51 protein-coding genes and 2 pseudogenes (1 of these 53 cut by a window edge) are annotated in these 57671 nt (G+C 56.9%); 23 read left to right on the plus strand and 30 right to left on the minus strand.

Annotated features, from left to right (window positions below):
• Positions 1–74: 74 nt before the first annotated feature.
• Positions 75–896: a serine O-acetyltransferase gene (gene cysE, locus B498_RS04350; RefSeq protein WP_008502718.1), complete on the plus strand. Its 822-nt coding sequence runs from the start codon at positions 75–77 to the stop codon at positions 894–896.
• Here cysE and trmL read toward each other — a convergent pair.
• The 9 genes from trmL to B498_RS04305 all read right to left on the minus strand — a co-directional run bounded on the left by trmL (position 893) and on the right by B498_RS04305 (position 10980).
• Positions 893–1366, minus strand: coding sequence for a tRNA (uridine(34)/cytosine(34)/5-carboxymethylaminomethyluridine(34)-2'-O)-methyltransferase TrmL (gene trmL, locus B498_RS04345; protein WP_008502719.1), 474 nt, complete (start codon positions 1364–1366; stop codon positions 893–895). The genes cysE and trmL overlap by 4 nt on opposite strands.
• Positions 1367–1411: 45 nt before the next feature.
• Positions 1412–2752 (minus strand): MFS transporter, encoded by a 1341-nt coding sequence (locus B498_RS04340; RefSeq protein WP_008502720.1) that lies wholly within the window; start codon positions 2750–2752, stop codon positions 1412–1414.
• A gap of 182 nt (positions 2753–2934) precedes the next feature.
• Positions 2935–4122: a quinone-dependent L-lactate dehydrogenase gene (lldD, locus tag B498_RS04335; RefSeq protein ID WP_008502721.1), complete on the minus strand. Its 1188-nt coding sequence runs from the start codon at positions 4120–4122 to the stop codon at positions 2935–2937.
• Positions 4119–4892 (minus strand): transcriptional regulator LldR, encoded by a 774-nt coding sequence (lldR, locus tag B498_RS04330; protein ID WP_008502722.1) that lies wholly within the window; start codon positions 4890–4892, stop codon positions 4119–4121. The genes lldD and lldR overlap by 4 nt, the downstream gene beginning before the upstream one ends.
• Positions 4889–6544 carry an L-lactate permease gene (lldP, locus tag B498_RS04325; RefSeq protein WP_008502723.1) on the minus strand — a complete coding sequence of 552 codons (1656 nt, stop codon included), beginning with the start codon at positions 6542–6544 and terminating at the stop codon, positions 4889–4891. The genes lldR and lldP overlap by 4 nt, the downstream gene beginning before the upstream one ends.
• A 271-nt stretch (positions 6545–6815) precedes the next feature.
• Positions 6816–7178 (minus strand): YibL family ribosome-associated protein, encoded by a 363-nt coding sequence (locus B498_RS04320; protein ID WP_008502724.1) that lies wholly within the window; start codon positions 7176–7178, stop codon positions 6816–6818.
• Positions 7179–7236: 58 nt separating this feature from the next.
• Positions 7237–7827 (minus strand): mannitol operon repressor MtlR, encoded by a 591-nt coding sequence (gene mtlR, locus B498_RS04315; protein ID WP_008502725.1) that lies wholly within the window; start codon positions 7825–7827, stop codon positions 7237–7239.
• On the minus strand, positions 7824–8987 hold the full coding sequence (gene mtlD / locus B498_RS04310; RefSeq protein WP_084831953.1) for a mannitol-1-phosphate 5-dehydrogenase: 1164 nt from the start codon (positions 8985–8987) through the stop codon (positions 7824–7826). Before mtlD ends, mtlR begins: the two co-directional genes overlap by 4 nt.
• Positions 8988–9072: 85 nt before the next feature.
• Positions 9073–10980 (minus strand): PTS mannitol transporter subunit IICBA, encoded by a 1908-nt coding sequence (locus tag B498_RS04305; protein WP_008502728.1) that lies wholly within the window; start codon positions 10978–10980, stop codon positions 9073–9075.
• 658 nt (positions 10981–11638) lie between these two features.
• Here B498_RS04305 and B498_RS04300 point away from each other — a divergent pair.
• The 6 genes from B498_RS04300 to aldB all read left to right on the plus strand — a co-directional run bounded on the left by B498_RS04300 (position 11639) and on the right by aldB (position 18791).
• Positions 11639–11995 (plus strand): DUF3302 domain-containing protein, encoded by a 357-nt coding sequence (locus B498_RS04300; RefSeq protein ID WP_008502729.1) that lies wholly within the window; start codon positions 11639–11641, stop codon positions 11993–11995.
• 2 nt (positions 11996–11997) lie between these two features.
• Entirely contained in the window at positions 11998–13134 is a 1137-nt protein-coding gene (locus tag B498_RS04295) for an HlyD family secretion protein (RefSeq protein WP_008502730.1), read from the plus strand.
• An 89-nt stretch (positions 13135–13223) separates the two neighbouring features.
• Positions 13224–13832, plus strand: a complete 609-nt coding sequence (locus tag B498_RS04290) for a glutathione S-transferase (RefSeq protein ID WP_008502731.1) — start codon at positions 13224–13226, stop codon at positions 13830–13832.
• Between the two features lie 104 nt (positions 13833–13936).
• Positions 13937–15322 carry an L-seryl-tRNA(Sec) selenium transferase gene (gene selA / locus B498_RS04285; protein ID WP_008502732.1) on the plus strand — a complete coding sequence of 462 codons (1386 nt, stop codon included), beginning with the start codon at positions 13937–13939 and terminating at the stop codon, positions 15320–15322.
• The gene (gene selB / locus B498_RS04280; RefSeq protein WP_008502733.1) at positions 15319–17166 is read left to right on the plus strand and encodes a selenocysteine-specific translation elongation factor; all 1848 of its coding nucleotides are present in this window, start codon (positions 15319–15321) and stop codon (positions 17164–17166) included. The genes selA and selB overlap by 4 nt, the downstream gene beginning before the upstream one ends.
• A gap of 86 nt (positions 17167–17252) precedes the next feature.
• Positions 17253–18791, plus strand: coding sequence for an aldehyde dehydrogenase AldB (aldB, locus tag B498_RS04275; RefSeq protein ID WP_008502734.1), 1539 nt, complete (start codon positions 17253–17255; stop codon positions 18789–18791).
• Here the strand turns inward: aldB and B498_RS04270 are convergent.
• The gene (locus tag B498_RS04270; RefSeq protein WP_008502735.1) at positions 18788–19750 is read right to left on the minus strand and encodes a LysR family transcriptional regulator; all 963 of its coding nucleotides are present in this window, start codon (positions 19748–19750) and stop codon (positions 18788–18790) included. The genes aldB and B498_RS04270 overlap by 4 nt on opposite strands.
• Positions 19751–19870: 120 nt before the next feature.
• Here B498_RS04270 and B498_RS04265 point away from each other — a divergent pair, with 120 nt between their 5' ends.
• Positions 19871–20611: a MipA/OmpV family protein gene (locus B498_RS04265; RefSeq protein ID WP_008502736.1), complete on the plus strand. Its 741-nt coding sequence runs from the start codon at positions 19871–19873 to the stop codon at positions 20609–20611.
• An 87-nt stretch (positions 20612–20698) separates the two neighbouring features.
• Here B498_RS04265 and araD read toward each other — a convergent pair.
• Positions 20699–20779: pseudogene (gene araD / locus B498_RS22795) on the minus strand (L-ribulose-5-phosphate 4-epimerase); the annotation flags it as partial.
• 10 nt (positions 20780–20789) lie between these two features.
• Here araD and B498_RS22970 point away from each other — a divergent pair.
• Positions 20790–20981: pseudogene (locus tag B498_RS22970) on the plus strand (IclR family transcriptional regulator C-terminal domain-containing protein); the annotation flags it as partial.
• A 3-nt stretch (positions 20982–20984) separates the two neighbouring features.
• On the plus strand, positions 20985–21440 hold the full coding sequence (locus B498_RS04260; protein WP_008502737.1) for a 4Fe-4S dicluster domain-containing protein: 456 nt from the start codon (positions 20985–20987) through the stop codon (positions 21438–21440).
• Here B498_RS04260 and B498_RS04255 read toward each other — a convergent pair.
• From B498_RS04255 to B498_RS04245, 5 genes are all read right to left on the minus strand, one after another.
• Positions 21424–23142 carry a ShlB/FhaC/HecB family hemolysin secretion/activation protein gene (locus tag B498_RS04255; RefSeq protein WP_008502738.1) on the minus strand — a complete coding sequence of 573 codons (1719 nt, stop codon included), beginning with the start codon at positions 23140–23142 and terminating at the stop codon, positions 21424–21426. The two genes, B498_RS04260 and B498_RS04255, sit on opposite strands and share 17 nt — an antisense overlap.
• A gap of 90 nt (positions 23143–23232) precedes the next feature.
• Complete coding sequence (locus tag B498_RS0121665; RefSeq protein ID WP_102000883.1) at positions 23233–24069, minus strand: collagen-like triple helix repeat-containing protein; 837 nt, start codon at positions 24067–24069, stop codon at positions 23233–23235.
• 29 nt (positions 24070–24098) lie between these two features.
• Complete coding sequence (locus tag B498_RS23420) at positions 24099–24383, minus strand: hypothetical protein (protein WP_050547800.1); 285 nt, start codon at positions 24381–24383, stop codon at positions 24099–24101.
• A 317-nt stretch (positions 24384–24700) separates the two neighbouring features.
• Entirely contained in the window at positions 24701–25957 is a 1257-nt protein-coding gene (gene avtA, locus B498_RS04250; RefSeq protein ID WP_008502740.1) for a valine--pyruvate transaminase, read from the minus strand.
• 183 nt (positions 25958–26140) lie between these two features.
• Positions 26141–28171: an alpha-amylase gene (locus tag B498_RS04245; RefSeq protein ID WP_008502741.1), complete on the minus strand. Its 2031-nt coding sequence runs from the start codon at positions 28169–28171 to the stop codon at positions 26141–26143.
• Between the two features lie 314 nt (positions 28172–28485).
• Between B498_RS04245 and B498_RS0121670 the strand changes: the two genes are divergently transcribed.
• On the plus strand, positions 28486–29310 hold the full coding sequence (locus B498_RS0121670; protein ID WP_021242459.1) for a protein bax: 825 nt from the start codon (positions 28486–28488) through the stop codon (positions 29308–29310).
• 38 nt (positions 29311–29348) lie between these two features.
• Here the strand turns inward: B498_RS0121670 and xylR are convergent, their stop codons facing one another.
• The 4 genes from xylR to xylF form a co-directional block, all read right to left on the minus strand.
• Positions 29349–30527 (minus strand): D-xylose utilization transcriptional activator XylR, encoded by a 1179-nt coding sequence (gene xylR, locus B498_RS04240; protein ID WP_008502743.1) that lies wholly within the window; start codon positions 30525–30527, stop codon positions 29349–29351.
• Positions 30528–30560: 33 nt separating this feature from the next.
• The gene (xylH, locus tag B498_RS04235) at positions 30561–31742 is read right to left on the minus strand and encodes a xylose ABC transporter permease XylH (RefSeq protein ID WP_008502744.1); all 1182 of its coding nucleotides are present in this window, start codon (positions 31740–31742) and stop codon (positions 30561–30563) included.
• The gene (locus B498_RS04230) at positions 31720–33261 is read right to left on the minus strand and encodes a xylose ABC transporter ATP-binding protein (protein ID WP_008502745.1); all 1542 of its coding nucleotides are present in this window, start codon (positions 33259–33261) and stop codon (positions 31720–31722) included. Before B498_RS04230 ends, xylH begins: the two co-directional genes overlap by 23 nt.
• Positions 33262–33333: 72 nt before the next feature.
• Positions 33334–34326: a D-xylose ABC transporter substrate-binding protein gene (gene xylF, locus B498_RS04225; protein WP_008502746.1), complete on the minus strand. Its 993-nt coding sequence runs from the start codon at positions 34324–34326 to the stop codon at positions 33334–33336.
• A gap of 371 nt (positions 34327–34697) precedes the next feature.
• Between xylF and xylA the strand changes: the two genes are divergently transcribed.
• From xylA to B498_RS04205, 4 genes are all read left to right on the plus strand, one after another.
• The gene (gene xylA, locus B498_RS04220; RefSeq protein ID WP_085930322.1) at positions 34698–36020 is read left to right on the plus strand and encodes a xylose isomerase; all 1323 of its coding nucleotides are present in this window, start codon (positions 34698–34700) and stop codon (positions 36018–36020) included.
• A gap of 67 nt (positions 36021–36087) precedes the next feature.
• The gene (xylB, locus tag B498_RS04215; protein WP_008502748.1) at positions 36088–37542 is read left to right on the plus strand and encodes a xylulokinase; all 1455 of its coding nucleotides are present in this window, start codon (positions 36088–36090) and stop codon (positions 37540–37542) included.
• Positions 37543–37645: 103 nt separating this feature from the next.
• A complete protein-coding gene (locus B498_RS04210; protein WP_008502749.1) occupies positions 37646–38185 on the plus strand; it encodes an isochorismatase family protein in 540 nt (179 codons plus the stop codon).
• Complete coding sequence (locus tag B498_RS04205) at positions 38185–39105, plus strand: GlxA family transcriptional regulator (protein WP_008502750.1); 921 nt, start codon at positions 38185–38187, stop codon at positions 39103–39105. Before B498_RS04210 ends, B498_RS04205 begins: the two co-directional genes overlap by 1 nt.
• Here the strand turns inward: B498_RS04205 and B498_RS04200 are convergent.
• The gene (locus tag B498_RS04200; protein WP_008502751.1) at positions 39098–40093 is read right to left on the minus strand and encodes an acyltransferase; all 996 of its coding nucleotides are present in this window, start codon (positions 40091–40093) and stop codon (positions 39098–39100) included. The genes B498_RS04205 and B498_RS04200 overlap by 8 nt on opposite strands.
• A 182-nt stretch (positions 40094–40275) precedes the next feature.
• Between B498_RS04200 and B498_RS04195 the strand changes: the two genes are divergently transcribed.
• The 4 genes from B498_RS04195 (at position 40276) to B498_RS04180 (ending at position 45581) form a co-directional block, all read left to right on the plus strand.
• Complete coding sequence (locus B498_RS04195) at positions 40276–40581, plus strand: YsaB family lipoprotein (RefSeq protein ID WP_008502752.1); 306 nt, start codon at positions 40276–40278, stop codon at positions 40579–40581.
• Positions 40582–40741: 160 nt separating this feature from the next.
• The gene (gene glyQ / locus B498_RS04190; protein WP_003860141.1) at positions 40742–41653 is read left to right on the plus strand and encodes a glycine--tRNA ligase subunit alpha; all 912 of its coding nucleotides are present in this window, start codon (positions 40742–40744) and stop codon (positions 41651–41653) included.
• 9 nt (positions 41654–41662) lie between these two features.
• A complete protein-coding gene (gene glyS / locus B498_RS04185) occupies positions 41663–43732 on the plus strand; it encodes a glycine--tRNA ligase subunit beta (protein WP_008502753.1) in 2070 nt (689 codons plus the stop codon).
• Positions 43733–43961: 229 nt separating this feature from the next.
• Complete coding sequence (locus B498_RS04180; protein ID WP_008502754.1) at positions 43962–45581, plus strand: ABC-F family ATP-binding cassette domain-containing protein; 1620 nt, start codon at positions 43962–43964, stop codon at positions 45579–45581.
• A 39-nt stretch (positions 45582–45620) separates the two neighbouring features.
• Here B498_RS04180 and B498_RS04175 read toward each other — a convergent pair whose 3' ends face one another.
• Complete coding sequence (locus B498_RS04175) at positions 45621–45908, minus strand: HTH-type transcriptional regulator (RefSeq protein ID WP_008502755.1); 288 nt, start codon at positions 45906–45908, stop codon at positions 45621–45623.
• Between the two features lie 331 nt (positions 45909–46239).
• Between B498_RS04175 and B498_RS04170 the strand changes: the two genes are divergently transcribed.
• Positions 46240–46950: a DUF3053 domain-containing protein gene (locus tag B498_RS04170; protein WP_008502756.1), complete on the plus strand. Its 711-nt coding sequence runs from the start codon at positions 46240–46242 to the stop codon at positions 46948–46950.
• A 247-nt stretch (positions 46951–47197) separates the two neighbouring features.
• Entirely contained in the window at positions 47198–47410 is a 213-nt protein-coding gene (gene cspA / locus B498_RS04165) for an RNA chaperone/antiterminator CspA (RefSeq protein WP_003860775.1), read from the plus strand.
• Positions 47411–47468: 58 nt separating this feature from the next.
• Here cspA and ghrB read toward each other — a convergent pair whose 3' ends face one another.
• The 6 genes from ghrB to B498_RS04135 form a co-directional block, all read right to left on the minus strand.
• Positions 47469–48443, minus strand: a complete 975-nt coding sequence (gene ghrB / locus B498_RS04160) for a glyoxylate/hydroxypyruvate reductase GhrB (protein WP_008502757.1) — start codon at positions 48441–48443, stop codon at positions 47469–47471.
• 27 nt (positions 48444–48470) lie between these two features.
• Positions 48471–49751, minus strand: coding sequence for an MFS transporter (locus B498_RS04155; protein ID WP_008502758.1), 1281 nt, complete (start codon positions 49749–49751; stop codon positions 48471–48473).
• A gap of 116 nt (positions 49752–49867) precedes the next feature.
• Positions 49868–50806, minus strand: coding sequence for a sugar kinase (locus B498_RS04150; protein WP_008502759.1), 939 nt, complete (start codon positions 50804–50806; stop codon positions 49868–49870).
• Positions 50807–50809: 3 nt separating this feature from the next.
• Entirely contained in the window at positions 50810–51559 is a 750-nt protein-coding gene (locus B498_RS04145; protein WP_032623049.1) for a sugar phosphate isomerase/epimerase family protein, read from the minus strand.
• 103 nt (positions 51560–51662) lie between these two features.
• Positions 51663–52679 carry a LacI family DNA-binding transcriptional regulator gene (locus B498_RS04140; RefSeq protein ID WP_008502761.1) on the minus strand — a complete coding sequence of 339 codons (1017 nt, stop codon included), beginning with the start codon at positions 52677–52679 and terminating at the stop codon, positions 51663–51665.
• A gap of 179 nt (positions 52680–52858) precedes the next feature.
• On the minus strand, positions 52859–53521 hold the full coding sequence (locus tag B498_RS04135) for an OmpA family lipoprotein (protein ID WP_008502762.1): 663 nt from the start codon (positions 53519–53521) through the stop codon (positions 52859–52861).
• Positions 53522–53732: 211 nt separating this feature from the next.
• Between B498_RS04135 and B498_RS04130 the strand changes: the two genes are divergently transcribed.
• On the plus strand, positions 53733–56012 hold the full coding sequence (locus tag B498_RS04130; RefSeq protein WP_050547802.1) for a molybdopterin guanine dinucleotide-containing S/N-oxide reductase: 2280 nt from the start codon (positions 53733–53735) through the stop codon (positions 56010–56012).
• On the opposite strand, the gene B498_RS04125 is transcribed toward B498_RS04130, so the two are convergent.
• Positions 55975–56421: an N-acetyltransferase gene (locus B498_RS04125; protein WP_008502764.1), complete on the minus strand. Its 447-nt coding sequence runs from the start codon at positions 56419–56421 to the stop codon at positions 55975–55977. The two genes, B498_RS04130 and B498_RS04125, sit on opposite strands and share 38 nt — an antisense overlap.
• Positions 56399–56980 (minus strand): DNA-3-methyladenine glycosylase I, encoded by a 582-nt coding sequence (gene tag / locus B498_RS04120; protein ID WP_008502765.1) that lies wholly within the window; start codon positions 56978–56980, stop codon positions 56399–56401. Before tag ends, B498_RS04125 begins: the two co-directional genes overlap by 23 nt.
• Positions 56981–57145: 165 nt before the next feature.
• Here tag and B498_RS0121680 point away from each other — a divergent pair, with 165 nt between their 5' ends.
• A protein-coding gene (locus B498_RS0121680; protein ID WP_032623051.1) for an autotransporter domain-containing protein crosses the window boundary here: on the plus strand, positions 57146–57671 show its 5' portion. The gene runs 170 nt beyond the window's last position; only the first 526 of its 696 coding nucleotides appear in the window; the start codon lies at positions 57146–57148; its stop codon lies beyond the right edge, outside the window.

The raw sequence follows: 57671 nt of genomic DNA on the forward strand, positions 1-57671 counted from the left end.
TCGGAACCGTTGTCACCTGAATGACCCAGCCAGCGCAGAACTGGCTGGTCATTAACTATCGTCTGGAGTAAGCAATGCCGTGTGAAGAACTGGATATCGTCTGGAATAACATTAAAGCCGAAGCCCGGGCGCTGGCCGACTGTGAGCCTATGCTGGCCAGTTTCTACCACGCAACGCTACTCAAGCACGAAAACCTCGGCAGCGCGCTGAGCTATATGCTCGCCAACAAGCTGGCGTCCTCGATCATGCCCGCGATTGCGATTCGTGAGGTGGTGGAAGAGGCTTACGCCGCTGACCCGGAAATGATCGCCTCTGCCGCCTGCGATATCCAGGCCGTGCGCACCCGTGACCCTGCCGTCGACAAATATTCTACGCCGCTGCTGTACCTGAAAGGCTTCCACGCCCTGCAGGCTTACCGCATCGGCCACTGGTTATGGAATGAAGGCCGCCGCGCGCTGGCTATTTTCCTGCAAAACCAGGTTTCCGTAACCTTCCAGGTGGATATTCACCCGGCCGCGAAGATTGGCCGCGGGATCATGCTCGACCATGCCACCGGCATTGTTGTCGGTGAAACGGCGGTCATTGAAGATGACGTCTCGATCCTGCAGTCGGTTACCCTGGGCGGTACCGGTAAAACCAGCGGCGATCGCCATCCGAAAATTCGTGAAGGGGTGATGATTGGCGCGGGTGCCAAAATCCTCGGCAATATCGAAGTCGGGCGCGGCGCGAAGATCGGCGCAGGCTCCGTGGTGCTCCAGCCGGTGCCGCCGCACACCACCGCCGCTGGCGTACCGGCGCGCATCGTCGGTAAGCCAGACAGCGATAAGCCGTCCATGGATATGGATCAGCACTTCAACGGCATTCACCATACCTTCGAGTATGGTGACGGCATTTAACTTCTGAGAATGGCGCCCGGATATCCCAGCTGGCGCCATGCTTCATACACCACCACCGACACCGCGTTCGACAGGTTCATGCTGCGGCTGTCCGGCATCATCGGAATACGGATTTTCTGCTCAGCGGGCAGGGCATCCAGGATCGTGGCCGGCAGGCCGCGGGTTTCCGGGCCAAACATCAGATAGTCACCTGCCTGATAGCTTACGGCGCTGTGCGCTGGCGTGCCTTTGGTGGTCAGGGCGAACATGCGCTCCGGCTGCTCTGCTTCCAGAAACGCGGCGTAATCGTGGTGGCGAATAACGGCGGTAAATTCATGATAATCCAGCCCTGCGCGACGCAGGCGTTTGTCGTCCCACGTAAAGCCCATCGGCTCAATAATGTGCAGACGAAAACCGGTGTTGGCACACAGGCGGATAATATTGCCGGTATTCGGCGGAATTTCTGGTTCGAATAAAACGATGTTAAGCATGCTGCCCCCTTAATTGCGGGGGCAGGATAGCAGAAAAGAGAGGAACTACGCGACGCCGGGTTCCTGCGAGCGGCTGTACAGCATTTTGTAGACGGTTGCCGCCGCGGCCAGCAGGGCGGGCACGCTGAGGATCATTAAAATACTGTCCGCCTGCCACTGCATGGAAAGAAGCTGGGCGCTGGTCATGGTTCCCGCCACGCCGCCAAAGCGGCCGATGCCCTGCATCCAGGCGATGCCCGTCGCGCGGCACTCGGTGGGATAAAAGGTGGCGGCCAGGGTCTGCATGCCCGACTGCGCACCGTTCATCGCGATCCCCATCAGGAAGATCAGCCCGCCAAACAGGGCGATATGGTTATGCTCAATGCCCAGTAACAGAATAAGGCCCATCGTCAGGATAAACCCGCCCGCGACCACCCTGTGCGCTTCCCAGCGGTCCATCATCCAGCCTGCGAGCAGAATGCCTGCGGTACCGCCGAAGGTGAACAGCGAAGTCAGCCATGCGGATTCCGCCAGCGCATAGCCCATCCCCTGCATCAGCGTCGGCATCCAGCTCAGCAGGACGTAGTAAATCACCAGCCCCATAAAATAGGTCACCCACAGCATCAGGGTGCCGGGTAGCCAGGGCATGGAAAACAGCTGCGACACGCTCCCTTTTTTCGACGCGACCTTCTCCTCCGCCAGGAAAAAGCCCGTGACGCCCTCCAGCGTGCTGCGCGAGAACCGGCTGGCGATACGGCGGACCTGCATGATGTCTTTCCCGCGCTGCACCAGAAACTTCACCGACTCCGGTAAAAGCAGCGCCAGCAGCAGCGTTAAAACCAGCGGCGCAATTGCGCCGGTCAGCAGCACGCTTCGCCAGCCGTGGTGGGGAATCAGCCAGGACGAGATCGCGCCGCCGCCCGCCGCACCCAGAGGGAAGCCGCAGTACATGGTATTGATCGCCATCGCGCGACAGCGCTGGGGGGCAAACTCGGAGATCAGCGTAATGGCGTTCGGCATGGCGGCACCGAGCCCCAGGCCGGTCAGGAAGCGCCACAGCGTCAGGGTATTCAGGCTTTGCGCCCAGGCCGTCCCCAGGCTCGCGAGGCCGAAGAACAGGCAGGAGAAGACCAGCACGCGCTTGCGTCCCATCCGGTCCGATACCGGACCGGCGATCAGCGCGCCCAACGACAGCCCCAGCAGCGCCGCGCTCAGCACCGGCCCCAGATCCTGCTTATGGATCCCCCATTCTGCCGACAGCGTGGGCGCGATGTAGCCCATTGCAGCCGTATCAAAGCCATCGATCGCCAGAACCAGAAAGCCCAGCACAATGAGCAGCCAGTGAAACCCTGAAAAGCGGCTGTCGTCGATCACCTGCTGAATATCCACCTTACCTGAATAGGTCATACGCTCCCCCTCTGATGTGATGTTGTTTTTGTGTTCTTGTCTTTGCTTGTCTATACAATTGCGGGCGACAGGTAGATGTCAAATTTTCTTATCCAATATGTTATCTGGATGTTATTTTTGGCATAAAAAAGCGCCCGAGGGGGAGATCGGACGCATGAGAAGAGATGTTAACGTGGGGTAATTCAGGCCGCGTTTCCCTGAGCAAGCGGAGCCAGCGCTGCCGGTAATTTGCTTAACTCCTGAACCAGAGAATCCCTGCTGATTTCGCTAATCGTTTTTGCACCGGTCAGCGTCATCGCTACCTTCATCTCTTTTTCGATCAGGTTAAGCAGATTCGCCACGCCCGCCTGGCCCGCCGTCGCCAGGGCGTACAGATACGCGCGCCCCAGCAGCACGCTGTCGGCACCCAGTGCAATCATGCGCACCACGTCCAGCCCGTTGCGGATCCCGCTGTCGGCCAGGATGGCAATATCGCCTTTCACCGCATCGGCAATGGCCGGCAGGGCGCGGGCGGAGGAGAGCACCCCGTCGAGCTGGCGGCCGCCGTGGTTAGAAACCACAATCCCGTCTGCGCCAAAGCGGACCGCATCGCGGGCATCTTCCGGGTCGAGGATCCCCTTGATCACCATCGGGCCATCCCAGAATTCGCGGATCCACTCCAGGTCTTTCCAGGAGATGGACGGATCGAAGTTGTTTGCCAGCCAGCCGATGTAATCCTCCAGCCCGGTGGGTTTACCCAGATACGCCGAGATATTCCCCAGATCGTGTGGACGACCGTTCAGGCCGACGTCCCACGCCCACTGTGGATGCGTTACCGCCTGCCAGTAACGACGGAGCGCAGCGTTCGGGCCGCTCATGCCGGAGTGGGCGTCACGATAGCGCGCGCCGGGGGTCGGCATATCAACGGTAAAGACCAGCGTGGAGCAGCCCGCCGCTTTGGCGCGCTCCAGCGCGTTACGCATAAAGCCGCGATCCCGCAGGACGTACAGCTGGAACCACATCGGGCGCTTGATGGTCGGGGCGACCTCTTCAATCGGGCAGACCGAGACGGTAGAGAGGGTAAACGGAATGCCTTTGGCATCCGCCGCGGCGGCGGCCTGCACTTCACCACGGCGGGCGTACATGCCGCATAAGCCGACAGGTGCGAGCGCGACCGGCATGGAGAGCGTTTCGTTGAACAGTTTCGTCTCAAGGCTGAGGTCAGACATATTCTTCAGCACGCGCTGGCGCAGCGCCACCTCCGACAGGTCTTCCACGTTGCGGCGCAGGGTGTATTCGGCATATGCCCCGCCGTCAATATAGTGGAACAGGAACGGGGGCAAAATGCGCTGCGCCGCGGCGCGATAGTCACTGGCTGCTGAAATAATCATGCTTTGTTCTCCCTGGAAATATCACTGTCGCCAGGCAGACGGGTAATACGCGCCTGTCGGGCCTGGTCTTCATCGAATCGTTTAATCGTGGTGTGCACGAAACCGAGATGCGCCATCATCGCTTTGCGTGCGGCCTCGGCATCACCGGCCAGAATGGCGTTGAGCACCGCCTCGTGTTGTTCGGTCAGCTGGGCAAACACCGGCGGAACCAGATACATCCGCTGGCGGCTCTGCTTCACGGAGGATTGCAGCAGGTCGAAGAACCCGCGCATGGTCTGGAGCAGCACCACGTTGTGCGACGCCTCGGCAATCGCCAGGTGAAAGCGCACGTCCGCCTGGGAGGCGATATCCGGGTCGCGGCTTTGCGTGGCCTCAAAGCAGGCGATGAGTTTCTCTTTATCGGCGTCGGTTGCCCGCATGGCCGCGTGCCAGGCGGTACTGGTTTCGATGGCGTGACGCGCTTCAAGGATGTCGAAGCTGTAGTCCGGGTCGTTCTCCATCAGCGTTTTCAGCGGCTGAACGATGTTTTGCTCGGACCAGTCGTCATGCTGCCAGCGTACAAAGGTGCCGCCGCCGCGACGGCTCACCAGCACCCCTTCGCTGACCAGCGTCGCCAGCGCCTCGCGCAGTGAGTTGCGCGACACGCCAAGCTGGGCGGCGAGCTGGCGTTCGGCGGGCAACTTCATGCCCGCTTCCAGCTGTTGTTCTTCAATCAGCGCCCGCACGCGAGAGGCAATCTCGTCGGACAGGCGTCTGGGCATCACTATCATGGGATCATCCAGGTTAAGACATAGGCCTGCAGGGTGGTGATCACCCCGACCATGCAGGTGAATATCAGGCTGTGTTTCACGGTAAAGCGGAACAGATCCGACTCTTTACCGACCAGTCCCACCGCCGCACAGGCAATGGCGATGGATTGTGGGGAGATCATTTTCCCGGTCACGCCGCCGGTGGTATTTGCGGCCACCAGCAGGACGTCCGACACGCCAATCTGCTGGGCCGCCGTGGCCTGCAGCGCGGCAAACAGGGCGTTAGACGAGGTATCGGAACCGGTCAGGAACACCCCCAGCCAGCCGAGGAACGGCGAGAAGAAGGTGAAGGCGTGGCTGGTATGGGCCAGCGCCAGTGCCAGCGTTGATGACAGGCCGGAGTAGTTCGAGATAAACGCGAACGCCAGCACCATGCCGATGGAGTAGATCGGCAGCATCAGCTCTTTAACGGTCGCCGCAAAGGTCTGTACCGCAGCCGCAGGCTTCATGCGCAGCCACACCACGGAAAGAATAGCGGCAAACAGGATGGCGGTCCCGGTGGCGGAGAACCAGTCGAATTTATAGACCGCGGCATACGGCGTGGCGGCGTGCACCACCGGCGGCATACGGGCGACCATCTTGTCGAGGAACGGCACCGAAACGTTAATGACCATGTCGTACAGCGCGCCGCCCGGGGCGAACAGGGCTTTAAACGGCGGGATGCTCCACAGCGTAACCGTGGCGGTCAGGAACAGGAACGGCGACCAGGCGCGGATCACCTGGCCTGCGGTGTAGCCGGTGCGGGCCAGCGTTTGATCGACCTGCGAAGCGCCCATGTCTGCGAAGCGGAAAATACGGACCGGCTGCCAGCGTTTCAGGAACAGCGTCAGGCAGACCAGCGACACCAGCGAAGAGATGATGTCCGGCAGCTCCGGGCCAAGGAAGTTCGAGCTGAGGTACTGGGCAATCGCGAACGAACCGCCCGCCACCATCACCGCAGGCCAGGTCTCCTTCACGCCGCGCCAGCCGTCCATAACCGCCATGATCCAGAAGAGGACGATAATGGTCAGGAACGGCAGCTGGCGGCCAACCATCTGGCCAATCTCAAAGCTGTCCAGACCGGTCACCTGGCCCGCGACCAGAATCGGAATACCCATCGCGCCAAACGCCACCGGCGCGGTGTTCACAATCAGGCACAGGCCCGCGGCATACAGCGGGTTAAAGCCCAGCCCCACCAGCAGCGCGGCGGTGATCGCCACCGGTGCGCCAAAGCCTGCCGCGCCTTCCAGAAACGCCCCAAAGGAGAAGCCGACAATCAGCATCTGCAGGCGCTGGTCCGGCGTGATGGAGAGAATCGACGAGCGGATGATGTCAAACTGCCCGGTTTTCACCGAGATTTTATAGACGAAGACCGCCGCGATGATGATCCACGCAATCGGCCACAGGCCGTAGAAGAAACCGTAGACGACGGAGGCCAACGCGCGATCGACCGGCATCTTGTAGAAGAACAGCGCCACCAGCAGGGCGATGGCGACGGTGTACGTCGCGGCAAGGTAGCCCTTCAGCTTGAGCTTAATCAGCGCAAAGAAGAAGAACAGGATCGGCAGCGATGCGATCAGGCTCGACAGCCAGATATTTCCGGCCGGGTCGTAGTTTTGTTGCCAGAGGCTCATGCAGGTCTCCTGGGGACCAGACAGCCTGCGCTGCGGGTGAGTCTCCGCTCATCTCTGCGTCACAGTCTGTGTAAAAGTGGTCCTGCCAATGTTGTGTTGTAGGGTTAATGACAATGAATGGTTAACCAGATGTTATGAGCTAGCAATGGTTTTGTGAGCGGAAATAATGGAATTGTGAACCGGGGGAGGATTGATTGCGCTATTGGTTGGACCAATTCACGCGAAGGGGAAAAGAGTAGGCCGGGTAAGCGCAGCGCCACCCGGCATGAAATCAAAACGCGGTCTTACAAAAGCCCGTCATCTCTTTCAGGCCCATTTCGCGGCCAAGCTCGGTCATCGGGTGAACCACCACCAGACCACGGACGCTTTTCTTCAGCTTGCCCATGTCGGCCTGCTCTTTTTTGGTGATCGCGCGGCGGTGCGGCATGTTCATCAGCTTCTGCGCTTCTTTGCTCAGCTTCTGGCCTTTGACCTCGCGCAGGCGCTCAATCTCCGCTTCCAGCTTTGCGGTCTCTTTTTCAAGCTCGGCATATTTCTCGGCGGAATCGACCAGCGACAGGCCCGCCATCTGATGACGGATGAGATCCAGGCGGTCGCTCAGGCGTTTAATTTCGTTCTTTTCGACTTCTTTCATGACAAATAACTCTGAAAACGGGGAATTTACAGGGAAGGATACACCAATGTGAGCAGGCTTACTTCTGAAACGCTTTTTTTAAGCTGATTCGGGAAATCAGCTCAGTCAGGGAAAGGACCATCGTAGAACGGACAACCTGTTGATAACGCAGCTTTTGCATCGCGTAGAGCTCCGGGTCGCTGTTATCAAACTGCGGTGCCGGAGGGAGCGCGGTGACGCAGTGCAGCTCGCCGAACGGCCCCAGGATCTCATCGTCGGTAAAGGTGTATTCGTTACCGTCATGGTTGAGCTCTTCGCGCAGCGCCATTAGCAGCTCCGCATCTTCATACTCTTGTCGGTTCAGCACGCCAAGACCATAAATCAGCTTCAGACGCACGGATAGATCGCCCAGCGGTCCGTCTCCGTCCAGTAACGGTTCTACAGCATATTTTACCGCGTAGTCGTCTTTGCGAAACACCTGAAGCACCAGGATATTCACCGCCTCGGTTAACAGCTCGACGGCGGCAATCAGGAAACTTCGTACGGTTTTGCCAGCATTCAGACGCTCAAGCACACGATTTTCAAAGGCCTGGGTTTGTTCCATTATTGCCTGCATATCTGACAATCTGTAATCAGGGCGCAGGATTACCTGCGCCGCATTCTGCATCATTTGGTTGCGTTGTATGCGTTAACCGCCTCCACAACCACGTCGCTGTTGGCGTCCAGACCGGAAATCTGCGCCAGCGCAGCCTGCGCGCCCTGGGTATCAATCAGCTGAGCCAGTTCCTGCGCCTGTGGATCCTGCTCGCTGCGGTAGTGCATCGCGGCGGCAATTCCTTTCACCAGGTTGGCGTGCGGCAGACCGTATTCCAGCGTGCCCAGCAGCGGCTTAATCAGGCGGTCGCCCGCGCTCAGCTTACGCAGCGGCTGGCGGCCCACGCGCTCAACGTCATCTTTCAGATACGGGTTTTCAAAGCGACCGAGGATTTTCTGGATGTATGCTGCGTGTTTCTCACCATCAAAACCGTAGCGTTTGATCAGCACCGCGCCGCTCTCTTCCATTGCCCCTTTTACCACCGCGCGGATCTTCTCATCGAGGATCGCATCACGAATGGTCTGATGACCGGCCAATTTTCCGAGGTACGCGGTTATAGCATGCCCGGTGTTCAGCGTGAAGAGTTTGCGTTCGACAAATGCCATCAGGTTATCGGTTAATTCCATTCCCGGAATAGTAGGCAAGTCGCCTTTAAACTGGGTTTTATCAACGATCCACTCGCTGAAGGTTTCCACGGTCACTTCCAGCGGGTCGTTGGTGGCAGATTCTGACGGCGGAACGATGCGGTCCACGGCGGAATCCACAAACCCTACGTGCGCTTCCACCCAGGCTTTGTCTTCATCTGCCACAGCGTTGAGAACGTGGCCTTTCAACTGCGTGGTGCCGCGCACCATGTTTTCACAGGCGATGATGTTCAGCGGGGTGTCGATACCCTGCGCTTTACGTTTTGCCAGGCCTTTCGCGACCGCAGGGGCGATGCGCTCAAGCACAACCGGGCCCACGGCGGTGGTGACCAGATCGACGCTGGCGATAAGGTCAATAACGTCGTCGCCGATGCTGCTGACCGCGTTGACGCCAGATACTGTCTCAACCTGCTCGTTTTCGCCCACCACATGGACCTGATAGCTATGACGGGCATTCAGGGCATCCAGGACGACCTGATTCACATCGGCGAATGTCAGGGTAATGCCCGCGTCTGCCAGCAGTTTACCGATAAAACCACGACCGATATTACCTGCGCCAAAATGTAATGCTTTCATAGTGTTAACCTTCATCAATGTTTTTACCCGAGAGGGCTGGGGTGAGGAACGTTTTCCCCTCACCCTAGCCCTCTCCCCGGGGGGAGAGGGAGGAGTACCGTTATTTGTTAAGCAGAGCCAGAACTTCTTCAACACTGGTGGTGTTCGCCAGACGCTCAATAACCGTTTCATCATCCAGCGCGTTGGTCAGGCTGGTAATCACCTGAATGTGCTCGTTGTTGCGAGCGGCGATACCAATTACCAGACGGGCGATGTCATCTTCTTCTTCACCGAAGCGCACGCCCTGCGGGTACTGACAGAATACGACGCCGGTTTTCAGGACGCGATCTTTCGCTTCAACCGTACCGTGCGGCACCGCGATGGATTCGCCCAGATAGGTTGGCGTCAGTTTTTCGCGTTCCAGCATCGCGTCGACATATTCAGGCTGAACGTAGCCGCCTTTCACCAGCTGCTCACCGGCAAAGCGAATCGCGTCTTCTTTGGTGGCCGCGGTACGACCGAGGAAGATGTTTTCCGCACCCAGCTTAAACAGGTGGGTGTTGCTCTCGTCAAAACTGTCCTGCAGGCTGGAGCGCACTTTCACTTCGTTGTCTTCGTGACGCTGCGCGGCAACCAGACGTTCGGTCAGGCTGGTGTACAGGCCGCTGTCGAGGAAGTTGGTCAGCGAAATGTGCTGTGCCTGCGGCACCTGGCGCATGGCGCGTTCGGTCAGATCGCGGTGCGTGATCACCAGGTCAACATCCGGCGGCAGGCTGTTAATGGCGCTGTTGGTCACGGAGATGTTGGTCAGGCCTGCATCCTGCACTTTCTTACGCAGCACGCCTGCACCCATTGCGCTGGAACCCATACCGGCGTCGCAGGCAACGATGATTTTACGCACGTGGCTCAGGTCGTTAGAAACATCACCTGCTGCCAGTGGCGTTGCGCCTTTGGATTCGGCTTTCATGTCGTGCATACGACGGGTTGCGGCTTCGATGTCATCATCTTCTTTCACCTTGCTGGTTTTCAGCAGGATAGAAGAGACCACGAAGGAGACGGCCATTGCCGCAAAGATAGCTGCGAGGTTCGCGAAATAAGCGCCTTTTGGCGTCATCGCCAGTACCGCCAGGATAGAACCCGGAGAGGCCGGAGAAACCAGACCGCCGCCCAGCACGCTCAGCGTGAACACGCCGGTCATACCGCCGAGGATAACGGCCAGGATCAGACGTGGGTTCATCAGCACGTATGGGAAGTAAATTTCGTGGATACCGCCCAGGAAGTGGATGATCGCCGCACCGCCAGCAGACTGTTTTGCGCTGCCACGGCCAAAGAAGATGTACGCCAGCAGTACGCCCATACCCGGACCCGGGTTGGCTTCAATCAGGAAGAAGATGGACTTGCCGAGATCGTGTGACTGCTGAATACCCAGCGGCGAGAAGATACCGTGGTTGATGGCGTTGTTAAGGAACAGGATTTTCGCCGGTTCAACGAAGATCGACGCCAGCGGCAGCATCTCATGCGCCACCATGAAGTTTACGCCTGCCGCCAGAACTTTAGACAGCACTTCAACCGCAGGGCCAATGCCGAGGAACGCCAGAATGGCGAGGATCATCCCGATGATGCCCGCAGAGAAGTTGTTCACCAGCATTTCGAAGCCGGATTTGATCTTACCATCAACCCAGACGTCGAATTTCTTAATCGCCCAACCGCCCAGAGGACCGGCAATCATCGCACCGAGGAACATCGGCATATCCGCACCGACGATAACACCCATGGTTGTGATGGCACCCACGACGCCACCACGGTCACCGCCCACCAGACGACCCCCGGTGAAACCGATGAGCAGCGGCAGGAGATAGGTAATCATTGGGCCAACAAGTTTCGCCAGCGTTTCGTTAGGCAACCACCCTGTCGGAATGAACAATGCAGTGATGATACCCCACGCGATAAACGCGCCGATATTTGGCATCACCATGTTGCTGAGGAAACGACCAAAGCTTTGAACTTTGATCTTGAAATCGGATGACATAAAACACCCCTTCTTCTGTTTACGCTTAGGCTTATGGCCCGAGGTTTATTGTTAATGAGGCGGCAGAGGTAGCCGGGCCCTGTTCTGATGCTGTGAAATCTGGCACTGAATCGTTCAACTGTCCAGACAGGGAAAATTTATGTGATGCGTGTCACGTAAAGGCAGGGGGTAGGGATGTCAATGAAGTGATCTCAATCACAAAATAAGTGGGCAAAAAAAATACGATGGCGAGAAAAAAAGCAAAATCCACCCCTTTGTGTGATTACCGTCACGTTTTGTCATGACGAGTTTGTTTCTGGATTGTGACTGATTTCACAAAATATTTTTATGCAGATTTCTCCGGCTGTGATCGGCGGCAAACTCTGCTTCGCGTTTCAGCGCCAGGATGATATGGCACGACACGATAAGCTAAAAAACCACTTTTGATGTGTGGTATGGCGAAAAGTTAAAAGGTGGATTACGCTCATATTGTAAGGTTAAGTCTATTATTATTCAGGATATATTTTGACACGCTTATAAACTTGCATGGAGATATTATAAAAACTCATACTCCCCGGCTCGGAAATAGTAAGCACATCCCCGTGTTTATAAAAAAATTAATTAGGTTGCGTACCGTTTTATTAATTTAATGAGTTGACGTTGTTTAAGTGAGGAGAATATGTTTCTCAACTATTTTGCGCTGGGCGTATTGATTTTTGTATTTCTGGTTCTCTTTTACGGAATCATCGCCATCCATGATATTCCTTATAATATGGCCAAAAAGCGTAACCATCCGCATGCCGATGCCATTCATACGGCAGGCTGGATTAGCCTGTTTACACTCCATGCCATCTGGCCATTCCTGTGGATTTGGGCCACGCTGTACCGCGAAGATCGCGGCTGGGGCATGCAAAACCACATCACAAAGCCTGATGAAGTTCCGGGCATGGATGCGCTGGCCAAACGCGTGGCGGAACTCGAACAAAAGCTGGCTGCAGTACAGCCCACTGCTGATAAGAACACGCTGGAGCGCTAATCATGGATCTGTTGATTATTTTGACCTACGTGGCATTTGCCTGGGCCATTTTTAAAATATTCCGTATTCCGGTCAACCAGTGGACGCTTGCCACCGCAACATTAGGCGGCGTATTTATTGTTGCCGGACTTATTCTGTTAATGAACTATAACCATCCGTATACCTTTACGGCGCAAAAAGCGGTTATTTCTATTCCAATCACGCCGCAGGTGACCGGTGTGGTCAGTGAAGTCACGGATAAAAATAACCAGCTAATTAAAAAAGGCGAAGTGTTATTTAAACTGGATCCAGGCCGCTATCAGGCGCGGGTCGACAGACTTCAGGCCGACCTGGTGACCGCGACGCACAATATCGATAATCTGAAGGCGCAGCTGGCGGAAGCCGTTGCCAATACCACGCGCGTCTCCGCTGAACGCGATCGCCTCTATAAAGATTATCAGCGCTACCTGAAAGGCAGCCAGGCGAAGGTGAATCCGTTCTCTGAAAGCGATATCGACAACGCGCGGCAGAACTATCTGGCACAGGATGCGCTGGTGAAAGGCTCCGTGGCTGAACAGGTGCAGATCCAAAGCCAGTTAGACAGCATGGTGAACGGCGAGCAGTCACAGATTGCTTCGTTACGTGCCCAGCTTGCCGAAGCCAAATATAACCTGGACCAGACCGTAGTGCGTGCGCCGAGCGATGGTTACATCACCCAGGTGCTGATCCGTCCGGGGACCTATGCCGCCGCGCTGCCTCTGCGTCCGGTGATGGTCTTCATTCCTGAACAGAAGCGTCAGATTGTGGCCCAGTTCCGCCAGAACTCGCTGCTGCGTCTGAAACCGGGCGATGAAGCGGAAGTGGTGTTTAACGCCCTGCCGGGCCAGGTATTCTCCGGGAAGCTCACCGCAATTCTGCCGGTGGTGCCGGGGGGAACCTATCAGGCGCAGGGTGCGCTCCAGTCTCTGACGGTCACGCCGGGCACGGATGGCGTGCAGGCCATCATCGAGCTGAGCCCTGACGCTGAAGTCGATGCCCTGCCGGACGGTATCTATGCCCAGGTGGCGGTCTATTCGGACCACTTCGCTCACGTCTCGGTCATGCGTAAAGTACTGCTGCGTATGACCAGCTGGATGCACTACCTCTACCTCGATCACTAATCCTTCAGGGCAGGAATGCGACATGCAGACCTGCCCTTTTTTCATCGCTTGATCCATACTGACTTTTTTCCGGCATTAAGGATCAGGCAATGAAACTCATCGGCAGCTACACCAGTCCCTTCGTGCGAAAAATCTCGATTCTCCTGCTGGAGAAGGGGATTGAATTTGAATTTGTGAATGAACAGCCTTACAACGCGGAAAACGGCGTTGCGCAGTACAACCCGCTGGGAAAAGTCCCGGCGCTGGTCACGGACGAGGGCGAGTACTGGTTCGATTCCCCAATTATTGCCGAGTACATTGAGCTGCTGGGCGTTGCCCCGGCTATGCTGCCTGCTGACCCAAAAGCGGCGCTGGCGGTGAAGCAGGTCGAAGCCCTGGCCGACGGTATTATGGATGCGGCATTAACCTCCGTACGGGAACAGGCAAGGCCCGCTGCCCAGCAGTCGGAAACGGAACTGTTACGCCAGCGGGAAAAAATCAGCCGCAGCCTGGACAGGTGTGAACAGCTTATCCGGGAGGGAAAGATCGACACCGACAGCCTGAACCTGGGGACCATCGCCATCGCCTGCGCGATTGGTTATCTCAACTTCCGCCACGTCTCCCCGGGCTGGTGCGTCGACCGTCCGCTGCTGGTGAAGCTTGCAGACACGCTGTTTAGCCGCGAGAGCTTTGCCCGTACCGAACCACCAAAGGCTTGACGCGGGTTATAACACTTCGCCGTCGGAGGCGGTACAATCCCCCCCACATGTTAACTCCCTCTCCCGTCGGGAGGGGGGAAGATATTTACTCGCCAGGCGCCTTCATGACTACTCATCATTCGCTGTACAGCCAGATCCCCGCTACCGACCGTCTTCTTCGCGAACCCCGCATTCATGCTGTTGCTGAGCGTTTCGGCCATACCGCGACGGTGGAAATGTTACGCCTGCTTCAGGACGAAGCCCGATGCGCGATTCAGGCAGAAAACGCCTTGCCCGCCTGGTGTAGCGCGTGGGAGCAGGAAGTTGAACAGCGGCTGGATGAGAAGGCGCAAAGCGCATTACGCCCGGTGATAAACCTGACCGGAACCGTGCTGCATACCAACCTGGGGCGCGCGCAGCAGGCGGAAGAGGCCGTTGCCGCGGTCGTGCAGGCCATGCAAGCGCCCGTAACGCTGGAGTACGATCTGGACGGCGCCGGACGCGGGCACCGCGACCGCGCGCTGGCGGAGCTGCTGTGCCAGCTGACCGGCGCGGAAGATGCCTGCATTGTGAATAATAACGCGGCGGCGGTGCTGCTGATGCTGGCGGCGACCGCCAGCGGCAGAGAGGTGGTGGTGTCCCGCGGCGAGCTCGTGGAAATTGGCGGGGCATTTCGTATTCCTGACGTGATGCGCCAGGCGGGCTGTACGCTGCATGAGGTGGGTACCACTAACCGTACCCATGCGAAAGACTATCGCGCGGCGGTGAATGAAAATACCGCCCTGCTGATGAAGGTTCACACCAGCAATTACCATATTGAAGGCTTCACCAAAACGGTTGAAGAGGCGGAGCTGGCGGCGATTGGGCGCGAACTGAATATACCGGTGATTGCCGATCTCGGCAGCGGCTCGCTGGTGGATCTGAGCCTGTACGGGCTGCCAAAAGAGCCGATGCCGCAAGAGATGATTGCGGCGGGCGTTAGCCTGGTCAGCTTTTCCGGCGACAAACTGCTGGGCGGGCCGCAGGCCGGGATTATCGTGGGCAAGCGCGAGCTGATTGCGCAGCTGCAGCAGCATCCGCTCAAGCGCGCCCTGCGCGCCGATAAAATGACGCTTGCCGCGCTGGAGGCGACGCTGCGGCTCTATCTCCATCCGGAAAAACTGGCTGAGCGCCTGCCCACGCTGCGCCTGTTAAGCCGCGATGCCGCCTCGATTCGCGCCCAGGCCGAATTACTGCTGCCGCGCGTCGCTCCTCACTACCCCGATTTTGACGTTCGCATTGAGTCCTGCCAGTCGCAGATTGGCAGCGGTTCGCTGCCGGTGGACAGGCTGCCGAGTGAGGCGCTGACGTTCACGCCGCGTGACGGGCGCGGTAGCCATCTTGACGCCCTGTCGTCACGCTGGCGTGGCCTGCCGACGCCGGTTATCGGGCGGATTTACGACGGCCGAATGTGGCTGGATCTGCGCTGCCTTGAAGATGAAGAGCGATTTCTGGAGATGTTGTTGAAATGATTATTGCCACCGCCGGTCACGTTGACCACGGAAAAACCACGTTACTGCAGGCGATTACCGGCGTAAACGCCGACCGCCTGCCGGAAGAGAAAAAGCGCGGCATGACCATCGATCTGGGCTATGCCTACTGGCCCCAGCCTGATGGCCGCGTGCTGGGCTTTATTGATGTGCCGGGGCATGAAAAGTTTCTGTCTAACATGCTGGCGGGCGTGGGCGGCATCGATCATGCCCTGCTGGTGGTGGCCTGCGATGACGGCGTGATGGCGCAAACCCGCGAGCACCTGGCGATCCTGCAGTTGACCGGCAACCCGCAGCTGACCGTGGCGCTGACCAAAGCCGATCGCGTGGATGACGCGCGCGTCAGCGAGGTGCGCGAAACGGTCCAGGCGACCTTACGGGAGTATGGCTTTGCCGACGCATCGCTTTTTGTCACCGTGGCGACAGAAGGGCGTGGAATCGACGAACTTCGCCACCATTTGCAGCACCTTTCATCACGCGCTCACGCCAGCCATCACCGCTTTCGTCTGGCGATCGACCGGGCCTTTACGGTAAAAGGTGCGGGGCTGGTCGTAACCGGCACCGCGCTGAGCGGTGAAGTCAGCGTGGGAGATACCCTCTGGCTGACGGGCGTGAATAAACCGATGCGCGTGCGCGGACTGCACGCACAAAACCAGCCCGCTGACCGTGCCCACGCCGGACAACGTATCGCGCTGAACATTGCCGGGGATGCGGAAAAAGAGCAGCTGAACCGCGGAGACTGGCTGCTGGCCGATGCTCCGCCGGAACCGTCTGAACGCGTGATTGTCTCCCTGCAGACACACATACCGTTGACCCAATGGCAGCCGCTGCATATTCACCACGCGGCCAGCCATATCACCGGGCGCGTGTCGCTGCTGGAAAACGACCTTGCCGAGCTGGTATTCGATTCGCCGCTCTGGCTGGCAGACAACGATCGTCTGGTACTGCGTGACATTTCTGCAAGGGAAACGCTGGCGGGGGCGCGCGTGGTGGAGCTTAACCCACCTCGACGCGGCAAGCGTAAGCCGGAATATCTGCAGTGGCTGGCCGCGCTGGCGCAGGCCAAAGAGGATAACGCCGCGCTGCGGGTGCACCTCGATCGCGGGGCGGTGAGTCTGCGTGATTTTGCATGGGCACGCCAGCTGAGCGGGGAAGGCTTACGCCAGCTGACCCAGGAGCCGGGCTTTATACAGGCCGGAGACAGCCTGCTCAATGCCCCGGTTGCTGCGCAATGGCAGCGTAAGATACTGAACACGCTTGCGACTTACCACGAACAGCATCAGGACGAGCCAGGCCCGGGCCGTGAGCGTCTGCGACGCATGGCGCTGCCGATGGAAGACGATGCGCTGGTGCTGCTGCTGATCGAAAACATGCGCGAAAGCGGGGTGATTAAAAGCCACCACGGCTGGCTGCACCTGCCGGATCACAAGGCCGGGTTCACCGCAGATCAGGAGGCGATATGGCAAAAAGTAGCCCCGCTGTTTGGCGATGAGCCGTGGTGGGTTCGGGATCTGGCTCGCGAAACCAACACCGACGAGCAGGTGATGCGCCAGGTGTTGCGCCATGCGGCGCAGCAGGGGCTAATCGTCGCGATCGTGAAAGATCGTTACTACCGTAACGATCGCATCGTGGCGTTTGCCAACCTGATCCGCGAGCTGGATCAGGCGCGCGGCTCGACCTGCGCAGCGGATTTCCGCGATCGGCTGAACGTGGGCCGTAAGCTGGCGATCCAGATCCTGGAGTATTTCAACCGCATCGGCTTTACCCGCCGTCGCGGTAACGATCATCTGTTGCGCGATTCGTTATTATTTCCTGAAACTCCGTGACCTCCGTCGTAAACACCGTTACCGGTTGGCGAGAAAATCGCCAGCCGGAACTACCCTTGTTGTACACCAACAGCAAGGAGACGGACATGACAAACAATCCTCCCTCATCGCGTATCCAGCCCGGCGAGTATGGTTTTCCCCTCAAGCTGAAGCCCCGTTATGACAACTTTATTGGCGGCGACTGGGTCGCGCCCGTCGACGGCGAATACTATTCCAACCTGACCCCGGTTACCGGCCAGCCGCTGTGCGAGATTGCCAGCTCCGGTAAGCGTGATATCGACCTGGCGCTGGATGCGGCGCACAAAGCGAAAGAGAAATGGGCTCACACCTCCGTGCAGGACCGGGCGGCGATCCTGTTCAAAATCGCCGACCGGATGGAGCAAAATCTGGATCTGCTGGCGACAGCGGAAACCTGGGATAACGGCAAGCCGATCCGGGAAACGATGGCGGCTGACGTGCCGCTGGCTATCGACCACTTCCGCTATTTTGCCTCCTGTATTCGCGCGCAGGAGGGCGGGATCAGCGAAGTTGACAGCGACACCGTGGCGTATCACTTCCACGAACCGCTGGGGGTAGTAGGCCAAATTATTCCGTGGAACTTCCCGCTGCTGATGGCGAGCTGGAAAATGGCGCCCGCGCTGGCGGCCGGAAACTGTATTGTGCTCAAACCGGCGCGTCTGACCCCGCTCTCGGTCCTGCTGCTGATGGAAATCGTTGGCGATCTCCTGCCGCCGGGCGTGATTAACGTGGTCAACGGTGCGGGCGGTGAGATAGGGGAATATCTGGCCACCTCAAAACGGATTGCCAAAGTGGCGTTTACCGGGTCGACGGAGGTGGGCCAGCAGATCATGCAGTACGCCACGCAAAACATCATTCCGGTGACCCTCGAGCTGGGCGGGAAATCCCCGAACATCTTCTTCGAGGACGTGATGGAGGAAGAGGATGCCTTCTTCGATAAAGCCCTGGAAGGGTTTGCGCTGTTTGCGTTTAACCAGGGCGAAGTCTGCACCTGCCCAAGCCGCGCGCTGGTGCAGGAATCCATCTACGAGCGCTTTATGGAGCGGGCCATTCGCCGCGTCGAGTCTATCCGCAGCGGTAACCCGCTCGATAATGTCACCCAGATGGGGGCACAGGTCTCGCATGGACAGCTGGAAACGATCCTCAACTACATCGACATCGGCAAGAAGGAGGGGGCGGATATTCTCACCGGCGGACGCCGTAAGGTGCTCGGAGGGGATCTGCAGGACGGGTATTACCTTGAGCCGACGATCCTGTTCGGGCAGAACACCATGCGCGTTTTCCAGGAGGAAATCTTCGGACCGGTGCTGGCCGTGACCACCTTTAAAACGATGGAGGAGGCGCTGGCGATTGCCAACGACACGCCGTATGGCCTGGGGGCAGGCGTCTGGAGCCGCAACGGTAATCTGGCCTATAAAATGGGCCGCGGCATTCAGGCCGGGCGCGTCTGGACCAACTGCTATCACGCCTATCCGGCACACGCGGCATTTGGCGGTTATAAGCAGTCGGGCATCGGGCGTGAAACCCACAAGATGATGCTGGAGCATTACCAGCAGACCAAATGTCTGCTGGTCAGCTATTCCGATAAGCCACTGGGGCTATTCTAGTCGCCCAGCTCAGGCCGTCCGTGGGCGGCCTGAGCGATTTGCTGGCGCAGGCAGTTCAGTACGCCATCCAGAACGTATTGCACGCGCCAGGGCTGGTATTCGCGTTTGCGGAAGATGGCGGTCAGGTCGAGCCACCACTCCTCCTGATGCGGGAAGCAGGGGACCAGCATGCCTTTCGTTAATTCTTTTTTCAGGCTCTCTTTTGGCGCAAAAACAATCCCAAGATTATTTCTTGCCAGTTCCAGGGCCGTCTGCGTATTGTCGCAAATATAATTGCCGGTCACCCGGTAGTCATGCACGTCATCGCTGCCGTGCACGCGGAAACGCCAGATGTTGGCTTCATCGACCAGCATGGAGTCAATGAGAATACAGGAGTGATTAATTAAATCTTCAGGTCCGGTTAAGGGATGTTTATTTAAATATTCTACGGTTGCGAAGGCCGTAACGGAATATTGTGTCAACACGCTGGCCACCAGGCTTTCGTCTTTCGGCTGTGCATAGGTAATTAAAATATCGCAGTCATCCGGAAAGGTAACGCCTTCTGAAAATTCATTCCGGTCCAGATTGTAGGTTTTCAGGGAGATGCGGATGTCGCCGATGTCTTCTATCTGATGGATAACGTGTCGCGCGAGGTAGGTCACGATACCTGTTGGGGCATAGATCGTCACTTTTCCGCGCTTTTCATGCTTATAATCAGCAATGAAATTAACAAGCTGGCTGTTCTTATCCAGCGTGGCATTCACGTAGGGGAGTAACGCTTCACCAAACTGGGTCAGGGCCAGCTGCCGCGTGGTGCGCTCAAAAACCTTGAGCCCAACCCGCGTTTCAAAATCAGACAGATATTTACTGACGTTGGCCTGCGCCATACCCAGCAGGGCGGCGGCATCACCAATGCTGTGGGTGGCTGCAATGACGGAGATAATTTTTAATTCGCGTGGTTTTAGCTGTAATGTACTCATTATGCACACCCATCTATATGATTTTATATATAATATTATATAAACCGCAGCGTTGCATTGGCAATTTTGTAACCATTATTATGCGCCTCGCTTGTTTGGCATATATATGGATTACATGGAATGACTATTAAATACAATTTACTGATCGCTGCCACGTTATTTGCATCAACGTCTGCCATGGCCGGTGAATTTTCACTTGGTGCGGGGGCTGTATTTAATGAGTCTCCTTACAAAGGCTATAACGAAAATACGACCGCAGTACCGTTGATTAGCTACGAAGGCGATCGTTTCTACGTTCGTCAGACCACGGGCGGATGGATCCTGTGGAAAGATGCAAAAAATGAATTGAGCCTGACCGCAACGTGGATGCCGCTGCATTTCGACCCTGACGATAACGACGATCATCAGATGAAGCAGCTTGATGAGCGTAAAGCATCCGCCTTCCTCGGTGGGGCGTACTACCGCCACGAAAGCTGGGGATCGCTGAAAGTGGCGGTCTCTGGTGATGCCACGGATGAAAGCGGCGGCGTGATCGGCGAAGTATCGTACTTCCGTCCGATCAAAATGGAGCGCCTGACCCTGACGCCTTCCGTAGGTGTGTTCTACAGCGACGAAAGCTATAACGACTACTACTACGGCGTATCCGGTAGCGAGTCTCGCCGCTCCGGACTGGAGCAATACACCGCCGGTGACAGCTGGACGCCATACGTTGGCCTGGCGGCTAAATATCAGTTAACCCAGAAGCTGTATCTTAACGCCAGCGCGGTCTACACCGTGTTGCCTGACGACGTGAAGAACAGCCCGATGATCGACCGCGACGACAGCTTCACGCTGATGACCGGCCTGACCTGGCGTTTCTGATGCGGTAAAGCCGGGTGGCGGCGTTGCCTTACCCGGCCTACGATCTTGCCTGCAGTGCTGTTCCTTAAAGCCCATCTCAATGCCCGATCACTGCCCGTAGTAGGCATTCGCCCCGTGCTTACGCAGATAATGCTTGTCGAGCAGTTCCTGCTGCATAACCGGGATCTGAATCAGCTAGCATATGCCTCTCTACTGCTCAGCAATGGGCAAGATCTTTATGGCGTGTGGCCATCAGGAACAGATCTAACCTTTGACGCGGAACACCATCACTGAACTGAGCGCCATGTATGATGAGCTGGTGTTTGATATCCACGGCCGCGTTCCGTATGCGATCTCAAAAGAGCTGGGTTTTAACGTACGCGAGGCGTAACAGATGAACCGATTTATCATGGCGGATGCGGGAAAATGCATCGGATGCCGCACCTGTGAAGTGGCCTGTGCGGTCGCGCATCAGGATGACTTCACCGCAGAGGCTTTTACCTCTAGCCTGCGGGTGGTGAAGGGGGACGCCTACACTACGGCGGTGGGTTGCCATCAGTGCGAGGACGCCCCATGTGCCAATGTCTGCCCAACCCATGCCATCAGCCTTACGGCAGGCGCCTGGCTTGTTGAGCAGACGCGCTGTATTGGCTGTAAAAGCTGCATGGTCGCCTGTCCGTTTGGGGCGATGCAGGTACGGCTGGTGGGAAGCAGGGCACAAGCGCTGAAATGTGATTTATGTGTGCAGCGCGAAGGCGGACCGGCCTGCGTGGAGGCCTGTCCAACCCACGCGCTGCGCTGCGTTGATCCTGCCAGTATTCGGGCTGAAAGGCTTACTGCATTTTATTGAAATTCCACGTAAACGTCAGACTGTAGCGCCAGTCTCTGTTGCGACTGTCTGTCGGAACATCCCCGACGGGTCTTGCCGCCTCAACCGTGATGCTATAGTGGCGGGTATCGCCTACCATCACGCCGGCCGCCACTGACCCGAGCCGCTGATGAGGCAAGCCGGAGGTGTTAAACCAGGTTTGCGCGGTATCGGCCAGCATGTAGGGCTGGATTGTGGCAAGCCATGTGCTCTCTTTTCGCATCTGGATATAGCGCAGTTCTACCTGCCCGCCATAGCCGTAATCACCGCTTGCTTCACTGTCCTGGTATCCACGGCCAAACCGCTGGGCACCGAAGCTAACGCGTTCGGGCTCTGGCAACGTGTTGTTTGACCAGTCCCCCTCCCAGGACGTTGATAGCCGCCACTTATCGGCAAACAGCCAGGCTGCGTCCAGATAGCTTTTCGTGAGCGTAAAATTAATATCGGGCCTGGGAGCCGAGACGATATCGGCTCCCATCGCATCCATACCCTGACGCACGTTGAGTCGGCCGCTGAGGCTGGCGGTTGTGAACTGATGTGCACCGTTGATGCCCACTTCCAGCGCGGGATAACGCGCGTGCTGGTTGACGGAGTCCAGGCTATAGGTTTTGCCCAGCAGTCTTGCCTGCAGGGCATAATCATCCTGGCGGTCGGTGTAATCAAAACCGCTGGTCAGATTAATTTGTGATTTTTGCGTCAGCAGCAGGGGGTAGCCAAACGTCACGCCGCCGTTGTATTGCGTTGTTTTTTGCTTCGAATCGACGCTGATATTATTCGGCAAAGAGAGCAGGGGCGAAAAATCTCGCGGATCTTCACGGTAATAGCTGCCTTTTAGCTGCATGGTCAGCCCTTCATCGTTTAAAAACTGCTGCCAGTTGAGCCCGACATAATTTTTTCGCGTGTTGCTATCTAACGGTACAAGCGTGGCCACGCCAAGCTGATCGCCATAGCTTGTCATGTTGCTGAGCGTGCCGTTCAGCATCATTAAATCTTGCCCTTTACGGGTATCGATGGTGGAAGCGATATTCCAGCTCCGCTCCTGATTACCGGTGATTTGCATCGCCGCCGCGCCATAGATATTGGTTGGCAGCTGCGCGTTAGCCGTAACCGGAACGTTCGGGGTGCGCGTCATCAGCTGGCTGTAGCGATCGAACGTATCCTGAGACAGCGGTTTTTCCGCCATGATTTTTTCAGACAAACGTTTAAGACGTTCGGCGATGTGCGGGTTATTACTGGTGATGTCGCTATGAGCGACATAGCCTTCAACCAGAACAATTTTAATATTGCCCTGCTGGAAATTATTATCGGGCAGCCAGGCATAAGAGAGTGGAAAACCGTCGGCCTTATAGCGTTCCGTAATATCATTTACCAGCCCCGTAAGCGTTTTTAGCGGCACGGTTTTTCCAGCGTAAGGCCTGAAGGGCTGAAGTAATTCCTTCAAGGGATAACGCGTGCCGCCAATAAACTGAATGTGATGAATGGTAATAGGCGTTTCAGGCGTCAGCGTTGACTTCGGTTTTTCTATTTTGACGTTCGGCTGCGGCGCGGCCTCAGTCTGTTCGGGGGCAACGTTACGAGAAACTTGCGCCGGGTTATCGGGGTTAATAATAGAGGGCAGAGTATCGGCGCGGGCCATGCTCAGCACAACCAGCCCCGTCAGCGAAAAAAGGAAGTGGTGTTTCATCGCGCTATCCCTGTTCGTCATCCCCGGTTGGGGTAAATGTCGCTGAATAAAGCGCCCCTGAACCAGGGGCGCAGACAGGCAGTAAAAGGATTACTGTTTTGGCGTCAGTAGGCTCGAGGTTAACGTGTTGAGCCCGTTAATCGGGTTTGTCGTAGATGTGTTTTGGGTTGTGCCTGCATTGGCCGTTACACCCGCAGTCAGCGTATTGAGGGTGGTATTGACCGTTGTGCTCAGGCTATTGTTTGTGGCTGTCACATTGGCATCGGCCGTCAGAGATCCTGTGCCGCTGCCTCCGGTGGTTGATGTGGGTTTCACTAGCGTACCGCTATCCGTGACCGTCTGGCCGACATTTTGAACGACCTGACCGACACCGCTAAGCCCGCTATTGCTGCTGCTAATGTCGGTCCCCACGCCGCTGACGGTGCCACCCACCTGGGTCAGCAGACCGTTAACCGGTGTGCCGAGACCCGTTGTGGTGCCTACGGTTTGCGTCACGCCTTGTACTCCGCCCAGCGTCTTGTTAGCCAGGGTCGTGGTATCGGTTGTTACCTGAGTGACAGCAGGGCTGCTTACCGTGTTGGTGAGACCCGTGCCGGTGTTACTGACCAGTTGCCCGGTGCTGTTGACCACGCTGCCCGTCAGGCCGGTTACGCCGCTGACCGGGGTTCCGGAAGTGGAACTCGCCAGGCCCGTGCCTACCGTTGAAACGGTATTGCCGAGGGAGGTGACCGACGTGGTCACGCCTTTAACCGTGGTACCCACACCGTTCGGGTTGTTTGGATCGCCAACGCCAGTCGTGACGCCTGTCCCCACGGTGGACACGGCACTGCCAACACCGCTGACGGTGGTTGAGACGGTTGACGTGACGGGATTATTTGTCGGAAGCTGGCTTCCGAGGCTATCCACAGTGGATCCGACGCTGGTCACGGTTCTACCGGCATCACCCAGTATCGTATTTACGCCTGCGGTAGTGGTTCCTCCACTGCCTCCTGAGCCTGAGCCTGAGCCTGAGCCTGAACCTGATCCCGACCCTGAACCAGAACCCGTTCCGGTGCCCGATCCGTTGCTGCCCGAACCGCCATTGCTCGCGGTTGTGCCACTTCCATCATCTGAGCCGCTGCTGCTTCCCGTCGCAGGGTTATTTTTGGCCGTTGAGTGAGATCCGCCACCGCTTCCACTACAGGCAGAAAGAGAGAACGCGAGCAGTACCGCAACAGCAATAGCGCTGATGCGACTAACATTATTAGGTAGCATATGAATACTCCACGCAAAAGAACGCCGAGCGGCGTATTAGTGAGTATATGCAGTATTTTTAAATATGCATGAAAGCGACTCAGGGAGGTATTTTGCTGCGTTGAAGGGGGTTATTTAAAATAACAATAAGTTAGCATATTTAATTTTTTCTTAATTATTGAGAGGGTAGTTAGCGAGCCTAAATTAAAGGAATATTCCTAAGAAAACTCAATGGGAATGATAAATGGAGTGCTACAGGATATATCCTTAATATAAGATTCAGATCACGGAAAAATAAGGCTCTTCATTTGAAGAGCCTTATTTTTTAACAATTGCCTTCTTGCCAGGCTTTTTCGATCTCTTCGGCGAGAATTTTAACACCCGCTTCGATTTTTTCCGGGTCGGGGACGTAGTTCATGCGCATGCACTGATGGGTATGCGGCCATGGCTTATCCAGACCCGGGAAGAAATAATCGCCCGGCACCATCAGTACGCCGCGCTTTTTCAGGCGCTGGTAAAGCAGCTCGGTGGTGATGGGTAAATCCTTAAACCACAGCCACAGGAAAATCGCCCCTTCCGGTTTGTGGATAAGGCAGCGTTCTTCCGGCAAATAGCGACGAAGTGTCGCGATCGTCTCCTGAACGCGCTGGTAGTAGAACGGCTTGATCACGTCATTCGACAGACGCAGCAGGTCCTTGCGTTTGATCATCTCGCACATCATCGCCGGGCCAATGCCGCCCGGTGAAAGGCTGATAATGCCGTTCATATTGGTGATGGCGGTGATGATTTTCTCATTGGCAATGATGATGCCGCAGCGGCTGCCCGGCAGACCCAGCTTAGAGAGGCTCATGCACAGGACAATGTTCGGGTTCCACAGCGGACGTGCTTCGCTGAAGATGATGCCCGGGAACGGCACGCCGTAGGCGTTATCGATCACCAGCGGAATACCGTGCTGATTGGCCAGCGCATCCAGCTTCATCAGTTCGTCATCGGTGATCACGTTGCCCGTTGGGTTAGTCGGGCGCGATACGCAGATCATGCCCGTCTCTTCGCCAATATGCAGGTGTTCAAAATCGACGTGATATTTGAACTGGCCTTCCGGCAGCAGCTCGATGTTCGGGCGCGCAGAGACGAACAGATCCTCTTCCAGGCCGGAATCGGCATAGCCGATATACTCCGGCGCCAGCGGAAACAGCACTTTTTTGGTGGTGCCGTCCGCGCGACGTCCTGCGAACAGGTTAAACAAGTAGAAAAACGCGCTCTGGCTGCCGTTTGTCAGTGCAATATTCTGTGGTTCGATATCCCAGCCCAGCTCGTCACGCAGCATTTCGGCGAGGAGTGCCAGCAGCTCGGTTTTCCCCTGCGGGCCGTCGTAATTGCAAAGCGCATCGGTTGCTTTGCCGCTTTCCAGCATCTGAGCGAGCAGGGTCTGGAAATAGGTATTCATCTCCGGGATTTGAGCCGGGTTTCCGCCGCCGAGCATGATTGCGCCCGGTGTGCGCAGCCCGTCGTTGAGGTCCTCCATCAGGCGAGTAATGCCTGAATGGCGGGTAAATTTGTCGCCGAAAAGTGAAAACGTCATAGCAGGTGATCTGTCGAGCTTATTTTGAAAGTGGGTAACCATAACGCTAGCACCGTGTTGGTGCAAATCGGGTGGTGTGGTCGGATTTGTGGTTTTATAGGGCGGGAGTGGATTTGTGTAGTGAATAGTTCTGGAGCTTCTCCCCTCTCCCCATGGGGAGAGGGTTAGGGTGAGGGGTATGATCTACTGATTCCCCGCCCAGACGACCATCACCTTATCGTCATCATGTTCACGTACGAATCCATACCCCTCTTTCAGCGACAGCGTGGTTTGCTTGCCTTCACCAATCGCCGGGTGGCGGGCGCGGAACTGACCCAGCGTTTGCCAGTGGGCGACGGTTAAGGCCTGCTTGCCCGTGACGTCCTGCCAGTTCATATCCGAGCGGGTGCCCTGCAGCGGGTCGGAGCCTGTCGGCCCGAACGGACGCTCGGACTCATCCCCGTAATAGATTTGCACGCTGCCCGGTGCCAGCAGGAGCAGCTCCGCCGCGCGCTGGCCCCCTTCGCGGAACAGACGCGTATCGTGTGATGAGAGGTAGCTCAGCACATTGAAGCTTTGCAGCTTCTCCGCCATCTGCTGCCAGGTGAGATCCATATCGGCCAGGCAATTTACCGCTTTCGCCGCCTGCTCCTGATAATCAAAGTTGATCATCGCGTCGAAGCCGTGGCGGTAATAATCGCTCTGCATCACTCCGTGACCCCAGGATTCGCCGGTCATCCAGAACGGTGCGTTGTCGAGCTTTTTGTCCGGGTGAGCGCCTTTCCAGGCGGCCAGCGCCTGGCTTGCCTGGTCTTTCAGCTGCTGCCAGGCCGCGAGCTCAACGTGCTTCGCGGTATCCACGCGGAAACCGTCGATGCCGTAGTCACGTACCCACTGGCTGAGCCAGTGGGTCAGGTAATCGCGCGGGGTATAGCCCGGAATAGCTTTCGCGTGGGTATCGGGTTTGTGTTGATAGAAATTGGGTAGCCCGGAAGGGGCGGTGGATTCCGTTTTCAGGTCGGGCAGAAACGCCAGCGACATCGTTAAATCGTCGAAGCCGGGGTTGTCGTAATCACCGATGTCGGTGCGGATCCATTTCTTGCCCCACCATTTTTCCCATGCGGCTTTGTCGCTGAAGTTGATGTAGTCGTTGAAGCTATGCCAGGTCTGGCCTGCGCCAGGCTTCCAGTTCGTCCAGTGCTCTCCCAGCGTCTTTTTCAGCTCATCACCCTGCAGGTACAGGGCGCCAAACTGATACGCCTGCATGTCCGCAAGCGTCGCGTAGCCCGTATGGTTCATGACGATATCAAACAGGATGCGAATGCCGCGCTTATGCGCTTCATCAACAAGCTGACGCAGGTCATCCCCGGTGCCCATGTTGTCGTCGAGCGTTGTCCAGTCCTGGGTGTAGTAGCCGTGGTAGGCATAATGCGGGAAATCACCTTTGGTGCCGCCGCCAACCCAGCCGTGGATCTGCTCAAGCGGGGAGCTTATCCAGAGCGCATTCACCCCCAGCTGCTGCAGGTAATCGAGCTTGCTGGTCAGTCCCTTGAGATCCCCGCCGTGGAACGTACCAATCTCCTGCATGCCGTCTTTGTGGCGGCCGTAGCTGTTGTCGTTGCTCGGGTCACCATTCACATAGCGGTCAGTCAGTACAAAATAGACGGTGGCGTTTTGCCAGCTAAACGGCGCAGGCTTGTCGGTTTCGGCGCGCTCAAGCAGCAGCAGGCCGTTACTGTTGGCGGCTGGCTGCAGGGTGATTTTTCCACCTTGTACGGTCACCGTCTGTTTACTGTAGAAATCGCGCACGACGGAGCCTTCCGGGAAGGTATGGCTGACGTCCAGCGTCAGCGGCTTACCGTCCCACTTCGGACACTGGCGGATAACGTTGGCCACCGGCTGTTCTGTCGCGCTCTGAACCGCCAGCAGCAGCGTGGGCGTGCCGGAGCGTGTATCGATTCGCATCTGGTATTCACCGTCGCGGAAAAGGCGCCACTGCGGCGGTGTGCCGTCACAGGGCTTGAGCGACAGCATCTCATTGAGTTTTATCGCGCCTGTGGGCTGCCAGCACGTCTTGTCAAAACTGAGCGTAAGAGGACGCGTACCCTTCGCAAGCTTTGCCTGGCTGGTGAAAATCCCGGTGCCTTCGGCGCGAAATGCGCCAAACCCCGGCGATGACCAGTCGGCATGTGCCAGTGCGGGTAACATCAGAAAGGCTATTGCGGTGCGTTTCATTCCAGGTTCCTGTCGCGGCATTTTTGACCAGTTTGCCAGCAGGCGGGCGGGAAAAACTCATCCCCTGTCGCTTTCTGCCAGGAGGATGCGTGAGGATGAGTGATCTTGCGCAAAATTAGGCAGTTATCTGCGATAACGCACACATTTTTCCAGAAATGATGTTTTTATGAGCAAGTTTCAGGTGACATAGTTTCGGAATTGGACTATTTCTATACGTGCTCTTGAAGTCTATTTTTGATATGATTTGAGATTCCGCTCTCAAATTTGTGAAAAAAATAAGGTGTTGGGATGATTACATCCGACCAGGAGACCTAATGATATCGACTCCCATTCGACGATATGGGGCTGCGATACTCATGTTACTCACCACGGCATTTTCGGGTGGGGTGCTTGCGAAGACGCACACGGATACAACGAGTAAGAAAGCCCACGTAATAAAGACGACAAGTAGTAAGGTTAGCAGTAAACAAGAGTATTCTCGCAATAGTGCAAAGAGTAGTTCACTTCCTGATTTGCGAAAATACCCTTCCGGAACACCAAGGAAAAAAGCGTTTCTCCGGACGGTAATGCCTTACATCACGAGTCAAAATGCCGCGATTACTGCGGATCGTAACTGGCTGATTTCCAAACAGTACGATAGCCGCTGGTCGCCATCTGAGCGCGCGCGTCTGAAAGATATCACGAAGCGCTACAAGCTGAGCTGGAACGGGAACACGCGTCGTGTGCCGTGGAATGCTCTCCTTGAGCGTGTGGATATCATCCCGGGCAGCATGGTTGCGACCATGGCTGCAGCCGAAAGCGGCTGGGGAACGTCTAAGCTTGCGCGTAACAACAACAACCTTTTCGGCATGAAATGCGTGAAAGGTCGTTGTACGAATGCGCCTGGCAAGGTGAAAGGCTATTCGCAGTTTGAATCCGTGAAGGATTCCGTGAACGCCTATGTGGTGAATCTGAACACGCACCCGGCCTACTCATCGTTCCGTAAATCACGCGCTCAGCTGCGTAAAGCGGACCAGGAAGTGACGGCCAGTACGATGATCCACAAGCTGAAAGGGTATTCAACGAAGGGACAGAGCTATAACAACTATCTGTTCGCCATGTACCAGGATAACCAGCGCTTAATCGCCGCTCATATGTAATCTCAAAAAACGCCTTCCACTGGAAGGCGTTTTCTTTTCTATATCAGCACCTCGCTGTGGCGATCCCGATACTCTTTCGGCGTGGTGTCATACTCTTTGCGGAACACCGAGTAGAAATATTGCAGCGACGGGTAACCGCACATCTGCGAAATTTCGTTGATCGACAGCGACGTGGAAACGAGCAGGCTGCGTGCTTTCTCCAGCTTTTCAGCATGGATGACGGCATGAATGGTTTCGCCCACCTCTTCTTTAAAACGCTTCTCCAGATTCGAACGCGAAATGCCTACCGAATCCAGCACCTGATCGACCTTAATCCCTTTGCAGGCGTGGTTGCGAATATAGTGCATGGCCTGAATGACGGCCGGGTCGCTTAAGGAGCGATAATCGGTCGAGCGACGTTCCACGACGCGAACCGGTGGCACCAGCAGGCGCTGAAGCGGCAGAGATTCTTTATCCAGCAGACGGTGCAGCAGCTTCGCCGCCTGATAGCCCATCTGACGCGTGCCCTGAGCCACGGAAGAGAGCGCCACGCGGGACAGATAGCGGGTAAGCTCTTCGTTATCAATGCCAATCACGCACAGCTTTTCGGGCACCGGAATATGTAAGTGTTCGCAGACCTGCAGCACGTGGCGGGCGCGGGCGTCCGTTACGGCAATAATCCCGGTTTGCGGCGGCAGCGTTTGCAGCCAGTCAGCGAGACGGTTTTGCGCGTGCTGCCAGTTTTCCGGGGCGGTTTCCAGCCCCTGATAGACCACGCCGCGATACTTCTCCTGCGCGACCAGCTGGCAAAATGCGTGTTCACGCTCTACGGCCCAGCGCTTGCCGCTGGTGGCGGGTAAACCATAAAACGCGAAGCGATGGACGCCTTTCTCTTTTAAATGGAGAAACGCGGCCTCGACCAGGGCATGGTTGTCGGTGGCAATATAGTGAACCGGCGGATAGTGTTCGGGCGAATGGTAGGAGCCGCCGACGCCCACGATCGGCACGTCGACGTCGATAAGCAGCTGCTCAATGACGGGGTCGTCATAGTCGGCAATAACGCCATCGCCCAGCCAGTCTTTAATGTTCTCCAGACGGGTGCGGAAATCTTCTTCAATAAAAATATCCCATTCGGATTGCGACGCCTGCAAATATTCACCCACGCCTTCTACCACCTGACGGTCATAGGCTTTGTTGGCATTGAATAACAACGTAATGCGGTGACGCTTTTCAAACATGGCTCACTTCCCAATTAAGTCACAATACCGTTATCAGGCCCGTCGCTTGGTGGCCGAGTCCATCCAGACTGCCAGTAAAAGAATGGCTCCCTTGACGATATACTGCCAAAACGTCGGGACGTCCATCATACTCATCCCGTTATCCAACGACGCCATGATAAATGCCCCCATCACCGCGCCCGCGACGCTGCCGATACCCCCTGCGAGGCTGGTGCCACCGATGACGCAGGCGGCGATAGCATCCAGCTCGGCGATGTTGCCCGCGGAGGGTGAACCCGCCCCCAGACGTGAGCTAAGAATCAGCCCGGCGATGGCGACCATCAGGCCGTTAATGGCGAAGACCGCGAGTTTGGTGCGTTCGACGTTAATCCCCGACAAACGGGCAGCCTCAAGGTTGCCGCCGATGGCATAAATACGGCGGCCAAACGCGGTGCGCGTCGCCATAAACATGCCGCCCAGCAGCAAAAGCGCCAGCAGCAGCACCGGCGTCGGGACACCGCGATAGTCATTCAGAAGCCAGATGGCACCCAGCACAATGACCGCCGTCAGCGCCTGACGTCCCACCACCGAGGTTGATGCTGGCGACGCCAGCCCCAGAGCCTGACGGCGCATGCGTCCACGCCACTGCCACGCGACAAACGCCAGCAGCCCCGCCACGCCGATGGTAAAGCCCACGCCATCCGGGAGATAGCTTTGACCAATCTGCGACATGGCCGCGCTGGTCGGGGAGACGGTGGTACCGTTGGTGATGCCGATTAAGATCCCGCGGAAGGCCAGCATCCCCGCCAGGGTGACAATGAACGACGGCACTTTACGGTAGGCTACCCACCAGCCGTTCCAGGCCCCCAGAACCAGACCCAGCACCAGCGTGACCGCCACGGTCAGCGGCAGCGGCCAGCCGAGCCAGACGTCAAAAATGGCCGCCACGCCACCGAGGAGCCCCATCATCGAGCCGACCGACAGATCGATTTCCGCGGAGATAATCACGAACACCATGCCCACGGCCAGGATGCCTGTGATAGCGGTCTGGCGGAGCAGGTTAGAGACGTTACGCGCGCTCAGGTACGAGCCATCCGTCATCCAGGTAAAGAAGAGCATGATGACGATAATGGCCGCGATCATCACGAACACCTGCAGGTTCAGCGCTTTTAGTCCTGCGAACGCACCGGGCGTCGGAACGGCGACTTTGATATCAGACGGATTGCTTTTCGACATGACGTTCGCTCCTTAAAGCGGCTTCCATCACCTGCTCCTGCGTCAGGTTCTGGTTAATCAGGTTGGCTTTCAGTTTTCCCTCGTGCATGACCAGCACACGGTCGCTCAGGCCGAGCACTTCGGGTAACTCAGACGAAATAACAATGACGGCAATCCCTTGCTGTACAAGCTGATTAATCAGTTTGTAGATTTCATATTTGGCGCCGATATCAATCCCGCGCGTGGGCTCATCGAGGATTAATATGCGCGGGTTGAGAAGCAGGCAGCGCGCCAGAATCGCCTTCTGCTGGTTGCCGCCGCTCAGGCGGCCAATGGCCAGTTCCGGTGAGGAGGTTTTGACCTTCAGACGGGCAAGCGACTGGAGGATGCACTGCTGCTCGGCGGCATCGTCCAGGCTGCTCAGCGCGCCGGAGAAGCGATCGAGTGCCGCAAGCGTAATGTTTTTCCCCACGGCCATGACCGGCACGATGCCGTCCTTTTTGCGGTCTTCCGGCACCATAGCAATGCCGTGGGCAATCGCCTGCTGGCAGTTGTCGATTTTCACCGGCTGGCCGTCGATATAAATCGTGCCCTCCCAGCGCCCCGGCCATACGCCAAACAGACACTGTACGGCCTCCGTGCGCCCGGCGCCGACTAACCCGGCAATACCGAGAATTTCGCCGCTGTGCAGAGAAAACGAGACGTTATTGACGCGCTTGATGTGGCGGTTAACGGGGTGCCACGCGGTCAGATTTTCCACGCGCAACACTTCATCACCTTTGGTGTGAGGCTCATTCGGGTAGAGCGCCGTCAGCTCGCGCCCCACCATCATGGTGATGATGTCATCTTCGCTCATGCCCGCGGCTTCACGCGTGCCGATGTGTTGCCCATCGCGGATCACGCAGATGGTGTCCGAAATGGCTTTGACCTCGTTAAGCTTGTGCGAAATGTAGATACAGGCGATGCCGTGGTTTTGCAGATCGCGGATGATATTGAGCAGAACCGCGGTTTCCTGTTCGGTGAGCGAGGCCGTTGGCTCATCGAGGATCAGCAGCCTGACCTGCTTATTGAGCGCTTTAGCGATTTCAACCAGCTGCTGTTGCCCCAGGCCCAGGTCGCCCACGCGGGTATCCGGTGAAATGTGGAGGCTCACCTGCGCCAGCAGCTTTTCACAGCGGAGCGTCATGGTGTCGTAATCCAGCACGCCGTGGCGGGAGATTTCGGCTCCGAGGAAAATGTTCTCCAGCACGGTGAGATGTTTCACCAGCGCCAGTTCCTGGTGGATGATGGCGATACCTTTGCGTTCGGTATCGCGAATATGAGTTGCCTGGATCACTTCGCCGGCAAAGACGATTTCGCCTTCGTAGCTACCGTGCGGGTAGATCCCACACAGCACTTTCATCAGCGTTGACTTGCCTGAACCGTTCTCGCCACACAGCGAAACCACTTCGCCGGGATTCAACCGGAGACTGACGTTGTCGACGGCTTTCACCGTGCCGAAGCGCTTGGTGATGCTTTTCATTTCAAGTAAATAAGGCATAACTGCTCCACATAACCCGAGGAAAGAACAGTGCAACGTGATGCGCCCCCGCAGAGCAGGGGCCGCGCCGGATTACAGTTCGCTCTTCTTGTGGAAACCGTCCTTAATGACGGTGGCGTCAATGTTCTCTTTATTGACTTCAATAGGGGTGAGCAGGCGAGCCGGAACGTCTTTCAGCCCGTTATTCAGCGTGGCGTCTGCTTTTGGTTGCTTACCGTTGCCCAGTTCCACGGCGATTTCCGCCGCCGTATTGGCCAACTCGGTAATCGGTTTGTAGACCGTCATGGTTTGGGTGCCGGCGATAATACGTTTTACGCCAGCCAGATCGGCATCTTGCCCTGAAATGGCGACTTTACCCGCCAGCCCCTGGGCGCTCAGGGCCTGAATCGCACCGCCTGCGGTGGCATCGTTGGAGGCCACAACCGCGTCAATTTTGTTGTTGTTGGCCGTCAGCGCGTTTTCCATAATCTTCAGGGCGTTTTCGGGTAACCATCCGTCGGCCCACTGATCGCCAACCACTTTTATTTTCCCGTTGTCGATGTACGGCTTAAGGACCTTCATTTGCCCTTCGCGGAACAGCTTGGCGTTGTTATCTACCGGCGAGCCGCCCATCAGGAAATAATTGCCCTGAGGCACTTTGTCGATCAGGCTTTGTGCCTGTAATTCGCCGACTTTTTCATTGTCGAACGAAATATAATAATCAATGTCCGCATTATTAATCATGCGGTCATAGGCCAGCACTTTTATGCCTTCTTGTTTGGCTTCTTTCACTACGTTACTTAATACCTGGCCGTTATAGGGGATAATGACCAGCACATCGACGCCGCGGTTAATCATATTCTCGATCTGCGACATTTGTGTTTCTTCGTTGCCGTTAGCCGACTGGACAAACACGTTTGCGCCGAGTGATTCCGCTTTTTTCACAAAAATATCGCGATCTTTTTGCCAGCGCTCCAGACGCAGGTCGTCAATCGCCATGCCAATTTTGACCTCCTTGGCATGCCCTGCAAAGCTTGCAAGGAGGAGCGTAGTGCAGAGCGTTAGGGTCAGGTTCTTTATCTTCATAATTATTAGGCCTTTTTGTAGGAGTATGTGTTGCTGAGATAAAAGAAACATTCACTGCTGGGACGCAGCAAATTTTTAACGCGGAAAGGCAGGCTGGCAATTACAGATTTTTATCTTCTCATTATGATATTTGGTTTATTTCTGAATTTATGACCGCGATCGGATTTTAAAATACGTAACGTCTTAATTACATTTGATTCTGGAATCTGCGCCGAAAAATAGTTCGTCTGCGCATTATTTTGCGAGCCAGCGCACAGTTGTGCATTCTCTCAATAGCAGTGTGAAATAACGTAATTGAGCAACCCAAAATGTCTATTCACTATTACTCCTGTATCAACGACTCGCCGCATACCCTGATTATGGAGCTCAATATGCAAGCTTATTTCGACCAACTCGATCGTGTTCGTTACGAAGGCCCGAAAACGACCAATCCTTTAGCATTTCGTCACTACAACCCGGATGAGCTGGTGCTGGGTAAGCGCATGGAAGATCATCTGCGCTTTGCCGCCTGTTACTGGCATACCTTCTGCTGGAACGGCGCCGATATGTTCGGCGTGGGCTCCTTTGAACGCCCGTGGCAGCAGCCGGGTGAGGCCATCGAGCTGGCAAAGCGCAAAGCCGATGTGGCGTTTGAGTTCTTCCACAAGCTGAACGTGCCGTACTACTGCTTCCATGACGTCGACGTGTCGCCGGAAGGCGCATCGCTGAAAGAGTATCTGAACAACTTTGCGCAGATGGTGGATGTGCTGGCGGCAAAACAGCAGCAAAGCGGCGTGAAGCTGCTGTGGGGCACGGCAAACTGCTTCACTAACCCACGCTACGGCGCAGGTGCGGCAACCAACCCGGATCCGGAAGTGTTTAGCTGGGCGGCCACGCAGGTGGTGACGGCAATGAATGCCACGCATCAGCTGGGCGGTGAAAACTATGTTCTGTGGGGAGGCCGTGAAGGCTATGAAACCCTGCTCAACACCGACCTGCGTCAGGAGCGCGAGCAGATTGGCCGCTTTATGCAGATGGTTGTCGACCACAAGCACAAAATCGGCTTCCGCGGCACGCTGTTGATTGAGCCGAAGCCGCAGGAGCCGACGAAGCACCAGTATGACTACGACGTGGCGACGGTGTATGGCTTCCTGAAGCAGTTCGGTCTGGAAAAAGAGATTAAAGTGAACATTGAGGCCAACCACGCCACGCTGGCGGGCCACTCTTTCCACCACGAGATCGCGTCGGCGATTGCGCTGGGCATCTTCGGCTCGGTCGATGCGAACCGCGGCGACCCGCAGCTGGGCTGGGATACCGACCAGTTCCCGAACAGCGTGGAAGAGAATGCGCTGGTGATGTACGAAATCATCAAAGCGGGCGGCTTCACTACCGGCGGCCTGAACTTTGACGCCAAGGTGCGTCGCCAGAGCACCGACAAATACGATCTGTTCTACGGCCACATTGGCGCGATGGACACCATGGCGCTGGCGCTGAAGGTGGCGGCACGTATGATTGAAGACGGCGAGCTCGATAAACGCGTGGCGAAGCGCTACAGCGGCTGGAACAGTGAGCTGGGCCAGCAAATTTTGAAAGGTCAGTTATCGCTTGCGGAGATCGCGAAGTACGCTGAACACCATCAGCTGGCGCCGCAGCACCAGAGCGGGCACCAGGAGCTGCTGGAAAATCTGGTCAACCACTACCTGTTCGATAAATAACGGCATCCAGCTTGTAGGCCCGGTAAGCGCAGCGCCACCGGGCATTTTCACTTAAGGAATCCACTATATGTATATCGGGATCGATCTGGGCACATCGGGTGTGAAAGCCATCCTGTTAAGCGAGCAGGGCGAGGTGTTAGCAACGCAGACTGAAAAGCTGCAGGTTTCACGTCCGCATCCGCTGTGGTCGGAACAGGACCCGGAGCAGTGGTGGCAGGCAACGGATCGTGCAATCAAGGCGTTAGGTGAACAGCATTCTCTGCGTGACGTGAAAGCGCTGGGGATTGCCGGGCAAATGCACGGTGCAACCTTGCTGGATAGCGAGCATCGCGTGTTGCGTCCTGCGATCCTCTGGAACGATGGCCGCTGTGCAGAAGAGTGTGCGCTTCTTGAGGGACGCGTACCCACTTCCCGCGCGATTACCGGCAACCTGATGATGCCCGGCTTTACCGCGCCTAAGCTTCTGTGGGTGCAGCGACACGAGCCGGAGATTTTCCGGCAGGTGGCGAAAGTCCTGCTGCCGAAAGACTATCTGCGTTTTCGCATGACGGGCGATTTCGCCTCCGACATGTCCGATGCCGCCGGCACGATGTGGCTCGACGTGGCGAAACGCGACTGGAGCGAGGCGATGCTGGATGCCTGCTATTTGACCCGTGAACACATGCCCGCCCTGTTCGAAGGTAGCGAGGTAACAGGCACACTGCTGCCAGACGTTGCGGAACGCTGGAATATGCCTGCCGTGCCGGTGGTTGCCGGGGGCGGTGACAATGCCGCAGGGGCCGTGGGCGTCGGCATGGTTGAGGCAGGTCAGGCGATGCTGTCGCTGGGAACCTCTGGCGTCTATTTTGCCGTCAGCGACGGCTATCGCAGCAATCCCGAAAGCGCGGTGCACAGTTTTTGTCATGCGCTGCCAGGAAAATGGCATTTGATGTCGGTGATGCTGAGTGCAGCGTCGTGCCTGGACTGGGCGGCGAAGCTGACCGGGATGGCCGATGTTCCTGCGTTGATTGCCGCAGCACAGCAGGCGGATGAAAATGCCGGTACCGTCTGGTTTTTACCGTATCTGTCCGGCGAGCGTACGCCACACAACAATCCGGAAGCGAAAGGGGTGTTCTTTGGCTTAACACATCAGCATGGTCCGGCAGAACTGGCGCGTGCGGTTCTCGAAGGCGTCGGATATGCGCTGGCTGACGGAATGGACGTGGTTCACGACTGCGGCCTGAAACCCGCAAGCGTCACCCTGATTGGCGGCGGTGCGCGAAGCCCTTACTGGCGACAAATGCTGTCGGACATCAGCGGCTTGCAGCTGGATTTCCGCACCGGTGGCGATGTTGGCCCCGCGCTCGGCGCCGCGCGTCTGGCGCAGATTGCTATGAACCCGGAAAAACCGCTTTCACAACTGCTGCCGCAGCTTACGCTTGAACAGGCACATTTGCCTGACGCGGCGCGCCATGCGCGGTACGCGGAAAGGCGCGACGTGTTCCGCAAAATCTACCAGCAGCTGCTGCCGCTGATGACGTAAATTCGCTTGTCCGGGAGAGGCACGAGGATGTCCTTTTTTGGTCTGTGCGTGCCTTCCTTTCCTTGCCAGTATGGTGTCACACCCACTGGCGAGGAGAACCATCATGTCACGCATTGCACTCATCAACATTGATACTCAGCAGTCCTTCCATCACCGCAATTACTGGCAGGAGGATGACATTCCCGCTTTTCAGCAGGCGATGCTGGGGCTGATTGAAGGCTGCCAGGCGCGCGGTATTCCGGTCGTTGATATTTTTCATGTGGATGAAGACGGCCCATTTACGCTGGAAAGCGGCTATGTCAAACCGATGGCCTTTTTGCGTCATCAGCCGGATGTGGTTTTCCAGAAACACGTTCATAATGCCTTCACGGATACCGGGCTCGATCGCTGGCTGCGCGAGCGCGATATCAATAGTGTGATTATCTGCGGCATTCGCACGGAGCAATGCTGTGAAACCACCGCCCGGGTGGCATCCGATCTGGGTTATGCTGTGACCTTTGTGAGCGAGGCAACGCTGACGTTCCCCATGACGTACAAGGGCATTACCCTTAGCGCAGCGGACATTCGCCACCGTACCGAAACGGTACTGTCCGGGCGTTTTGCCGACATTAAAACGGTAGCGGAGACGCTGGAGTCACTGTAATGCCCATCGACGTCTGGTTCGTGATGTTGCCCGGGGTGCTGTCATTAGACATGACCGGCCCGGCAGAAACCTTTGTGCTGGCAGGCGACGCGTTTCGTCTGCATTACATTGGCCCGCAGCCGGAGGTTCCGACGTCGATAGGTCTGACGATGAGCGGCATCCAGCCGTTGCCGGAAAGCCTGTCTCCGGGCAGCTTGCTGGTCCTGCCGGGGGTGAGCGACTCCCGCTTTCAGTTCTCAACCCCGCAGGCGCAGCAGATTCAGCACTGGCTGATGCGCCGGCAGCCGCAGATCCAGCGCCAGGAAATCACCGTGATGTGCGTCTGTTCAGGAGCGTTGCTGGCGGCGAAATCGGGCCTGCTGAATAACAAACAGTGCACAACTCACCATGACGTTATCAGCCGTTTACGCACCGCGGCCCCTACGGCGACGATTAAAGAAAACCGCATCTTTGTGCAGGACGAGAACATCTGGACCAGCGCGGGGATCACGTCGGGCATCGACCTGGCGCTGCATATGATTAACCGCCTGTGCGGCCCCGAAAAGGCGCTGAATGTGGCGCGCGAGATGGTGGTCTGGTTCCGCCGTTCTGGTGACGATCCCCAGCTCTCCCCGTGGCTACGCTACCGCAATCATCTTCATCCGGCGATTCATCGGGCGCAGGATGCGCTCACCGCCGAGCCGCAAAAAACGTGGAACTTGCCTGATATCGCCGCGCTGGCGCACGTCAGCCCGCGCCATCTCACCCGGCTTTTCCAGACACATTTAGGGATTAGCGTCCGCGATTATCTGGAGCAGCTGCGTCTGGCGGTGGCGGAGCAGTGGCTATTGCAGGGGCGCGGCGTGGAGCAGGCTTCGCTGGCGGCAGGGTTTTCCTCCCCGCGCCAGTACCATCGCGCCCGGCAGCGCAGCGTTAGCTGACGAAGCGGCGAACGTCTATTTTTTGCAGCAGCATCGACAGCAGCAGGCTGATCGCCAGGGTCGCGGCAAAAATCCAGATGATATCCAGCACCGGCCAGGTTTTTAGTTCAACCCCTCTTGTCCGAAGCGCGTGGATCACCAGCGCGTGAAAACCGTAAATCCCGAGAGAGTGTCGTGAAATGACGCTCAGTACGGGAAGGGGACGCGCATTCAGGGTGTTTTTAACGAGCGTGAGCAGCGATACGGCACAGATAAAGACCATCGGGCCGCAGTACAGATACCAGGTATCGGCAAAATTACCGCGCCACTGCAGCTCATGCAGCGTCCCGCGTGAAATCACCGCCACGCCGGCGATAAACAGTGCCCCGCAGAGCCAGTTCAGACCGCGTTTTTGCGTGTCCATCATCCCGATGGCGCGCCCCAGCATGCCGTAAAGCACGTAATAGAAGGTATCGCCGTTGATATAGAGGTTCACCGGCAGCCACTCAAATCCGTCGATTTTCTGCGAGACCGTATTCGGGTTGGCGACAATGCCAATCACCACCATCAGGGCCAGAAGCATTTTTCCGCTGACGTTTTTCACCTGAATGAGGGGGGAGACCAGATAGATCACGATAATGGCGAAGAAGAACCACAGGTGGTAGAACACCGGCTTTTGCAGCAAATATTTGAGGGATAACCCGGCGTTAATGGAGGTGAACAGGGTGATATAGAGCAGGGCAACGGCGCTATAGAACCCCAGGCAGGCCGCGATGCGGATGAAGTGCCGCGGCTGCGCGCTGCGTTCACCAAAAAAGAGAAAGCCGGAAATCATAAAGAACAGCGGCACGCTGACGCGCGACGCAGAGTTGAGAATATTGGCGATATCCCAGTTAACGGGGCTGATGCTGTGGGCGTTCGTGACGTACCAGGTCGTCGTGTGGATCATGACCACCATCAGACACGCTATTCCTCGCAGGTTATCAATCCAGTTAATTTTTGACGGCATCAGTTCCTCGTATTCCCTGTAAAGTGAGTGTGACTCCCATTGTCCAAAAGTCTTCGTTTGGAAAATTCTGAGTTTTATTCGCAGGCTTGCCGGGAGACCGCGAGATTCGCAGAATGGCTGACCATAATCTATAAACGTGTTGATACTAAAAATAACAGCCACTGACCAGGACGGTAATAAAAATGATGATGAAGCGTGTGGCATCACTCATTCTGCTTTTCATGCTGGCAGGATGCAGTGCGCCACAAGAATCACCAGTGCAAAAAGCCCAGCAGGGCAAAATGAGCCCGGAACGTTCACTGAATATGGAGTCACTCTGCAAGGACCAGGCCGCACGCCGCTATAACTCGGACGTGCAGAAAATCAACGTCACCGGGTTTGAGCGCTTTCAGGGCAGCTATGAGCTCAAGGGCTATACGGCGCGTAAAGAAGGCTTTGTCTGCTCGTTTGATGCGGACGGCCAGTTTTTACACCTCTCCATGCGCTAGCCTGCTCGCATAATCAACAGCCAGACGCCGTCAGCGCCCTGGCGTGAATGCTTATTTCCCAATTTTCCCTAAACAACCCCGTTTCGTACTGTATATCTTGCAGCCAGCGGGTATACTGGTCCCTTCCATTTAAAACCACACGTATCCAGCACGAAATACTATGCAAAAGTTTGATACCAAGACCTTCCAGGGCCTGATCCTGACCTTACAGGATTACTGGGCTCGTCAGGGCTGTACCATTGTTCAACCTTTGGACATGGAAGTCGGCGCCGGCACTTCACACCCGATGACCAGCCTGCGCGCGTTGGGGCCAGAGCCAATGGCGACCGCGTATGTGCAGCCTTCCCGTCGTCCGACCGATGGTCGTTACGGTGAGAACCCGAACCGTCTGCAGCATTACTATCAGTTCCAGGTGGTGATTAAGCCATCACCCGACAACATTCAGGAACTGTACCTCGGGTCGCTGAAAGAGCTGGGTATGGATCCGACCATTCACGACATTCGTTTCGTGGAAGATAACTGGGAAAACCCAACGCTGGGTGCCTGGGGTCTGGGTTGGGAAGTGTGGCTGAACGGCATGGAAGTGACCCAGTTCACTTACTTCCAGCAGGTTGGCGGTCTGGAATGTAAGCCGATCACCGGTGAGATCACCTACGGTCTGGAACGTCTGGCGATGTACATTCAGGGCGTAGACAGCGTTTACGACCTGGTCTGGAGCGACGGCCCGCTGGGTAAAACCACCTACGGCGACGTGTTCCATCAGAACGAAGTGGAACAATCCACCTATAACTTCGAATACGCGGACGTGGACTTCCTGTTCACCTGCTTCGAGCAGTATGAGAAAGAAGCGCAGCAGCTGCTGGCGCTGGAGACTCCGCTGCCGCTGCCTGCCTACGAGCGTATTCTGAAGGCCGCCCACAGCTTCAACCTGCTGGACGCCCGCAAAGCGATCTCCGTGACTGAACGTCAGCGCTACATTCTGCGTATTCGTACCCTGACCAAAGCCGTTGCAGAAGCTTACTATGCGTCCCGTGAAGCCCTTGGCTTCCCGATGTGCAACCGAAACAAATAAGAGGCGGCCATGTCTGAGAAAACTTTCCTGGTGGAAATTGGCACCGAAGAGCTGCCACCAAAAGCCCTGCGCAGCCTGGCTGAATCTTTTGCTGCGAACGTGACTGCCGAGCTGGATAACGCTGGCCTGGCGCACGGTAAAATTGAGTGGTTTGCTGCTCCGCGTCGTCTGGCGCTGAAAGTGGCAAACCTGGCGGCGTCCCAGCCGGATCGCGAAGTCGAAAAACGTGGCCCGGCGATTGCTCAGGCGTTTGACGCCGAAGGCAAGCCGAGCAAAGCGGCGGAAGGCTGGGCGCGCGGCTGCGGCATCACCGTCGATCAGGCCGAGCGTCTGACCACCGATAAAGGTGAATGGCTGCTGTATCGTGCCCATGTGAAAGGCGAAAGCGCGGAAGCGCTGCTGCCGGACATGATTGCCACGTCTCTGGCGAAGCTGCCCATTCCTAAGCTGATGCGCTGGGGCGCGTCCGACGTGCACTTCGTGCGTCCGGTTCACACCGTGACCCTGCTGCTGGGCGACACCGTTATTCCGGCCACCATTCTCGGCGTGGCGTCCGATCGCGTGATCCGCGGCCACCGCTTTATGGGCGAGCCTGAGTTCACCATCGACAATGCCGACCAGTATCCGCAAATCCTGCTGGAGCGCGGCAAGGTCATTGCTGACTATGAACAGCGTAAAGCCAAAATCAAAGCGGACGCGGAAGACGCGGCGCGTAAGATTGGCGGTAAAGCCGATCTGAGCGACAGCCTGCTGGAAGAAGTGACCTCGCTGGTGGAATGGCCGGTTGTGCTGACCGCGAAGTTCGAAGAGAAATTCCTGGCCGTTCCGGCTGAAGCGCTGGTGTACACCATGAAGGGTGACCAGAAGTACTTCCCGGTCTATGCCAACGACGGCAAGCTGCTGCCAAACTTCATTTTCGTGGCGAACATCGAATCGAAAGATCCGAGCCAGATTATCTCCGGTAACGAGAAGGTCGTGCGCCCACGTCTGGCGGATGCCGAGTTCTTCTTCAACACCGACCGTAAAAAGCGTCTGGAAGATCATCTTCCACGCCTGCAGACCGTACTGTTCCAGCAGCAGCTGGGTACGCTGCGCGACAAGACCGACCGTATTGCGGAGCTGTCCGGCTGGATCGCTCGTGAAATCGGTGCCGACGTTAACCACGCGACCCGCGCAGGCCTGCTCTCCAAGTGTGACCTGATGACCAACATGGTGTTCGAATTTACCGACACCCAGGGCGTGATGGGCATGCACTACGCGCGTCACGATGGCGAAGCGGAAGACGTGGCGGTTGCCCTGAACGAGCAGTATCAGCCGCGCTTTGCGGGTGACGAACTGCCGTCCAACCCGGTAGCTTGTGCTGTCGCAATTGCCGATAAGATGGACACCCTGGCGGGTATCTTCGGTATCGGCCAGCATCCGAAAGGCGACAAAGACCCGTTTGCGCTGCGTCGTGCTGCGCTCGGCGTGCTGCGTATCATCGTTGAGAAGAACCTGAACCTGGATCTGCAGACCCTGACCGAAGAAGCGGTGCGTCTGTACGGCGATAAGCTGACCAATGCCAACGTTGTGGATGACGTGATCGACTTTATGCTCGGTCGTTTCCGCGCCTGGTATCAGGATGAAGGTTACACCGTCGACACCATTCAGGCGGTGCTGGCGCGTCGTCCGACCCGTCCGGCTGATTTCGATGCGCGTATGAAGGCGGTTTCTCACTTCCGTACGCTGGAAGCGGCATCTGCTCTGGCGGCGGCCAACAAGCGTGTCTCCAACATCCTGGCGAAGTCCGACGAGACGCTGAACGAGCGCGTGAACGCCGCGACGCTGAAAGAGCCGGAAGAGATCGCCCTGGCGATGCAGGTTGTGGTGCTGCGCGACAAGCTCGAGCCGGTCTTCGCGGAAGGTCGCTACCAGGAAGCGCTGGTGGAGCTGGCCGAGCTGCGTGACGTCATCGACGCCTTCTTCGAGAAAGTGATGGTAAACGTAGAAGATAAAGAGCTGCGTATTAACCGTCTCTCTATGCTCGAGAAACTGCGTGAGCTGTTCCTGCGCGTGGCGGATATTTCGCTGCTGCAGTAATGTGCCCGTTGTGACAAATGCTAAAAACCCGCTTCGGCGGGTTTTTTTATAGTGTGTTGCTGAAAATTTAACCTTGAAATGGTCAACACATTCCCGCTATCCTTATCCCCGTTAACTTTCTCGCGCTGGAGTGCCCCCCAAAAATGAACAAACACGACTGATGAATTTCGATCCTTGCTAAACGCCATCGCGTCGGCAGGGGATGTTTTGATTTCATTCAGGAGTGCTTATGGCTCATTTTGCGCAGTCCCCTTCTTTTATTTTGCATCAGGTCACCTGTCAGTTTCCGACGGGCGATACCCTTTTTGGTCCGCTGAATCTCACGCTGGAACCCTCCCTGTGCGCGCTGGTTGGCCGCAACGGCAGCGGAAAAACGCGTCTGCTGCGTCTGCTGGCGGGGCTGGACGAACCGGCTACCGGTCATATTGAACGCTTTGGCTCGCATGCCTGGGTGGCGCAGCAGCATGTTATTTCTTCGCAGACGACGCTGGCTGAACTTCTCGGGTATGACGCGATTTTTACTGCGCGAAAGCGCATTGACAGCGGCGATTACCAGCCTGACGATCTGGCGTTGCTCGACGGCTACTGGGATATCGCCGAACGTCTGAGCGAAGCGTTTATCAATGCGACGCTCCCACCGTTTGAGCCTGATAAGCCCGCCATAGAACTCAGCGGCGGCGAGCGCATCCGCGCCCTGCTGTGCGGGGCGTTTACGGCGGGCGCGGACTTTCTTCTGCTGGACGAACCGACTAACCATCTGGATCGACAAGGCCGGGCGTGGTTCTACGACCAGTTGAGTCGGTATCAGGGCGGCGTGCTGGTGGTCTCCCATGACCGGGAGTTACTGGCTCATGTACCCCGTATCCTTGAACTGAGCGGTTCGGGTCTGCGCAGCTACGGCGGGAATTATGCGGATTATCAAACCCAGCGCGATGCCGAACAGCAGGCGGCCCGCGCGGCGCTGGAACATGCGGCAACCGAGCGCAAACGCACCCGCGTGCGCATGCAAAAAGAGCATGATGACAGCCAGCGGCGGTCGGCAAAGACGTTACGCACCGTCGATACCCTGAATATCGCGTCGTTCGAGCGGGTCAAATATAAAGGCGCGGCAAAGGAACGTATCGGCACCTGGAAAAAACAGCACAGCGAGCAAAACGAAGCGCTGAACGCCGCGGTAAACAAGGCGCGTGAACGCGTTGAAGACGATAATCCGGTGATGTTCACTTTACCGGGGAGTCAGATCCCGGAGGGGAAGCAGGTGCTGGTGCTGGAGGATCTGGTGCTGCAGCATGTACCTGTTCCTCCGCTCAACTGGCGGATGGACGGACCGATGCGCGTGGCGTTAAAGGGGCCGAACGGCTGCGGGAAGTCGACGCTGTTAAAAACCCTCCTCGGCGAGATGGCTCCCCGTTCGGGTAGCTGTAAAGTGTCCGTCAGCTGCGCTTATCTCGACCAGCATCTCTCCCGGTTCGATCTCTCGCAGTCGGTCATGACGCATCTCAATTTGAGTCATACTCCTCTGGAAGAGGGGGTATTGCGAACCCGTTTAGCGCAGCTTCAACTGGGGGCTGACAAAGTGATGCTCCCATTGGCGGCGCTCAGCGGCGGTGAGCGTCTTAAGGCTGCCCTGGCCTGCGTGCTGTGGCGCGCGGAGGCCACGCAGCTTCTGCTGCTGGATGAACCGACCAACCATCTGGATCTGGCTTCAGTCCAGGCCATTGAAGCGGCGCTGGCCGGTTTCCCTGGGGCACTGCTGGTGGTATCACACGATGAGGCGTTTTTAAGCGGCTTAACGTTAACGCATGAGCTGGTGTGGGAAGAGGCAGGTTGGCGTTGTGATAGCCTGTAAAACACAAGCCCCCGCAAAGGCGGGGGCATTCAATCTTCACTACGCGATCTGCTTGCTGAGTGCAGGGTTGGCCTGAATCAGGCGCATCAGCCGTAACTCGGTTGGGGTGGGTTTCTCACGTTTTGACTCCCACTCCTGCACCATAGCCACGCTGACACCCATCGCTCTGGCGAATTCTTCGGTTTTCAGTCCTGTCCCTTTGCGCAATTGCTCATATTCTGTAAAGGGATTGGATTTTTGTTGCAGGGTAATCGTCTGCGGTACATCTTTAAAAATGATCTGTTCCAGGCTGCTCAGCAGCTCAAACTCAGGATCTTTATATTCCATTGAGGACTCCTCTTAAATCTCACATCGTGATCAAGAACATCAGAGAGCCAGTTAAGAATAGTCCCTAATACCAACCCAGGATCGTCACGGGTGTGATTAATCGTGCGGTAACGATCGCTGTATCCGATTCAGCAATATGGAGAGTTATGCTAATTCCCTGATTAGTCATAAGTCGGCTTCGCCAGGTATTTTTTTGTAAATGGTAAGAAATAAATCGGCAATAGCCGTTTTGCATGAAAAGAGTATCTTGCAAGGCTGACCTGGACTATCCTTGTCAGCGTCGGGCACGCGTGTGCCGGTGTGCGCTTTTTTGGGTGAAAGGAGTAATAAAATGGCGACAGGAAAGTCCTGCTCTCGCTGGTTTGCGCCTATTGCGGCGTTGTTGATGGTTGTTAGCCTGAGTGGGTGTTTTGATAAAGAAGGCGATCAGCGCAAAGCGTTTATCGATTTTCTGCAGAATACAGTGATGCGCAGCGGCGAGCGGTTGCCAACGCTGACTGCGGATCAGAAAAAGCAGTTTGGCCCCTTTGTGTCCGATTACGCCATTCTTTATGGTTATTCACAGCAGGTGAGCCAGGCGATGGATTCCGGTATCCGCCCGGTAGTGGATAGCGTGAACGCCATCCGCGTTCCACAGGATTACATGACGCAGCGTGAACCATTGCGTCAGTCCAACGGTGCGCTTGGCGTGCTGAGCCAGCAGCTGCAGAATGCGAAAATGCAGGCTGACGCGTCACGTTCTGCGCTGAAGCAGGGCGACGATCTCAAACCGGTCTTCGACAAAGTGTATGAGAAAGTGGTGACCAAACCGTCAGAAGCACTGCAACCGTTGATTCCGGCCGCGCAAATCTTCACGCAGCAGCTGGTCCAGGTGGGTGACTTTATTGCCCAGCAGAATACGCAGGTAAGCTTTGTTGCCAACGGTATTCAGTTCCCGACCTCCCAGCAGGCAAGCCAGTACAATACGCTGATTGGGCCGCTGGCCTCTCAGCATCAGGCCTTCAGCCAGGCCTGGAGTGCCGCAGTCGCTGCCACAGAATAAACCGAAAAAACCCCGCTTCTGGCGGGGTTTTTTTATGCGTTGCGAAAATAACGCTTGTCATTCCTCTACCACATCGGTATAACTATTCCCGTCGGTTTGTTACACAGACCTAAAGCAGTTTAGTAAAGCAGTCCAGATTGTTATCCATAGATACCCTTCGTAGTGACCCTTCCTTCATCGCTTAAAAATCTGTAACGCAATCCATCAAGCCGGAAGGCACAATATATTTGTTAATAAGGTAATTTCTATGTCTGCTAAAATGACTGGTCTGGTAAAATGGTTCAACGCTGATAAAGGTTTCGGCTTCATCACTCCTGACGATGGCTCTAAAGACGTGTTCGTACACTTCTCTGCTATCCAGAACGATGGCTACAAATCTCTGGACGAAGGTCAGAAAGTGTCCTTCACCATCGAAAGCGGCGCTAAAGGCCCAGCAGCTGGTAACGTTGTAAGCCTGTAAGCTTCCAACCCAGTAGCAAAGAATTTAAAAACCCGCCTTCTGGCGGGTTTTTTCGTTTCTACCGTTGCACCTGCGGGTTCACGCAGTTTCTCTCCACCTTTCCACTAAGGGCGGCAATAAGGTTATCGACCGCGGTGGCCGCCATGTTGTAGCGCGTCTCATGGGTGGCTGAGCCGATGTGGGGCAGGGCAACCACGTTAGGCATTGTCAGCAGCGGGGAGTTCACCGGCAGCGGCTCCTGCTCAAACACGTCCAGACCTGCTGCATGGATCTCACCGTTTTTCAGGGCCTCAATCAGCGCCTTCTCATCCACCACCGGGCCACGACCCGCGTTGATGAAAATGGCAGATGCCTTCATTTTTTCAAACGCCTCTTTACCGATCAGATGACGGGTTTCATCCGTCAGCGGCAGCACCAGGCAGACAAAATCGGCTTCCTGCAGCAGGGCATCCAGCTCGCAGTAACGGGCGTTGAAGCGTTCTTCGGCTTCACTGTGATGGCGACGCGCGTTATACAGAATCGGCATGTTAAAACCAAAATGGGCGCGCTGCGCCAGCGCCAGCCCGATACGCCCCATACCGACAATGCCCAGCGTTTTGCCGTGAACATCCACGCCGAACCAGTCCGGACCAATGCTTTTTGTCCATTCGCCCGCTTTGACGCGCTCAGCCACTTCCACCACGCGACGGGCCGTGGTGAGCATGAGCGCCATCAGCGTATCGGCAACGGTTTCCGTCAGAGCATGCGGGGTATGCATCAGCAGGATCTTGCGGGCGTTAAGCGCATCCACGTCGAAGTTGTCGTAACCCACGGAAACGGTTGAGGTAGCACGCAGCTTCGGCATTTTCTCCAGCAGGGCGACATCCACTTTTTCGCTTGAACCCAGCAGGCCTTCCGCGCTCGCGAACGCGTCGGCGTGCTGTGCCACGGTTTCCGGGCGCAGGTTCTTCACCTGCGTGACGTTGAAGTGCTCTTCAAGGCGTTTCTGCAGATCTTCCGGCAGGGTTTTATACAAAATGACGGACGGCTTCATGCTAATCTCCGTTGATTTTTTAAGGATTCAGGCGTGGCGAGCGCCGACAGGGTGTTGTTGATTATTAGCAGGCTTAACAATCAGAGTAAGCCATACCGAGGCGAAAAGCGCCACCCCCATAAAGATGTACGATGCGGATGGGCTGCCGGTGGCACCGTTCAGGTAACCGACGAACCAGGAGCCGCAGAACGAACCCAGCGCACCCATACTGTTAATCAGCGCCATCGCGCCCCCCGCCACGTTACGAGGCAGCATCTCGGGGATGATGGCAAAGAACGGTCCGTAAGGGGCGTACATGGCCGCACCGGCAACCACCAGCAGCGTATAAGAGACCCAGAAGTGGTTTGCGCCCACGGCCCAGGAGCCAATAAAGGCGAAGGCGGCAATCAGCAGCAGCGGCCAGACAAACAGCTTGCGGTTCTGCAGCTTGTCTGACGCCCAGGAAACGACGATCATCGCGATGGTTGCCGCCAGATACGGTACGGATGACAGCCAGCCTACTTCGACCATGCCGAGGTTTTCACCGCCGCTGCGGATAATGGACGGCAGCCACAGCACAAAGCCGTACACGCCAATGCTCCAGGTAAAGTACTGCGCGCAGAGCAGGATCACGTTACGCGAGCGGAAGGCTTCACCATAGTTACGCACCGCCTTCAGGCCTTGCTGTTCTTTATCCAGCTGCGCCTGCAGCGCCGCTTTTTCATCTTCGGAAAGCCATTTCGCCTGGGCTGGTTTATCTTTCACCAGCACCCACCAGCAGAAGGCCCAGATAATTGCCGGCACCCCTTCAATGATAAACATCTCGCGCCAGCCGAAGGCCTGGATCAGGTAGCCGGACACCACCGACATCCACAGTACCGTGACCGGGTTACCGAGGATCAGGAAGGTATTCGCGCGCGAGCGCTCAGATTTGGTGAACCAGTTGCTGATGTAGATCAGCATCGCGGGCATAACCGCCGCCTCAACCACGCCGAGGATAAAGCGAATGGCGGCCAGGGCAGGAATATTGTTCACCATGCCGGTCAGCGACGCGCAGGCGCCCCACAGGATCAGACAGATGAAGATCAGCTTACGCACGCTGCGGCGTTCCGCATAGATCGCGCCGGGGATCTGGAAGAAGAAGTAGCCCAGGAAGAAAAGGGCACCCAGCAGGGAGGAGATCCCTTTGGTGATCCCGAGGTCCTCGGTGATCCCCGCGGCGGACGCGAAGCTGAAGTTGGCTCGGTCAAGGTACGCCAGGCTGTACGTGATGAACACGATTGGCATGATGTACCACCAGCGTTTTACTGCATTGGTCGAACTGTTCATAGGCTTGCCTCTGTTGTTGAGGTTGTTACCGCCGTTGTCTGTAGGGTACACGGTGGCTTAATTATCTGGTGCGGCTTGCTGCCTCACCCTGGCCCTCTCCCACAGGGAGAGGGAATTTAAACGCCGAGCTGTGCTCGCGTTGGTAATCCTTCGCTGTCGCCCTGCACCTGAATGGCCAGCGAGCCAATCTTGTTGCCTCGCGCGACGGCCTGCGGCAGCGTTTTACCTTCCAGCAGGGCGCTAATCACGCCCACGGCAAAGCCGTCACCCGCGCCGACGGTGTCGACCACGTTCTCGACCTTCACTGCCGCGACCGCGCCCTGCTCGCCGTTGGCCGTTTTAAACCACGCGCCATCGGCACCGGTCTTCAGCACCACCGCTTTTACCCCTTTATTCAGGTAGAAGTCGGCAATGCCTTCCGGCGTGCTTTCGCCGGTCAGGATCATCCCTTCTTTCAGGCCTGGCAGAACCCAGTCCGCCCTGAACGCCAGACGGTTCAGTTTCTCCACCATTTCCGCTTCGCTTTTCCACAGCACCGGGCGCAAATTCGGATCGAACGAGATCGTTTTGCCCTGGGCTTTCATGGTGGTCGCGGCATGATCCAGCAGCTCATACGAGCTGGCAGAAAGTGCCGCGGCTACGCCGCTCAGGTGAAGATGGCGCGCGGAGGCAAAGTAATCGGCGTGGTAATCCGCGACAGAAAGATGGCTTGCAGCCGAGCCTTTGCGGAAATACTCCACGATGGGATCGGTTCCATTTTCGACCTTGGATTTAAGCTGAAAGCCGGTAGGGAAGCGTCCGTCGAGGGTGACCCCTGCAGCATCAATCCCCTCTTTTTTCAGCGAATCGAGAACGAAATGGCCAAAGCTGTCATCCCCCACGCGGCTGACCCAGCCCACGTTCAGGCCGAGACGCGCCAGGCCGGTCGCGACGTTCAGCTCTGCGCCTGCGACGCGTTTGATAAAGTGCTCCACCGCACTCAGCTCGCCCGTTTCGGTGGCGACAAACATGGCCATGGCCTCGCCGATCGTGGTGACATCCAGCGTCTTGTGCATGGTTTACTCCTCGCGCAGCAGGTTGACGTAATGGCGGGTAACGGCGGTTAAATCCGCCCCTTCCAGCGGGAATTCGATACCGCGCGGGGCATCGGCAGGCAGCTGGCCGAGCAGATCCAGCCAGCGTGCATCGGCGCGGTCCGGTGCGACGGCGCGGAAGTTATCTTTATGCGGCACGGCGGCCTTCACGTGGATATAGCTCACGGCAGGGGCCAGGTGACGCGCGGCCTCTTCAGGGGAGTCGCCCACCCACAGCCAGTTCCCCATATCGAAGGTCAGCGTGACGGGGAGCGCCATTTCCCGACAGGCGGCCTGGAAGCGCTGCATGGGCGCGAGCTGTCCGCAGTCGGTCTGATCGTTCTCCACGACCAGCGCCATGCCGCTGGTATTCAGCAGCGTACGCAGGGCGTCCAGAGGTTGCGCGTCGCGGAAATGGCCGAGGGACACCTTCAGCCAAAGTGCGTTCAGGGTGTTGGCTTCAGAAAGATAGCGGGGCAGGTCAGGGTTGAGGGTGCCGTCGGGCATAAACAGGGCGGCGGGTGCGGAGTAGCACGCCAGCAGACCCAGTAGCTCAATGGATTCGCCCAGCGCGGGCAGCGCCAGCAGCTCTTCGCTGTTGAACAGTTCCCGGCGGATCTCCACGCCGTCTGCCCCCGCGCCAGCAATAACGGGGAGCATCGCCCGTTGACCGCCCGCCTGTCGCACCTGTTCCGCACCGTACGCGGCGGTGACCACCATAATTTTCCTGCCCATCTTCGGACTCCATCGCAACATATCAATACTATTACGCTAGATGGAACCGGTTCCAAAGAAAAGGTCAGGATGTTGAATTTATGATCGCTATCACAAGGGAAATTTAACGCGCGGTGGAGCCACGAACGATCAGCTCGCCGGAGAAGACCTGCTCGCGAACGGCATCACTGGTGCCTTCAATACGACGAACGACTTGTTCAACAGCAGCATAGCCAATCTGCCAGGTGGGCTGTTTGAGGGTAGTAATGCCGACGCCAGCCAGCTCCGCCCACTCCAGTTCATCAAACCCCAGCAGACCGATGTCGCTGCCCCAGTGCAGGCCAATGCGCTTGAGCGAGCGGGCAACCTGCAGCGTCAGCGCCCCGTTGGCGGAGATAACCGCTTTGCGCATCCCACGATGGCGCGTATGGAACTGACGCAGGGTGTTGTCAAGCTGCCCGGCTTCGTGAAGCGGCGTTTCGGCATTTTCGGCGATCACGCCGGGATAACGCTCCAGCGTGGCGCGAAATGCGCTCAGGCGTTCACGTCGGGTGTTGACCATCCCCAGCGGTTCACTCAGAAACAGAATGGCCTCGAAGCCCTGTTCAATCAGATGTTCGGTGGCGGTCGTGGCGGCCTGGGTGTTATCCAGCCCGACCACGTCGCAGGCAAATTCCGGGATTTTACGGTCGATGAGGACCATGGGCAGGGAGGATTGCTGCAGGCGATTTAAGCCTTCTTCACGCATGCCTACCGCGTTGACCACAATCCCTTCCACCTGATAGCTGCGCAGCAGGTCGAGATAATGCAGCTCCTGGTCGACTTCGTTGTTGGTATTACAGACCAGCGGCGTGAAACCCTTCTCGCGACAGGCGGCTTCGATACCGCTGAGCACGTTCACGGAGTAGGGGTTGGTGATATCGGCGATGATCAGCCCGATAAGGCGGGTGCGGCCACGTTTGAGCCCGCGCGCCATGAGGCTGGGACGGTAGTCGAGATCGGCAATAGCCTGTTCAATACGCGCCAGCAACGCATCGGACAGCAGGTGTTTCTCGCCGTTAAGGTAGCGCGAAATGCTGGTTTTACCGGTTTTGGCGGCTTTCGCCACGTCGCTGATGGTGGCCCGGGCTGGTTTGCTCATCACTGATTTCCCTGAATTTAGTGAGAATACCTTAGCGGGAAAATCGGACGAATCAAGTAATTTGCCCGGTGGCGCTGCGCTTACCGGAGGTTGCGGCCTGATGCCCTCACCCCAACCCTCTCCCGCGGGAGAGGGCGCAAACACTAAAAACGGCAACGGGGTTGCCGTTTTGCTTTTACCTACTGAATTGGGCTTAACGTAATCTCTACGCGGCGGTTCTGCGCTTTGCCTTCCGCCGTGCTGTTGCTGGCGATAGGGTTGGCAGGGCCCATGCCGCTGGTGCGGATGCGGTTTGCTTCAACGCCCTGGGTAATCAGCGAGCTGGCCACGGAATCGGCGCGCTGCTGGGACAGACGCATGTTCAGATCCTGGCTGCCGGTGCTGTCGGTGTAGCCAATCACGTTCACGGCGGTCTTGTTGTACTCTTTCAGCACCATCGCCACGCCGGTAAGGGTGTTCGCACCCGCGGGTTTCAGCGTTGCGCTGCTGCTGTCGAAGGTGACGTTGTTCGGCATGTTCAGGATGATGTTATCGCCGCTGCGCGTCACGCTCACGCCGGTTCCCTTCATTTTGTCGCGCAGTTTTGCTTCCTGCACGTCCATGTAATAACCGACGCCGCCGCCCAGGGCCGCGCCCGCCGCTGCGCCAATCAGCGCGCCTTTGCCGCGGTCTTTCTTGGAGGAGGAGAGCGCCCCAACGCCTGCGCCGACCAGCGAGCCGATACCCGCGCCAATGCCGGATTTACCCGCTTCGCGCTCACCGGTGTAAGGGTTGGTTGTGCAGCCAGAAACAGCCAGTGCACCGCTCACCAGAGCGGCAATAACGAGTACGCGTTTTTTCATCTTCTTTCCTTAATCCTTTTTATTCTTTGCCACGGTGAACGTGGCAGTTGATTATGACGTCCAGATACGGAGAAAATTCCGGGTATAACTCTGAAATTTGTGACAAACCATAAACGGTCTCAATAAGAAGGCCGTAAACCTGCACGCAACCAGGAGCGCACGCTTGAGCACCTCAACGAAAACCATTCTGACCGCCGCCCACTGGGGGCCAATGCTGGTCGAAACCGATGGCGAAAATGTTCTGTCGTCTCGCGGAGCATTGCCAACACAACATCCCAACTCTTTACAGACCGTCGTTCGCGATCAGGTGCACAGCAAAACACGCGTGCGCTGGCCGATGGTGCGTAAAGGTTTTCTCGCCTCACCTGACAAGCCGCAGGGCATTCGCGGTCAGGATGAGTTTGTTCGCGTGAGCTGGGATGACGCGCTGGCGCTGATCCACACCCAGCACAAGCGCATTCGCGACAGTTACGGTCCGTCGTCCATTTTCGCCGGGTCCTACGGCTGGCGCTCTAACGGGGTGCTGCACAAGGCGTCGACGCTGCTGCAGCGCTATATGAGCCTGGCGGGCGGCTATACCGGTCATCTGGGGGATTACTCCACCGGTGCGGCGCAGGCGATCATGCCGTATGTCGTGGGCGGGAACGAAGTGTACCAGCAGCAGACCAGCTGGCCGCTGGTGCTGGAACATACCGACGTGGTGGTGCTGTGGAGCGCTAACCCTCTTAACACGCTGAAAATTGCCTGGAATGCCAGCGACGAGCAGGGCATTGGCTATTTCGACGCGCTGCGCAAAAGCGGCAAGCGCATCATCTGCATTGACCCGATGCGCTCTGAAACCCTGGATTTCTTCGGCGACAGCGCCGAGTGGATTGCCCCACATATGGGCACCGACGTGGCAATGATGCTGGGTATCGCCCATACCCTGGTGGAAAACGGCTGGCACGATGTCGAATTCCTGACGCGCTGTACCACCGGCTTCGATAAATTCGCCGACTATCTGACGGGTAAAACGGATGGCGTGGCCAAAACGGCTGAGTGGGCGGCAGAAATTTGCGGTGTTTCTGCGAATAAACTTCGCGAACTGGCGGCGTTATTCCATAAAAACACCACGATGTTGATGTCCGGCTGGGGGATGCAGCGCCAGCAGTTTGGCGAGCAGAAACACTGGATGCTGGTGACCCTTGCCGCGATGCTGGGGCAGATCGGTACGCCGGGCGGCGGTTTTGGTCTCTCCTATCACTTTGCCAACGGCGGTAACCCCACGCGTAAAGCGGCGGTGCTGGCGTCTCTGCAAGGTTCGGTGCAGGGCGGCGTGGACGCCGTGGATAAAATCCCGGTGGCGCGTATTGTTGAAGCTCTGGAAAATCCGGGCGGTTTTTATCAGCACAATGGTCTCGACCGCCACTTCCCGGATATTAAATTTGTCTGGTGGGCGGGCGGGTCGAACTTCACGCACCATCAGGATACCAACCGCCTGATCCGCGCCTGGCAGAAGCCGGAGCTGGTGGTGATTTCAGAGTGCTTCTGGACCGCCTCGGCGAAACACGCTGATATCGTGCTCCCGGCGACCACCTCGTTTGAGCGTAACGATCTCACCATGACCGGCGACTACAGCAATCAGCATATGGTCCCGATGAAGCGCGTGGTGGCCCCGCGCGATGAGGCGCGTGATGATTTCGACGTGTTTGCTGAACTGAGCGAGCGGTGGGAAGCGGGCGGTCGCGAGCGTTTTACCGAGGGAAAAACCGATCTCGAATGGCTGGAAACCTTCTACCAGATTGCCGGACAGCGCGGCGCGGCGCAGGGCGTGACGCTCCCGCCATTTACTGAGTTCTGGGAGGCGAACCAGATCGTCGAAATGCCGGAGAGCGAACAGAACGCGAAGTTTGTTCGTTTTGCCGATTTCCGCCGCGATCCGGAGAACCACCCGCTGAAAACCGAGAGCGGCAAGATCGTGCTCTACAGCGAGCGCATCGCCAGCTTTGGCTATGCTGACTGCCCGCCGCATCCCACGTGGCTCGAGCCGGACGAATGGCACGGCAACGCCCGGCCGGATCAGCTGCAGGTGTTATCTGCCCATCCCGCGCACCGTCTGCACAGCCAGCTTAACTATACCTCCCTGCGCGAGCAGTATGCGGTCGCCGGGCGAGAGCCCATCACGCTGAATACCCTTGATGCGCAAGCGCGCGGGATTGCGGACGGCGACGTGGTGCGCGTCTGGAACGCGCGTGGACAGGTGCTGGCAGGGGCGGTGGTGAGCGACGGGATTAAGCCGGGCGTGATCTGCATTCATCAGGGCGCATGGCCTGACCTTGAGCTCGCCGAAGGCGGTATCTGTAAAAACGGGGCGGTTAACGTGCTGACCAAAGATCTCCCCAGCTCGAAGCTGGGGAATGGTTGCGCAGGGAACACGGCGCTGGCCTGGGTCGAGAAATATACGGGTCCCGAGCTTACCTTAACGGCGTTTGATCCGCCTGCCAGCTCATGATCCACGTCGGGTGTTGGGTGTCATCCTGCCAGGCGCTGTCTTCAATGCGAAAGCCCTGAGCATGGTAGAAATTCACCGCCCGGACATTTTTCTGATACACCTCCAGGGTTAAGTGCGGGAAGCGCTGTTGAACATGGTTCAGCAGCGCGCGCCCGATGCCTTTCCCGATGCATGACGGCGCCACAAAAAGGGCGCCGACAAACTGAGACTGCATCACGCTGATAAATCCGCAAGGTTCGCCGTCCTGCTCCCAGACCCAGGTTTCAGCGGACGGCAGATAAACGTCCCGCACCATGGCCTCATTCTCTTTCCAGTAATTCGGCGCGATGAACGGATGCGCTTCCGTGGTGCTTTCCAGCCACAGGCTCAGCAGCGGCGCGGTATTTTCATTTTGCCATTTGCGGATCATGATGGCCTCCCGGATGACAGAAGCAGCCGGTAACGTGGTCGTTGACCAGGCCACAGGCCTGCATAAAGGCGTAGCAGATGGTGGAGCCGACAAACTTAAAGCCACGTTTTTTCAGGGCCTTCGAGAGCGCATCCGAGGCCGGAGTGGCGGCCGGAATTTCCGCGAGCGTGGTCGCCTCCGTGACTTGCGGATCGTTATTCACAAACGTCCAGACAAAATCTGAAAATGATTCGCCGTTTTGTTCCATCGCCAGATAAGCGCGTGCATTACCGATGATGGCCTGGATCTTGCCGCGATGGCGGATGATGCCGGCATCCTGCACCAGTCGCTCGACGTCCTCATCGGTCATCGCGGCGACGGCGACGGGGTCGAACTGGTGGAAAGCGCTGCGGTAATTTTCGCGTTTTTTCAGTACCGTAATCCATGATAACCCCGCCTGCTGGCCCTCCAGGCAGATCATCTCAAAGAGCTTTTTGCCATCCCTTTCCGGCACGCCCCATTCCCGATCGTGATAGTCGATATAAAGCTGATCCTGGCTTACCCAACCGCAACGTTCCATCCGTCATCTCCCTTATTGATACTGATTTCGCAAAAATTTCGTTCTGACTGGCTTGACGTGTTTACTATAAAGACAATAGTTAATACAGGGCCATATGCTCTCTAAGCTCTTCCTGAATAACGACAAATATCGCCGAATTCGGCTCTCTCTGGGGTCGCGTTGAAGATGATAAAAAAAATCAGTGGTCGCCATGCTGTGTCTGGTCTGGTGGGGATTTCAGCCTGCCTGTTTTTTTGTAATACAGCGTCTGCCTGGCAACAGGAATATATCGTTTCAGACGCCCAAAATAATACGGCGGAACGCTATACATGGGACGCGGATCACCAACCGCGCTATGAGGATATTCTCGCGGAGCGTATTCAGTCTTCGCAAAATGCGCCGGGTCTTGCTCTGAATATACCGTCTGGCAGCACGACAGAGGGGGCGATGAGCGTAGGCTGGAATTTTCCCGTTTCAGCGCGAATTACCACCGGCCCGGTGGTGGCGTGGCGGTACGACGGCACGGCTCCCATGATGATCAACGAGTTTGGTGATAGCGCGTCGACACAGTCAGTTACGGATCCGCTCTGGCATGCCAGCGTCAGCACGCTGGGGTGGCGCGTTAACACCCAGTACGGCGATCTCCGGCCCTGGGCGCAGATCAGCTATAACCAACAGTTTGGTGAAAACCAGTGGAAATCGCAGTTTGGTA

It is taken from the genome of Enterobacter sp. SST3 (assembly GCF_000286655.1).
GTDB lineage: Bacteria > Pseudomonadota > Gammaproteobacteria > Enterobacterales > Enterobacteriaceae > Enterobacter > Enterobacter roggenkampii.

Coding starts and splice junctions, on each gene's coding strand:
- B498_RS04195 (WP_008502752.1), top strand. CDS start 40,276: ATGATGATGAAGCGTGTGGCATCACTCATTCTGCTTTTCATGCTGGCA.
- ghrB (WP_008502757.1), bottom strand. CDS start 48,443: ATGAAGCCGTCCGTCATTTTGTATAAAACCCTGCCGGAAGATCTGCAG.
- B498_RS04180 (WP_008502754.1), top strand. CDS start 43,962: ATGGCTCATTTTGCGCAGTCCCCTTCTTTTATTTTGCATCAGGTCACC.
- B498_RS04135 (WP_008502762.1), bottom strand. CDS start 53,521: ATGAAAAAACGCGTACTCGTTATTGCCGCTCTGGTGAGCGGTGCACTG.
- avtA (WP_008502740.1), bottom strand. CDS start 25,957: ATGACGTTTTCACTTTTCGGCGACAAATTTACCCGCCATTCAGGCATT.
- B498_RS04145 (WP_032623049.1), bottom strand. CDS start 51,559: ATGGGCAGGAAAATTATGGTGGTCACCGCCGCGTACGGTGCGGAACAG.
- xylF (WP_008502746.1), bottom strand. CDS start 34,326: ATGAAGATAAAGAACCTGACCCTAACGCTCTGCACTACGCTCCTCCTT.
- trmL (WP_008502719.1), bottom strand. CDS start 1,366: ATGCTTAACATCGTTTTATTCGAACCAGAAATTCCGCCGAATACCGGC.
- B498_RS04205 (WP_008502750.1), top strand. CDS start 38,185: ATGCCCATCGACGTCTGGTTCGTGATGTTGCCCGGGGTGCTGTCATTA.
- cspA (WP_003860775.1), top strand. CDS start 47,198: ATGTCTGCTAAAATGACTGGTCTGGTAAAATGGTTCAACGCTGATAAA.
- xylB (WP_008502748.1), top strand. CDS start 36,088: ATGTATATCGGGATCGATCTGGGCACATCGGGTGTGAAAGCCATCCTG.
- B498_RS04290 (WP_008502731.1), top strand. CDS start 13,224: ATGAAACTCATCGGCAGCTACACCAGTCCCTTCGTGCGAAAAATCTCG.
- xylH (WP_008502744.1), bottom strand. CDS start 31,742: ATGTCGAAAAGCAATCCGTCTGATATCAAAGTCGCCGTTCCGACGCCC.
- glyS (WP_008502753.1), top strand. CDS start 41,663: ATGTCTGAGAAAACTTTCCTGGTGGAAATTGGCACCGAAGAGCTGCCA.
- B498_RS0121670 (WP_021242459.1), top strand. CDS start 28,486: ATGATATCGACTCCCATTCGACGATATGGGGCTGCGATACTCATGTTA.
- B498_RS04175 (WP_008502755.1), bottom strand. CDS start 45,908: ATGGAATATAAAGATCCTGAGTTTGAGCTGCTGAGCAGCCTGGAACAG.
- B498_RS23420 (WP_050547800.1), bottom strand. CDS start 24,383: ATGTTAGTCGCATCAGCGCTATTGCTGTTGCGGTACTGCTCGCGTTCT.
- glyQ (WP_003860141.1), top strand. CDS start 40,742: ATGCAAAAGTTTGATACCAAGACCTTCCAGGGCCTGATCCTGACCTTA.
- xylR (WP_008502743.1), bottom strand. CDS start 30,527: ATGTTTGAAAAGCGTCACCGCATTACGTTGTTATTCAATGCCAACAAA.
- mtlR (WP_008502725.1), bottom strand. CDS start 7,827: ATGATGCAGAATGCGGCGCAGGTAATCCTGCGCCCTGATTACAGATTG.
- B498_RS04170 (WP_008502756.1), top strand. CDS start 46,240: ATGGCGACAGGAAAGTCCTGCTCTCGCTGGTTTGCGCCTATTGCGGCG.
- selB (WP_008502733.1), top strand. CDS start 15,319: ATGATTATTGCCACCGCCGGTCACGTTGACCACGGAAAAACCACGTTA.
- B498_RS04245 (WP_008502741.1), bottom strand. CDS start 28,171: ATGAAACGCACCGCAATAGCCTTTCTGATGTTACCCGCACTGGCACAT.
- B498_RS04255 (WP_008502738.1), bottom strand. CDS start 23,142: ATGAAACACCACTTCCTTTTTTCGCTGACGGGGCTGGTTGTGCTGAGC.
- aldB (WP_008502734.1), top strand. CDS start 17,253: ATGACAAACAATCCTCCCTCATCGCGTATCCAGCCCGGCGAGTATGGT.
- lldP (WP_008502723.1), bottom strand. CDS start 6,544: ATGAGCCTCTGGCAACAAAACTACGACCCGGCCGGAAATATCTGGCTG.
- selA (WP_008502732.1), top strand. CDS start 13,937: ATGACTACTCATCATTCGCTGTACAGCCAGATCCCCGCTACCGACCGT.
- cysE (WP_008502718.1), top strand. CDS start 75: ATGCCGTGTGAAGAACTGGATATCGTCTGGAATAACATTAAAGCCGAA.
- B498_RS04260 (WP_008502737.1), top strand. CDS start 20,985: ATGAACCGATTTATCATGGCGGATGCGGGAAAATGCATCGGATGCCGC.
- B498_RS04295 (WP_008502730.1), top strand. CDS start 11,998: ATGGATCTGTTGATTATTTTGACCTACGTGGCATTTGCCTGGGCCATT.
- B498_RS04210 (WP_008502749.1), top strand. CDS start 37,646: ATGTCACGCATTGCACTCATCAACATTGATACTCAGCAGTCCTTCCAT.
- lldD (WP_008502721.1), bottom strand. CDS start 4,122: ATGATTATTTCAGCAGCCAGTGACTATCGCGCCGCGGCGCAGCGCATT.
- B498_RS04340 (WP_008502720.1), bottom strand. CDS start 2,752: ATGACCTATTCAGGTAAGGTGGATATTCAGCAGGTGATCGACGACAGC.
- B498_RS04230 (WP_008502745.1), bottom strand. CDS start 33,261: ATGCCTTATTTACTTGAAATGAAAAGCATCACCAAGCGCTTCGGCACG.
- B498_RS04265 (WP_008502736.1), top strand. CDS start 19,871: ATGACTATTAAATACAATTTACTGATCGCTGCCACGTTATTTGCATCA.
- B498_RS04320 (WP_008502724.1), bottom strand. CDS start 7,178: ATGAAAGAAGTCGAAAAGAACGAAATTAAACGCCTGAGCGACCGCCTG.
- B498_RS04125 (WP_008502764.1), bottom strand. CDS start 56,421: ATGATCCGCAAATGGCAAAATGAAAATACCGCGCCGCTGCTGAGCCTG.
- B498_RS04305 (WP_008502728.1), bottom strand. CDS start 10,980: ATGTCATCCGATTTCAAGATCAAAGTTCAAAGCTTTGGTCGTTTCCTC.
- tag (WP_008502765.1), bottom strand. CDS start 56,980: ATGGAACGTTGCGGTTGGGTAAGCCAGGATCAGCTTTATATCGACTAT.
- B498_RS04200 (WP_008502751.1), bottom strand. CDS start 40,093: ATGCCGTCAAAAATTAACTGGATTGATAACCTGCGAGGAATAGCGTGT.
- B498_RS04140 (WP_008502761.1), bottom strand. CDS start 52,679: ATGAGCAAACCAGCCCGGGCCACCATCAGCGACGTGGCGAAAGCCGCC.
- B498_RS04300 (WP_008502729.1), top strand. CDS start 11,639: ATGTTTCTCAACTATTTTGCGCTGGGCGTATTGATTTTTGTATTTCTG.
- B498_RS04130 (WP_050547802.1), top strand. CDS start 53,733: ATGCTGGTCGAAACCGATGGCGAAAATGTTCTGTCGTCTCGCGGAGCA.
- mtlD (WP_084831953.1), bottom strand. CDS start 8,987: ATGAAGGTTAACACTATGAAAGCATTACATTTTGGCGCAGGTAATATC.
- lldR (WP_008502722.1), bottom strand. CDS start 4,892: ATGATAGTGATGCCCAGACGCCTGTCCGACGAGATTGCCTCTCGCGTG.
- B498_RS04155 (WP_008502758.1), bottom strand. CDS start 49,751: ATGAACAGTTCGACCAATGCAGTAAAACGCTGGTGGTACATCATGCCA.
- B498_RS04150 (WP_008502759.1), bottom strand. CDS start 50,806: ATGCACAAGACGCTGGATGTCACCACGATCGGCGAGGCCATGGCCATG.
- B498_RS04270 (WP_008502735.1), bottom strand. CDS start 19,750: ATGAGTACATTACAGCTAAAACCACGCGAATTAAAAATTATCTCCGTC.
- xylA (WP_085930322.1), top strand. CDS start 34,698: ATGCAAGCTTATTTCGACCAACTCGATCGTGTTCGTTACGAAGGCCCG.